The following is a 57,671-nucleotide window of genomic DNA, read 5'->3' as shown; positions in this document are numbered from 1 at the left end:
GTGCTCAGGGCGGCATGGGCAGGGCTGGTGGACGGCAGCCGGAACGTCTCGACGGGCCGGGACAGCGCCACGTGGCGAGCGAACAGCCGTGCCGCCGCGGCGCCGTTGAACACGATGCGGTCCAGGGTGGGGTGTGCCGTGAGCAGCGCGTCGATGTCGTTCGGCACCACGGTGTCGCTCTCGATGGCCGAGTCGAGACTGCCCTCGCGAGTGCACAGTTCGAGAACGTCCCACACCGCGACGCCCGCGGCCGTGAGTGCGCGCACGCGTTCCGCGTACCCGGCATCCCCGGGTAGGTGGAAGAGGTGAGTCATGATGGGCCAGAACGCATTCCGAGGATGGGCGTAGTACTGCTCGGCCGTCAGCGACGCGACCCCCGGCATGGAACCGAGCACCAGCGTGTGCGGCGAGTCGCCGACGAGCGGGGCGAAGCCGTGCACCACCGTCATGCTGCGACACCGGCGACGACGAACAGCACCGACGCACCCAGTCCTGCGACCACGCGGACGTGGTTCCACCGGGTCCACCGAGTGAGGTACTCGGGCCACACGTCCTCCGCGGCAGCGAGCCGATCGTTGAGCGGCACGTTGACGGCGACGGTCACGCCGAGGCAGCCCGCGACGTAGAGCGCCGCCGCCGCTGCGACGAGAACGGCGGGTGTGCCAGGCTCGAGGAACGCGGTGACGGCGGCGAGGACCGATGCCGCCGCGGTACCGAACAGCAGGACCATGAAGACGGGAGCGACGATGACCACGTTCACGCGCGTCATCACCGCCGTGGCGGCGGACGCGGGCTGTACGCCCAGCGCCGGCATCACGGCGATGGAGAAGGCCAGCAGGACGCCGGCCACCGCAGCGGAACCGACACCCGCCGCGACGACGGCGGCGGAGAGCAGAACGGACACGACGGAGCCTTTCGATGATGCGGCGGTTCTGTCGTCCCATCAGATCACGGTGCCCACCGGGGTCGTCCGATGATCGTCACGAGTGCCTTCTTCGCCGACTACGCGCGCCAGTCGGACCAGAAGCTCGACGTGCTCGGCGGCATCTGGGACTGGTGTGTGCTCCCGTCCCTCGCGCAGCCCGTCGAGGCCTACCTGGTGGTCCTGCTGCAGCGCGGCCCCGACGACGTGTCGGGTGAGCGGGTACGGGTGGAGATCACGGACGGCGAGGACGAGCCTCTGCACGTGTTCGAACTGCCCGTCGCCGGTCACCTCGAGGGGGAGCAGCAGGCTGTGGCGTTCCCGATCTCCTTCGCATGCCGACGGGTGGGGCGCCACGTGCTGCGCCTGACGACGGGGGCGGCCGATCCGGGATTCGCGCTCTCGCTGGACGTTCGATCGATGGCCTGAGCGGCTGCGGGGGAGATGTACTGGTGCCCTCGGTGAGACTCGAACTCACACTGCACGGGTTTTGAATCCGTTTCCTCTGCCAATTGGGATACGAGGGCGAACCGCTCGCGGGGCGAGCTGGTGCGGTCACCGAGTGTAGAAGATCGGTGCCGGATGCGGTGCACCGGTACCCTGACGACGGCCCGGGCGCAGCGTCGAGAACGGCGCCGCCGCGGGGGAGCAGTGCATCGAGGGAGGGCGAGTCAGCGTGAACACACCGGCACCGTCGCAGCCACGTCGTGTGGTGGTCGCGGAGGACGAGTCACTCATTCGGCTGGACCTCGTGGAGATGTTGCGCGAGGAGGGGTACGACGTCGTCGGCGAGGCCGCGGACGGTCAGGAAGCGGTGGACCTCGTCCGCGCCCTGGTTCCGGATCTGGTGATCATGGACGTGAAGATGCCGCGTCGAGACGGTATCGACGCGGCCTCCGAGATCGCCGCGGCTCGGTTGGCTCCGGTCGTGATCCTGACGGCCTTCAGCCAGCGCGAACTCGTCGAGAGGGCCCGCGACGCCGGCGCCATGGCGTATCTGGTGAAGCCCTTCACGAAGGCGGACCTGGTGCCCGCCGTGGAACTGGCCGCCAGCCGGTTCACCGAGATCTCCGCGCTGGAGACCGAGATCGCGGATCTCCACGACCGCCTCGACACGCGCAAACTCATCGAGCGCGCCAAGGGTCTGCTGATGACGTCCCAGTCGCTCTCCGAGCCGGAGGCCTTCACGTGGATCCAGCGGGCCGCGATGGACCGCCGCACCACCATGAAAGCGGTCGCCTCCGTCGTCATCGAGACGCTCGGAGACGCCCCCGTCGCGTGACACCGAGTGCCGTGATCCGGCCTCGAAGACTGTGCCAGGCTACGGCTGCGTTAAAACTGGCTGCGTAGACGTCACAGTAAGGTCACAGGGCTTGTTCCACGGGTCGCGAACCGTCGGGGAGCGATAGGTTCTCCTTCACGAGCGTCACGGTATCGGGTGCGTGACGCACATATTTCTAGGAGACGACAGATGGCAAGACGAACCATCGTTCGGACGGCTGCGGTGGTGAGCGTCGCTTCGCTCGCCCTGTTCGGCTGTTCCTCGAGCGACGATTCGAGTTCCGGCAGCGAAACCAGCGCTGCCGGCGGCTCTTCCGCAGCTGCGGAGGCCACCGTGGACACCGACTGCACACCCGAGCAGGCAACTGCCGGCGCGACGCCGGTGACCACTCCGCTCAAGCTCGGCACACTGCTTCCCGAGACCGGTAGCCTCGCCTTCCTCGGCCCGCCCGAGGTCGCCGGCGTGCAGCTCGCCGTCAACGACGTCAACGGCGCCGGTGGCGTTCTCGACCAGCCGATGGAGCTCATCCCCGGCGACTCGGGCGACACCACCACGGACACCGCGAACAGCACCGTCGACCGCGAGCTCGCGGCCGGCGTCAGTGTCATCCTGGGTGCAGCGTCGTCCTCGGTGTCCCTCAAGGTCATCGACAAGATCGCCAGCGCCGGCGTCGTGCAGATCTCGCCGGCCAACACCTCCGACCAGTTCGTCTGCTACGCGGACAAGGGCCAGTACTTCCGCACGGCACCGACCGATGTGCTTCAGGCACAGGCGCTCTCGCAGCTCATCGCCGAGGACGGCGGCCAGCGCGTCTCCATTCTCGCGCTCAACGACCCGTACGGTACGGGCCTGGCGAGCAACACTGTCACCAACCTCGAGGACGCCGGCATCGCGTCCGACCAGATCCAGAAGATCATCTACGACCCCAACGCGCAGTCGTTCAACGCCGAGGTGGACCAGGTGAAGAACTTCAACCCGGACGCCGTCGCCATCATCGGCTTCGAGGAGTCGGCGAAGATCATCACCCGTATGCACGAGATCGGCATCGGACCGTCGGACGGCACCGCCGTCTACGGCGTCGACGGCAACATGGGCAACGCCCTCGGCGAGTCGGTCGGACCCGGCCTGCTCGACACCATGCGTGGCACCACGCCGCTCACCGACGTGGGCGCCGGTTTCCAGGACCGTCTCAAGGCCGTCAACCCGGCTCTGGTCGACTTCAATTACGCCGGTGAGTCCTACGACGCCGTCGTGATCTCCGCCCTGGCCGCGGAGCAGGCGAAGTCCACCGCGGGTGTCGACATCGCGGCGAACATCAACTCCGTCACCAAGGACGGAACGAAGTGCACCACGTTCCAGGAGTGCCTGCCGCTGGTGAAGGCCGGAACCGACATCGACTACGACGGTGTCACCGGTGAGCTCGCGTTCACCGACGGCGGCGAGCCGTCCGTCGGCTCGTACGGCAAGCTGGTCTTCGGACCGGACAACAAGCTCACCACCGAGGACTACATCGTCGTCGGCGGCTGATCTGCAGTAGCCCGGAACGGGCCCGCCTCCACTGGAGTCGGGCCCGTTCTGCTGTCGTGAGGCTCGGCTGCTCCTCCCGCGAGTACGTCGACAGTGTTGTGAATACGGCTCGTTGCACGGCACTTCGGACGTACTCGCCGAGGGTGAGGGGCCGCAGACAGCGAGAAGGGCGCCCCGAGCGAACTCGGAGCGCCCCTGTCGGTGTGCGCGGGTACTACTTCTTCTCTTTGCTCCCCGCCAACGTGCCGAGGTACAGCTCGATGACCTTGGGGTCGTTCATCAGGTTCGTGCCGGTGTCGGTGTACGCATTCTTGCCCTGATCCAGCACGTAGCCGCGGTCACAGATCTGGAGGCACCGGCGAGCATTCTGCTCCACCATGATGATGGAGACGCCCGCCGCGTTGATCTTCTTGCAGCGGATGAAGACCTCGTCCTGGAACATCGGAGACAGTCCGGCCGACGGCTCGTCGAGCAGCAGCACGGACGGTTCCATCATCAGCGCGCGGCCCATGGCGACCATCTGCCGCTCGCCACCGGACAGTGCGCCCGCCTTGATCTTGCGACGCTCCGACAGCAGCGGGAAAAGCTCGCTGACGAAGTCGAACCGTTCCTGGAACTTCTTCGGCCGCAGGTAGATCCCCATCTCGAGGTTCTCCTCGATGGTGAGCGAGGGGAACACGTTCTGGGTCTGCGGAACGTAACCGACGCCCTTCGTCACGAGCACGTGTGCCTCGGCGGAGGTGATTGTGTCGCCGCGCAGCGTGACGGATCCGCTGCGGATCGGGATGAGACCGAAGAGTGCCTTGAGCAACGTCGACTTGCCGGCACCGTTGGGGCCGATGATGCCGACGATCTCGCCGTCGTTCAGATAGAAGTTGCAGTCCTTCAGGATGTTCACGCCGGGGATGTATCCGGCCACCAGGTCGTCGGCACGCACGAGCGCGTCGGTGGCCAGGCGGCGGTGTTCGTCCGGTGTCGCCGCGAATTCTGCTGCGGTGAGCCCGGTTCCCCCGGATGTGGTCGCTCCGGATTCGGTCATGTCGTGGTCCTCTTGTCCGTCCCGATCTCGGGTTCGGCCGCGGAGAGATCTCCGCCCGACTCGAGTGTCTCGACCTCGGCCTGCTCGAGCGCCTCGGCCAGTTCTGCCGTGGCGCCCACAGGATTTCCGTCGGCGTCGAACTCGAGCGCCTGATCGTGGTGGCTTCCCAGGTACGCGTCGACGACGGCCTCGTTGTCCGCCAACTGCGCGGGCGCGGACTCGGCGATGACGCTGCCCTGAGCCATGACCACGACCCAGTCACTGATGTCGCGGATCACGTCCATGTCGTGCTCGACGAAGACGACGGTCATGCCGTCGTCGCGCAGCGACTTGATGTGGCCCAGAAGGCTCTGCGTCAGTGCGGGATTGACGCCGGCCATGGGCTCGTCGAGCATGACGACGGCGGGATCGGTCATGAGCGCTCGCGCCATCTCGAGCAGCTTGCGCTGTCCGCCGGAGAGGGATCCCGCGAGGTCCTCGGACTTCGCGTCGAGTTTGAATCGCGCGAGCAGTTCCCGCGCACGCTCGGTCACCTCCCGCTCCTGCGCCTTCCACGTCCACGGCATGAGCGTGTTGAAGATCCGCTCACCCTTCTGTCCCGTGGCACCGAGCCGGACGTTGTCCAGCACGGTCAGCTTCGACAGTGCCTTCGTCAGCTGGAATGTCCGCACCACACCGTGGCGCGCCACCTGGTGCGGCGTCATCCTGCCCAGCGACTTGCCGTCCATCGACCAGGACCCGGTGTCCGGCTGGTCGAACCCGGTGAGCAGGTTGAACAAGGTCGTCTTGCCGGCGCCGTTCGGGCCGATCAGGCCGGTGATGCAGCCACGCTGGATCTCGAGGTGTGCCACGTCGACGGCCTTGAGGCCACCGAAGGTCCGGGACACGCCGTCGACCACCATGGTCGGGTCGGGCTTGGCGACGCCGGGGGTGTTCGCGACGTCGGCGAACAACGCCGCGCGCACCTCGGCGCTGAGCGGCTTGCGTGCCGCGATGGTGTTACTTGGCATCGAGCTGTACCTCCCGCTTGTTGCCCAGCAGTCCCTGCGGGCGGAAGATCATCAGCACCGCGATGAGGATGCCGAGGAGGACGAATCGTGTGGCGCCGACCTGCTGTTCGGTCATCGGAATGAGTGGGTCGTCGCCGGCGGCGGCCTGACGCAGCAGCACGTCGGGGATCGACAGGAAGAACCAGAAGAGCATGGCTCCGACGACCGGACCGAAGACCGTGGCCGCACCGCCGAGGATCAGTGCGCCGAAGGCGAAGAAGGTCTGCGCCGTCGAGTAGAAGTCGGGGTTGATCGACTTGGTCTGCAGAGCGTTGAACACGCCGCCCATACCGCCGATGACGCCACCGAGGACGAGGGCCTGCATCTTGTAGACGAAGACGTTCTTGCCCAGCGAGCGGGCGGCGTCCTCGTCCTCGCGCACCGCCTTGAGGACGCGTCCCCAGGGGCTGTGCGTGAGCAGGTACACGAGTCCGCACAGGATCAGCACCAGTGACCATCCGACCACCATGGCCCACAGGTCGTCGCCGTAGAACTTCACGCCGACGAACGAGTACTGCTTGCCCGAGTCGAACGGGCTGAGGTTGGTGAACGGATCGGCGAAACCGAAGAGGCCGTTGGTCGATCCGGTGACACCGTTCGACGCGGTGGACCGGAAGACCAGTCGCAGGATCTCCGACGCCGCGATGGTGACGATGGCGAGATAGTCCGCCCGCAGTCGCAGGGTGGGGATACCGAGCACGAGCGCGAGGAGACCGGCTGCCGCGAGTCCGACGAGGATGCCGAGCCACAGCGGCTGTTCGTACGTGATGGTCATGATGCCGACGCCGTATCCGCCCAGCAGGGCGAAGCCGATCTGACCGAAGTTGAGCAGTCCTGCGTAGCCGAAGTGCAGGTTCAGTCCGATGGCGAGAAGTGCGTAGAAGATCGCGGAGGGCCCGACGAGCTGGGCCAGCGATACCTGGATTGCTCCGATGATGTCCATGGTCAGCCGATCCTTTGCCGCGAGCCCAGGATGCCTTGCGGCCGGACGATGAGGATGACGATCAAGACGAGCAATCCTCCGATGTATTTGAGGTCGGGGTTGATCACGAGCGTCGACCACTGCACCAACAGACCGACGATGACACAGCCGAGCAGGGCGCCGTACGCCGTGCCGAGGCCACCGAGGGTGATGCCGGCGAACATGAGCAGGAGGAGCTTGAAGCCCATCTCCCACTGGACGCGTCCGCCGAGCTCGGAGAGCCCGAACAGCACGCCGCCCAGAGCGGCGAGACCGCCGCCCATGCACCAGACGAAGGTCACGACGCGCTCGACGTTGATGCCGGACGACGCCGCGAGATCGCGGTTGTCGGCGACGGCGCGCATGGCCTTGCCGATACGGGTCTTCTGCAGCATGAGCGCGACGAGCACGAGCACCACGACGCTGATGACGATGCAGGCGAGGTTGACGTCGGTGATGGCGAACGGCCCCCACTCACGCTGCACCTGCGCCTGATAGTCCTTGTAGGGCTCGGCGCGGTCGGAGAAGAAGATGAGGATCAGGTACCGCAGGGCGATCGCGAGACCGATCGAGACGACGAGTTGGCCGATGAGGCCGGTCTTGCGTCTGCGCAGCGGTCTCCAGAGTCCGGCGTTGTTCGCCCAGCCGACCGCCACACCGACGATCACCGCCAGGACGGTCGCCGGGATCAGCTGGATCCCGAGCTTCTGGTTGAAGACCCATGCCGCGACGGCGCCGAGCGTGACCAACTCGCCGTGGGCGAAGTTGGTGAGCCCGGTGGTGCCGAAGATGAGGCTCAGACCGATCGCGGCGAGCGCGATGACCAGTCCGAAGCGCAGCCCGTCGATGGTGGTGCGCAGGAACTTCTCGTAGAACGGGACGACCGTGGCGCTGCGTTCCTCACCGAAACTGAAGATGACGGTGTTGGCGCGACCTGCCTCCACGGTGCGTTCGACGTCGCCCTGCACGGAGACACCGTCGGGCAGGGTCTCGGGGTCGACGCGGAATGTGTAACTGCCGGGTGAGACCGGAAGTGTCCATCGCCCACCGGTTTCCGACGTGGTGCGAGCCACCTCGGACTCTCCGGAGTCGAGGGCCACGACGTCGACGCCGACGAGGCGTTCACCGGCGTTGTTCAGGCTGCCGCTGACGTTCACCGCGTCGGCGGGTGGAGCGGAGTCGGACTCGGAGCCGCTCGCGGGTGGGGAGCTCGAGCTCGGAGTGGGGGACGGAGTGGGTTCCTGGGCCAGGGCCGTTCCACCGAAGGTGGCTGCGGCGATGAGGCCGAGGAGTACGACGACGAGCGCGCGGACGAGGGCGGCGGTGGCCGTCGTTCGTCCGGGCCGTCGAGGACTCGAGGGGGGCACGGGGGTCCTCTCGGACGGTCGACTAACGCCGAGGAATCTCGGCTCTGCTTGCAATTGTCGGACTCTATCGGGCTCCGGGTATCGAGAACGGCCGCTTCGATTTCTTCGATGTTTCAGTCTTGTTTCGAAGCGGTCGACCGCCGACCACGCCCGTGTCGGTACGCCTCCCTAGACTGACCTGCGTGAGTCCAGTAACCGAGTCCTCGCCCCTCCTGATGCTGATCGACGGTCACTCGGTGGCGTACCGCGCCTTCTACGCCCTGCCCGCCGAGAACTTCAAGACCACCAGCGGGCAGACCACCAACGCGGTGTACGGGTTCACCTCCATGCTCATCAATCTGCTGCGGGACGAGTCGCCCACGCACGTCGGCGCGGCCTTCGACGTCTCTCGCCAGACCTTCCGGGCGGACAAGTTCCCGGAGTACAAGGCCAATCGCATCAAGACCCCCGACGAGTTCGCGGGCCAGATCGACATCACCAAGGACGTCCTCGGAGCACTGGGCATCCCGGTGATGGCGGAGCCGGGCTTCGAGGCGGACGACATCATCGCCACCCTCACCACGCAGGCGGTCGCGGCGGGGTACCGGGTGCTGGTGGTCACCGGCGACCGGGACTCGCTGCAGTTGGTCAACGACCAGGTGACCGTCCTCTACCCGCGCAAGGGCGTCTCCGACCTGACGCGGTTCACGCCGGCGGAGGTCGAGAGCAAGTACGGACTCACCCCGGCCCAGTATCCGGACTTCGCGGCGCTGCGCGGAGACCCCAGCGACAATCTTCCCGGCATCCCGGGGGTGGGGGAGAAGACCGCCACCAAGTGGATCCGGGAGTACGGCAGCCTCGAGGACCTGGTCGACAAGGTCGACACCGTGCGCGGCAAGGTCGGCGACGCGCTGCGCGCCAATCTCTCCAGCGTCGTCCTCAATCGCCAGCTCACCGAGATGGTGCGCGACGTCCCTCTGCCGTACACACCGGATCAACTGCAGCTGGCGCCGTGGGACCGCGAGCGGGTGCACGCGCTGTTCGACGATCTCGAGTTCCGTGTGTTGCGCGATCGGCTTTTCGCCACCCTCTCGTCGACCGAGCCGGAGGCGGAGGAGGGCTTCGAGGTGCGGGGCCGCGCGCTCGAACCGGGCGAGCTCGCCGAGTGGCTCGCGGCGCACACGCAGGACGGTGTCCGCACCGGGCTCTCCGTCGTGGGGACGCGGTCCCCGTTCGACGGTGACGCGTCGGCCGTCGCGTTCGCGTCGGCGGACGGGGAGGGTGCCTACGTCGAGACCATCGGGCTCACCGCCGAGGACGAGCAGGCACTCGCGGCCTGGTTCGCGAACGAGTCGCGGCCCAAGGCTCTCCACGAGGCCAAGTGGGCGTTGCATGCGCTGCGCGGTCGCGGATGGCCCGTCGCGGGGCTGACCAGCGACACCGCACTCGCGGCCTACCTGGTCCGACCGGGGCAGCGGAGCTTCGCGCTCGACGACCTGTCGCTGCGGTACCTCAAGCGCGAGTTGCGCATCGAGGACGCGGGCGACGCCCAGCTGTCCCTGCTCGACAGCGAGGACGAGACGCAGGCAGCGGTGGCCGAGGGGGAGATCCTGCGAGCGCAGGCGGTGCTGGATCTCGCGGACGCGCTGGACCGTGAGCTCGACGAGATCGAGTCCGCGCCGCTGCTCTCGGACATGGAGCTGCCGCTCCTCGGCGTGCTCGCCACCGTCGAGAACACCGGTATCGCGATCGATCTCGATCATCTGCACGACCTGCAGAGCCAGTTCGCCGGGGAGGTGAGCGTCGCCGCCGAGGCGGCCTACGCGGTGATCGGCAAGCAGATCAACCTCGGGTCACCCAAGCAGTTGCAGGTGGTCCTGTTCGACGAGCTCGACATGCCCAAGACCAAGCGCACCAAGACCGGCTACACCACCGATGCCGAAGCGCTGCAGTCGATGTTCGAGAAGACCGAGCATCCCTTCCTCCGGCACCTACTCGATCACCGGGACGCCACGCGGCTCAAGGTGACGGTCGACGGTCTGCTCAAGTCGGTCAGCGACGACGGGCGCATCCACACCACGTTCAACCAGACCATCGCCGCGACGGGTCGGCTGTCCTCCACCGAGCCCAACCTGCAGAACATTCCGGTCAAGACGTCCGCGGGCCGTCGCATCAGGGAGGGCTTCGTCGTCGGCGAGGGTTACGACTCGCTGATGACGGCGGACTACAGCCAGATCGAGATGCGGATCATGGCGCACGTCTCCAAGGACGAGGGGCTCATCGAGGCCTTCAACACCGGCGAGGATCTGCACAGCTTCGTCGGGTCGCGCGCTTTCGGGGTGCCCATCGACGAGGTGACGCCGGAGTTGCGCCGCCGGGTCAAGGCGATGTCGTACGGACTGGCTTACGGGCTCAGTGCCTACGGCCTCTCCCAGCAGCTCAAGATCTCCACCGAGGAGGCCAAGGAGCAGATGGAGGCGTACTTCTCCCGGTTCGGTGGGGTGCGCGACTATCTGCACGAGGTCGTGGAGGCGGCGCGCAAGGTCGGCTACACCTCGACTCTCTACGGACGTCGCCGCTACCTGCCGGATCTGACGAGCGACAATCGTCAGCGCCGCGAGGTCGCCGAGCGCGCGGCCCTCAACGCCCCCATCCAGGGCACCGCGGCCGACATCATCAAGGTCGCGATGATCGACGTCCAGCTCGGACTGGTCGAGGCCGGGCTCACCTCGCGGATGCTCCTCCAGGTGCACGACGAACTGGTGCTCGAGGTCGTCGAGTCCGAACGCGCCGAGGTCGAGGCGTTGGTCCGAGACAAGATGGCGCACGCCATCGAGCTGTCGGTGCCGCTCGACGTCTCCGTGGGAACGGGTCGCACCTGGGACGACGCCGCACACTGAGGCGACCACACGACGACGACGGCGGGCGACGGAATCTCTTCCGTCGCCCGCCGTCGTGGTGCGGGTGTCAGCCCGCGGTGGTCACTCGGCCGCGGCCTGCTGCTCCGCGATCTGCTTGCGGACGTCGTCCATGTCCAGGCCCTTGATCTGGCCGACCAGGTCCTCGAGCGCCGCCTGCGGAAGTGCGCCGGGCTGCGCGAAGACGAGGACGCCCTCGCGGAACGCCATGAGCGTGGGAATCGAGCGGATGTTCGCGGCGGCGGCGAGTCCCTGCTCCGCCTCGGTGTCGACCTTGCCGAACACGACGTCGGGGTGCTGCTCCGAGGACTTCTCGAACGTCGGGGCGAACTGCTTGCACGGTCCGCACCAGTCGGCCCAGAAGTCGACCAGAACGACGTCGTTACCGGTGACGGTCTCGTCGAAGTTCTGCTGGGTGAGGGTCTGCGTTGCCACGAGGATCCTTTCGTCGTGAGTGCCGACCCACCTCGTGTGGGCTCCGGCATGGTGTTCTGTCCACCGTCAACAGGCGGACCCGCGCCGTCATTCCCGAATTCGATCAGACCGAGACGGGCGCCGCCCGGAAGGTGCGCCGGTAGGACTGCGGTGTGGTGCGGCGTAGCCGCAGGAAGTGCTGGCGCAACACCGCCGCGGAACCGAATCCCACGGTGTCCGCGACGGCGTCCACCGACAGGTCACTGGACTCGAGGAGTCGCTGCGCCTCGAGAACGCGCTGATCGCTGATCCAGCGTGCCGGGGTCGTGCCCGTCTCCGCCTGGAATCGGCGAGCGAAGGTGCGGGGCGACATCGAGACGCGTGCTGCCAGGACGTCCACGGTGAGGTCCTCGCGCAGGTTCTCGGCGATCCAGTCGATGAGCGGGGCGAGGGTGTCCGAGTCGCAGGTGGGGACGGGCACCGCGACGTACTGGGCCTGGCCGCCGTCACGGTGCGGGGGCACCACCATGCGTCGTGCGATGCCGTTGGCCACCGCGGCGCCCTGTGTGGACCGCACGATGTGCAGGCACAGGTCGATCCCGGCAGCGGTTCCCGCGCTGGTGTAGACGTTGCCGTCCTGGACGTAGAGCACGTTCGAGTCGACCGTGGCGCCGGGAAAGCGCTCGGCCAGGCGCGCCGCATGGCGCCAGTGGGTCGTGCACCGACGTCCGTCCAGCAGTCCCGCCTCGCCGAGAACGAAGGCGCCGGTGCACAGGCTCGCGACGCGCGCGCCTCTCGCCACGGCAGCGCGCAACTTCTCGGCCAGCGGCTCGAGGTCGTGGCCGTCACCGGTGCCGCAGGCGAACGTGCCGTCCGGCGCCGTCGCGGTACCACCCGCGGACATGATGATCAGATCCGCGTCGTCGAGTCGATCGAGGTCGTACGGGACGTCGATGGAGTAGCCGAACCGAGTGCGGATCGGGTCGGGGACGGCCGCGATCAGCGAGAAGTCGTAGACCGGCAGTCCGTCGTCCGACCGGTCGAATCCGAAGACCTCGCACGCGACACCCAGTTCGAACGCCTCGGTCAACGGCAGGAGCGGGACGACCACCTTCGTCAGCATGTCGCCCAGTATGGCAGGAAAACGACGAAATATGTCATTACTGCCACTGTTGGTGGAATCCGCTGCGACGGAGTATTTCTCGCATGACCTTCTTCCTCGTTCTCGCGACAGTCCTGCTCCTCCTCACTGTCCTGGCCGCCCTCGCACTCGCGGATCGGACACCCGACACCCATGCCGAGGTGACCCGCCACGGCGACTACCGTTTCTGATCGTGCTCGTACTGCAGTTCCTGGCCACCGCAGCGGTGTGGGGCGCGAGCTTCCTGTTCATGAAGGTGGGCCTCGAGGGGCTGAGCTTCGTCCAGGTGGTGCTGGCGCGACTCGTCCTCGGTGCGGCCACACTGCTGATCCTGTTGCGTCCCATGCATGTTCGACTCCCGCGGCGAGGAGTCGTGTGGCTCCACTCGACGTTCCTCGCGGTGGTGCAGTGCATCCTCCCGTGGCTGCTGTTCGCGTGGGCGGAGCAGGATATCGACTCGGCCACGGCATCCATCGTCAACGCGACGACGCCGCTCATGACGACGGTGCTGGCCTTCGCCGTTCTTCCCGCCGAACGGCCGACTCTGCTGCGCGCCGCGGGCCTCCTGATCGGCTTCGCCGGCATCGTCGTGGTGTTCGCGCCGTGGGAGAGCGGTCTGAGTGGCAGCCCGCGTGCGCAGCTGGCGTGCCTCGGCGCCACCGCGTCCTACGGTGTCGCGCTGGTGTACCTGCGTCGGTTCGTCATCCCGCTGGGTGTGCCGTCGTTGGCGGTGGCGACGATGCAGATCGGTCTCGCCGCGATGATGATGCTGGTCGCGGCGCCCGTGGTGGCGAGCGACGCGGTGCGTCTCGACGTGCCCGTCGTCGCGTCGATGCTCGCGCTCGGCTGTGCCGGCACCGGGCTGGCCTTCCTGTGGAACACCAACGTCGTGACGGGATGGGGACCGTCCGCCGCGTCGACCGTGACGTACCTCAGTCCCGTCGTCGGCATCGCGCTCGGCGCCCTCGTGCTCGACGAGTCGGTCACCGCGAACGCGGTGCTCGGTACCGCGCTCATCATCGTCGGGGTGATGGTCACGACGAGGCGCCGAGCAGCCTCGGTGGCCGCGCCGCCTGTCACCCGATGAGCCAGTCGGCTCTCGCGTCGCCGTCCCAGCGACGGACGGCCGACACCTCGGCGTCGACGTCCTGAAGATCGGTCACGAGATGCGATGCCGCGGAACCGATGTCCTCGGGACGCGCGCGCATCGCCAGGGTGACGTGCGGAGTCCAGTGCCCGGGTTCGAGATGCGGGGGAATGCCGGGCGAGTCGGCGAGCGCCTCGTACACCCGCGCGTGCAGATCCAGGAGAGCCGCGGTCGGCACGACGGAGCGGGCCAGGACGGCCCGCGATCCGCCGAAGACCACCAACCCGCCGAGGCGTACCGACTCGGGGAAGCGCCACGACCCGGCGTCTCGTCCGTCGGCGATCAGGGCGGCGAGCCGGCGCTCGGCGACATCGTCGATCCTCGACGCGACCGCGATGGTGACGTGCGGACGGTTGGACGCCCCCGCGTGGCGAGCCTGACTCGGCAGGCCCAGCTCGGCGAGGTAGTTCCACTCGCGCCGGATCGCATCGTCGCTGCGCTCGTCCAGGAGGAGTTCCACCGACTGCACCATGATGGGTAATGATGGCGGCCATGACGAGTGCAGCGCATCCCGGGGCCTCACAGTCCGACGACTCCGGTGCCGGTTCGCGCCGCGCACCGCACCGCATCGGTGTCCTGCACGGCGACGGCATCGGCACCGAGATCGTGCCCGGGACCGTACAGATCGTCGATGCGGCCGTGCAGGCCCTGGGTGCCACGCCCGTCGAGTGGGTGGAGCTGCCCTTCGGTCGTGCGGCACTCGACGAGTTCGGCGACGCGGTACCGCCGCGCACCCTGAGCGCGTTGGCAGAGTTGGACGCCTGGGTCCTCGGACCGCACGACAGCGCGTCCTACCCCGAGGAGACGCGGGGGCAGCTGACGCCGGGTGGTCGCATCCGCAAGGAGTTCGATCTGTACGCGAACATCCGGCCGGCACGCGCGTTGCCGGGCGTGCGGGCGACGAGTCCGGACATGGACCTGGTCGTCGTCCGGGAGAACACCGAGGGCTTCTACGCCGACCGCAACATGGCCGTCGGATCCGGGGAGTTCATGCCCACTCCCGACGTCGCCCTGGCCGTGGCGGTGTTCACCCGTCGAGCGTGCGAACGCATCGCCGAGCAGGCGTTCGCCCTCGCGGAGACTCGTCGGCGCCACGTGACCGTGGTGCACAAGACGAACGTGTTGCGGTTGACGACGGGGCTGTTCAAGGACGTGTGCATGGAGGTGGCCGAGCGGCACCCGGACGTCGAGGTGGACCACGAGCACATCGACGCCCTCACGGCGAAGCTCGTGCGGTCTGGGGAGACCTTCGACGTCCTGGTGGCCGAGAACATGTTCGGAGACATTTTGTCCGACCTCACCGGCGAGTTGGCCGGGTCGCTCGGGACGGCACCGTCGATTAACGCCTCGGACACCAAGGTGATGGCTCAGGCCGCCCACGGCGCGGCCCCCGACATCGCGGGCCGCAACCGCGCCAACCCGACGGCGCTGCTGCTGTCGGTGGCCGCGATGCTCGAGCACCTCGCGGCGGGACCCGGGCCCGCCGATCACGCACGGGTGGGTGAGCGGATCCGCGCGGCGGTCGAGGCGACCATCGCCTCGGGAGTCGGTACCGCGGACATCGGGGGACTCGCGTCCACGAGCGAGTTCCTCGAGACGGTCGACGCCCACGTGGTCCGCGGTCTGTGACAGGTCAGGCGGTGCAGCAGAAGATCGCGGTGCCGGGGAAGAGCTCTCCACGCAACGGCGACCACTGACCCCACTCGCGATCGAGCCACTCCGGCCAGTCGGGTTCGACGATGTCGACCAGAGTCAGCCCGGCGGCGACGATCTCGCGAACGCGGTCGCCCACCGTGCGATGGTGCTCGACGTAGGTGGCGGTGCCGTCGGGATCGAACTCGGCGTACGGCGTGCGGTCGAAGTAGGGGATGGTGGCGGTCAGCCCGGCCGGGCCCGGATCGTCCGGGAAGATCCACCGCATCGGGTGGTTGACCGAAAACACCCACCGTCCGCCGGGGCGCAACACGCGCCGGACCTCACGCATGACTCCGGCGGAGTCGGCGACGAACGGGATCGCGCCGAAGGCCGAGCACACCACGTCGAAGGACGCGTCGGCGAACGGCAGGTTCTCCGCGGAGGCCTGGATCAGTGCGGGTGACGCACTGCCGGGGGACGATGCCTCGCGGGCCGCGATCGCCGCAGCGCCGTGCGCCAGCATTCCGGCCGAGATGTCGAGGCCCGTCGCGCGGGCACCGTGACTGGCCAACCAGCGCGAGCAGGGCGCGGATCCGCATCCGATCTCGAGCACGTCGCGCCCCTCGACGTCACCGAGCAGGTGCACGTCGCCCTCGTGCAGACCCTCGGGGCACCACACGAACTCGCCGGCCTCGCTCGTCACGCCGAGGAAGTCGCCGTGGGTGCGGTGGTACTCGTCGGAATCCTGGTCCCACCAGGACCGGGACGCCCGCTCGGAGGATCGGGAGTCGACGCGGCGGCGACCGGGCAGCGGCTCCGCGGGGGCCGCGTCGGCAGCGGGAGCGTGGCCGGGCGTGGACCCGGTCGGACGTGCCGGAACACCGAGATCGCCGGGGGTTTCTGTGGACACGCGCAACACGGTAACCGGGTTTGCTCGGTGCGCGGGGCACCGAGTAGTCTTCGATACGCGAATGTCTGTCTTCGCGTGCACGTGGTCGGACTCCCGCTCGTCGGCGAGGGTCCGTGGCGTGTCCGGGGGGACTGCGTCGTGTCTCGTCTCCCAGCGCTCAAGATACGGCAGCACGCGTGTCCTGTCCGCAGGAAGAACGAGTCTGTCCGACCGAACATCCATCCACCGACCCCAACCCGTCCGGAGCAACTCACCACATGGCCTCATCCACCGTCACCTCGCCGCAGGTAGCCGTCAACGACATCGGCTCCGCCGAGGATTTTCTCGCCGCGATCGACGCGACGATCAAGTACTTCAACGATGGCGACATCGTCGAGGGCACGATCGTCAAGGTCGACCGTGACGAGGTCCTGCTCGACATCGGTTACAAGACCGAAGGCGTCATCCCCTCTCGCGAGCTCTCCATCAAGCACGACGTCGACCCCAACGAGGTCGTCTCCGTGGGCGATGAGGTCGAAGCTCTCGTCCTCACCAAGGAGGACAAAGAGGGTCGTCTGATCCTGTCGAAGAAGCGCGCACAGTACGAGCGCGCCTGGGGCACCATCGAGGAGCTCAAGGAGAAGGACGAGGCCGTCAAGGGCACCGTCATCGAGGTCGTCAAGGGTGGACTCATCCTCGACATCGGTCTCCGTGGCTTCCTTCCCGCGTCGCTCGTCGAGATGCGTCGTGTCCGCGATCTCCAGCCGTACGTCGGCAAGGAGATCGAGGCCAAGATCATCGAGCTCGACAAGAACCGCAACAACGTCGTCCTCTCGCGCCGTGCATGGCTTGAGCAGACGCAGTCCGAGGTGCGCAGCGAGTTCCTGCACCAGCTCCAGAAGGGCCAGGTCCGCAAGGGCGTCGTGTCCTCCATCGTCAACTTCGGCGCGTTCGTCGATCTCGGCGGAGTCGACGGCCTGGTCCACGTGTCCGAGCTGTCCTGGAAGCACATCGACCACCCGTCCGAGGTCGTCGAGGTCGGCACCGAGGTCACGGTCGAGGTTCTCGACGTCGACCTGGACCGCGAACGTGTCTCCCTGTCGCTCAAGGCGACGCAGGAAGACCCGTGGCGTCAGTTCGCCCGTACCCACGCGATCGGTCAGATCGTCCCGGGCAAGGTCACCAAGCTGGTTCCCTTCGGTGCGTTCGTGCGCGTCGAAGAGGGCATCGAGGGCCTGGTCCACATCTCCGAGCTGGCCGAGCGCCACGTGGAGGTCCCGGACCAGGTCGTCACCGTGGGCGACGACGCGCTCGTCAAGGTCATCGACATCGACCTCGAGCGTCGCCGCATCTCGCTGTCGCTGAAGCAGGCCAACGAGGACTACAGCGCCGAGTTCGATCCGTCCAAGTACGGCATGGCCGACTCGTACGACGAGCAGGGCAACTACGTCTTCCCCGAGGGCTTCGATCCCGAGACCAACGAATGGCTCGAGGGCTTCGACAAGCAGCGCGAGGAGTGGGAAGGCCGCTACGCCGAGGCGGAGCGTCGCCACAAGATGCACACCGCGCAGATGGAGAAGACCGCAGCCGACGAGGCGCAGGAAGCTGCCAACGCAGCGGCCGGCTACTCCTCGGAGACCGGTACCCCGTCCGCACAGGGTGCACCGGCGGCAGCAGCTCCCGAGTCCACCGGCGGATCGCTCGCCAGTGACGCTCAGCTCGCCGCTCTGCGCGAGAAGCTGTCCGGCGGAGCCTGATTCGCCGACCCGGCGGAGCATGATCCGCTGATCGACCGCTGAACGAGAGAAGCCCCGAACCGCACAGGTTCGGGGCTTCTCCCGTTCGTGGCACCGGCACCCGACCGGCTCCACACACGAGAGAAGGCCCGATCCGCGCAGGATCGGGCCTTCTCTCGTGTGGTCGGTGGTGCGGTGGGTCAGCTCGCTGCGGCTGCACTCCAGCCGGTGCCCATCTGCACGCCGCGCTTGCGCATGGACGCGAAGCTGTGGCGGGCAGGGCTGATGAGCGAGGTGAACCAGTTGCGGCGATGTTCCGCCAGCGCATCGGCGACCTGAGGGATCAGGATGCAGTGGACGCCGTCGGACATGCCCAGGCGGTGCCGTCCGGACTGCATCCGACCGACTCCCTCTCCCGCAATGGTGTTCATGCCCGTCCTTTACCTGTCGAGTACCGTCTCGCGGAGCCTTCCGGAGAAAATACGAAAGCCTGTTGTGCGCCTCGAAGATAACCGACAGGTTGGGAAACATGGTGCATTTGAGACTGGTGATTCGCGGCGTGTTGATGCGCTGCGCGCCGGACTCGGCCACACTGGGTGCGTGTTGAGAATCGGATTGACCGGTGGAATGGGCGCGGGGAAGTCGACGGTGTCACGCACCCTCGCCGACCTCGGCGCCGTGGTGGTGGACGCCGACAAGATCGCGCGCGAGGTCGTGGAGCCGGGCACGCCCGGACTGGCCGCTCTCGTCGAGCGCTTCGGCGGGGACATCCTGGCTGACGACGGCAGCCTGAATCGACCGGCGTTGGCGGCCAAGGCCTTCGGGGACGAGGAATCCCGCCTCGCTCTGAACGGCATCCTGCACCCCTTGATCGGGCAGCGCACGACCGAACTCGTGAACAGCGCTCCGCCGGACTGCGTCCTGGTGCACGACATCCCGTTGCTCGTCGAATCTCGCACCGCCGCAGCCTTTCACCTCGTCGTGGTCGTCCACGTCGAGGCGGAGGAGAGGGTGCGACGGCTGGTGGCCTCGCGTGGACTGAACGAGGACGACGCCCGCGCCCGCATCGCAGCCCAGGCGACGGACGAGCAGCGCCGCGCCGCCGCCGACGTGTGGCTCGACAACTCCGGGACACCGGAGGCGTTGGAGGCCACCGTCCGTGAACTCTGGGCCGATCGTCTCGAGCTCTTCGCGGCCAACCTCCGCTCGGAGACCGTGGCCCGGACCGCCCCCCGCGTGGTGCCGGCCGACCCGATGTGGCCCGCCGAGGCACAGCGCGTGATCGATCGTGTGCGCCTCTCCTGCGGCAACCGAGCGCTACGGATCGACCACATCGGATCCACCGCGGTTCCCGACTTCCCGGCGAAGGACGTCCTCGACATCCAGGTGACGGTGGCGGATCTCGCCACCGCGGACGCACTGCGCGATCCGTTGACGGCGGCCACCTTTCCGCGCATCGAACACATCACGGCGGACGACCCGAAACCGTCGGCGGTGCCGGGGGAAGCCGATCCTGCACTGTGGGAGAAGCGTCTGCACGGCGCAGCCGACCCGGGCAGACCGGTGAACATCCACCTCCGGGTCGACGGGTACCCGGGACAGGTCTTCGCGCTCATGTTCCGAGACCGGCTTCGCGCCGACCCCGCCGCTCGGGAGGCGTACCTCGACGTGAAGACCCGTGCTGCCTCGCGAGCCGCGGAACACGGCGAGTACGTGGAGGCCATCGAGGCGTACGTGGGGGAGAAGGCGCCGTACTTCGACACTGTGTATCCCGAGGTCGTGGAATGGGCGGCTCGGACGGGGTGGAAAGCCGACTGATCGCTCCTCAGCGATCCGCCCAGTGGGTCGTCATGCCGAGAGCGGCGAGCCATCCGTCGACGTCGTGGTTCGCCGCCGCGATTCCGTCCACGGCGTCGGACGCCCGACGGATGGCGGCCTCCGTCGTCCGCGCGTCGAGCAACCCGGTGCTGTGCGCGACGAGCAACTCGTCGACGTCCAGGAGCTCGGCGTCGCGGCCGGTACGGACGACGATGTCGAGGTAGTGGTCGACCGAGTGCCACACGTTCCCGTCGCGGACGAACTCGCCGATGTCGACGTAGTGATTCTGGTCGCGGACATGCGTGGGCAGGTAGTGGAAGATCGACGCGCGGATACCCAGGCTGGGGACGATCCACGACTCCAGGTAGTCGAAGGACGGATGGTCCGACGGACGGGCCATGTAGAGCCCCCAGTCGGTCGTCTCGTACACGTCGACCGGGCGGACGACACCTTTCGGATCGGTGTTGGTGCGTCCCGCGACGTCGAACACCTCGACCTTCGGTGGGTGCACGTGTGCCAGACCCGTCATGGTCCGCACCGTACCGCGCACCGTCACGGAGCGGGCGGCGCGAACATGCTGCGCACGCCGTCGAGCGTGTCGGCGTCCGCAGCCACCTTGTCGTCGCGGTAGCGGACCACGCGCGCGAATCGGAGTGCGATGCCGCCCGGATAGCGGGAGGAACGCTGCAGTCCGTCGACCGCGATCTCGACGACCTGCTCGGGTCGCACGTGCACCACGTGCGAGGTCCGTCCCGTCTCGAGAGCCAGGAACCGCTCCGTCTGCCAGGCGAGCATCTCGTCGGTCATGCCCTTGAAGGTCTTGCCCAGCATCACGAACCCGCCGGCAGGATCCACTGCGCCCAGGTGGATGTTGGACAGCAGACCGGACCGGCGACCGGATCCCCACTCGACTGCGAGCACCACCAGGTCGAGCGTGTGCACCGGCTTCACCTTGACCCAGGCGGCGCCGCGCCGTCCCGCGTCGTACGGCGCATCGAGGTTCTTGACGACCACACCCTCGTGACCGGACGCGACCGCCGACGCCGCGAACGAGTCCGCGGCCTCGAGGTCGGCCGTCACCAGCCGCGGCACACGGTTGCCCTCCGGGATCAGAGCGTCGAGAACGGCCAGCCGCTCGTGCAGCGCACGGTCCAGCAGGTCCTCACCGTCCAGGTGCAGGATGTCGAAGAAGAAGGGCGTCACGGCCACACCCGTCGACTGCGCCGTGCGGGACGCCGTCTCCTGGAAGGCCCGCGGACGTCCCTGTTCGTCCAGGGCCAGTGCCTCGCCGTCGAGCACCACGGAGGTGAGCGGCAGGGCGCGCACGAACTCGACGACCTCGGGCAGGCGTGCGGTGATGTCGTCGAGACTGCGGGTGCTGACCGAGACGTCCTCACCGCGACGGTGGACCTGCACACGGATGCCGTCCAGCTTGGTGTCGAGCGCCACGGCGCCGGCGGCGCCACCGGCCGCCTTCGCCACACCCTCGGCCACGGTGGGGGCGCTGGAGGCCAACATGGGGAGCACTGCTCGGCCCACGGTCAGTCCCAGCTCCGCGAGTGCCGCAGACCCGCCGGTGAACGCGGCCGTCGCGGCCGTCACCGTGGATCCCGACAGCATCGCGGCCCGGCGCACCTCGGGGAGCGGGACGTCGGCCGCGGCCGCCACGGCTTCCTGGACCAGCGCGTCGAGCGCACCCTGACGGACCTCACCGGTGACCACGCCGCGCAGCCAGGTCTGTTCCGTGTCGGTGGCGCTGCCGAACAGAGCGGACACCGCCGCCGCGCGTGCTGCCTGCGATCCCGGACCCGCCATCGTCGAGACGGCGTCGAACGCCGCGTCGACGGCGGCGACCGTCAGTGTCGGTGCGTCGGCGGCCGGGGGAAGAGTGGCGACGCTGCGCCACCCCAGGCCGGTACGACGTTGACGCAGAGTGCCGGACGCGTAGAGCGTCACCAGGGCGACCTCCTCGGGAGCGCACTCGGACAGCAGCGCGGCGAGCGCCACGACCTTGGCCTTGCGGGACCGGGTGGCGGCCACCGTGGCCGAGGTCTCGACGACGCGTGCGAGCAGCATGGGCCCATTGTGACGCGCAGGTCCGACAGCGACGGTCGGTGTACCCGCGGCCGGGTCGTGTGACCCGCCGAACGGCGACTGTGTCGGTGGTCGGGCCTACTCTGGTGGTATGGCTTTTGCAGCTGAACAACCCGTCCTGGCGCACTCCGAGTTCCGCCCCGTGGGCGACATCGAGCGCAGCGATCGTCCCTTCGAGGTGGTCAGCGAGTACAGCCCTGCGGGCGATCAGCCGACGGCCATCGCGGAGCTGACCAAGCGGGTCCAGGCGGGCGAGAAGGACATCGTGCTCCTGGGCGCCACCGGCACCGGAAAGTCGGCCACCACCGCGTGGTTGATCGAGCAGGTGCAACGGCCCACGTTGCTCATGGCGCCCAACAAGACGTTGGCTGCGCAGTTGGCCAACGAACTGCGAGAGATGTTGCCCAACAACTCCGTCGAGTACTTCGTCTCGTACTACGACTACTACCAGCCCGAGGCCTACATCGCCCAGACCGACACCTACATCGAGAAGGACTCGTCGGTCAACGACGACGTCGAGCGGCTCCGTCACTCGGCGACGGCGAATCTGCTGTCTCGTCGCGACGTCGTGGTGGTCGCCTCGGTGTCGTGCATCTACGGTCTCGGCACACCGCAGTCCTACGTGGACCGGTCGGTGCATCTCGAGGTGGGGCAGGAGGTCCCGCGCGACAAGTTCCTCCGGCTGCTCGTCGACGTGCAGTACACCCGCAACGACATGGCGTTCACCCGCGGATCGTTCCGTGTGCGCGGCGACACGGTCGAGATCATCCCGTCCTACGAGGAACTCGCCGTCCGTATCGAGTTCTTCGGTGACGAGATCGAGGCGCTGTACTTCCTGCACCCCCTCACCGGCGACGTGGTGCGCCAGGTCGACAGCGTGCGCATCTTCCCGGCGACCCACTACGTCGCCGGGCCCGAGCGCATGGAGCGTGCGGTGCGGGACATCGAGGCCGAGCTCGAGGAGCGGCTCGCCGATCTGGAGGGCAAGGGCAAGCTGCTCGAGGCCCAGCGGTTGCGCATGCGTACGCAGTACGACCTCGAGATGATCAAGCAGGTCGGCTTCTGCTCCGGCATCGAGAACTACTCGCGCCACATCGACGGGCGACCTGCCGGGACGGCGCCGGCCACACTCATCGACTACTTCCCGGACGACTTCCTGCTCGTCATCGACGAGTCCCACGTGACGGTGCCCCAGATCGGTGCCATGTACGAGGGGGACATGTCGCGCAAGCGCAACCTCGTGGAGTTCGGCTTCCGGCTGCCGTCGGCCACCGACAATCGCCCCCTGACGTGGGAGGAGTTCACGCAGCGCATCGGGCAGACGGTGTACCTGTCGGCCACCCCCGGCAAGTACGAGCTGGGACAGAGCGGCGGTGAGGTCGTCGAGCAGGTCATCCGCCCGACCGGCCTGGTCGACCCCGAGATCGTCGTCAAGCCCACAAAGGGCCAGATCGACGACCTCGTGCACGAGATCCGCCAGCGCACCGAGAAGGACGAGCGCATCCTGGTCACCACGCTGACCAAGAAGATGGCGGAGGATCTCACCGACTACCTGCTCGAGCTCGGTATCCGGGTGCGCTACCTGCACTCCGACATCGACACTCTCCGACGCGTCGAGCTGCTACGTCAGCTCCGGCTCGGCGAGTACGACGTGCTCATCGGCATCAACCTGCTCCGTGAGGGTCTGGACCTCCCGGAGGTCTCCCTCGTCGCGATCCTGGACGCCGACAAGGAGGGCTTCCTGCGCAGCGGGACCAGCCTGGTGCAGACGATCGGCCGTGCGGCCCGAAACGTGTCCGGCCAGGTGCATATGTACGCCGACAAGATCACCGACTCGATGCAGTACGCCATGGAGGAGACCGAGCGTCGCCGCGCCAAGCAGATCGCCTACAACGAGAAGATGGGTGTGGATCCGCAGCCGCTGCGCAAGAAGATCGCCGACATCCTCGACCAGGTGTACGAGGAGGCGGAGGACACCGAGGCCACCGTGGACATCGGTGGATCGGGCCGCAACGCGAGCCGTGGCCGGCGGGCGCCCGGCGAGGCGGGACGAGCCGGCAGCAGCGGTGTCGTGGAGGGGCGCGACGTCTCGACCATGCCGCGCGCCGAGCTGGCAGACCTGGTCAAGCAGCTCACCGATCAGATGATGAACGCGGCGCGCGAACTTCAGTTCGAGCTGGCAGGCCGTCTGCGCGACGAGATCCAGGACCTCAAGAAGGAGCTGCGCGGGATGGACGCCGCGGGCCTGTCCTGACCCGTCCTCGCACACGAGAAGGCCCGGCACCGACGGACACGGTGCCGGGCCTCGTCGTCAGCTCGTGATGTCCTTCGTCGCGAATCGTCGCCACGCGATGATGCCGAAGATCGTGGCGTACGCGAGCGAGGAGAAGGCGCCGTCGAGCAGGTCGTTCCACGACAGCGTCGGTGACAGCACGCCCGTCCACGACGTCGAGTAGTGGCCGGGCAACAGGTTGCGCAGTGATCCCAGTGCCGTGATCTGATCGAGGATCTGGGCCACGATCGACACCATCACCGTGCCGCCGACCGCGCCCAGGGGCGCGTCGGTGGACACCGACAGGGCGAGTGCCAGCCCGGCCACCCACGTCAGATTGATCGCGATGAAGACGACGCCGATCGCGAGCCTCCCGATCGACAGCCCGAACGACAGGGCATCGCCGAAGGGTGACACCAGCGACCCCAGGCCGTACAGCACGCTGCCGAGGATCAGCGACACCCCCACGAGCGTGAGCAGCGCGGCGAGCGACAGGATCGCCGACACCAGGGCCTTCTGTCGCAGCAGCCGACCTCGCGGAACAGGAACCGCGAGCAGGTAGCGCAGACTCGACCACGATGCCTCGCTGGCGATCGCGTCGCCGAAGAACAGCGCCACCACCACGATCAGCAGGAATCCCACCGACACGAACAGGGCGAAGACGAGAAAGTTCACCCCGCTCTGCGTGCCCAGGTCGATGAGGCTCCCGCTGGCGGTGTCGGAGTCCGACCCGCCCACCGTGAACGCGATGGCCATGATGACGGGCAGCAACGCGAGGAAGCCCAGGGACAACTGGGTTCTCCGCCGCGTGAACTGCCGCGTCAGCTCGGTCCGTAGCGACAGCGTGCCCGCGGGGGTGTACCCCGCGACCCGGCCGTCCGGATGCGCCGCGGTGGTGGTCGTCGGTCGACTGTCGGCGCTCATGTGGTCGTTCCGTTCCCCGAGGATGCTTCCGCCGCATGACGGAGTCGGTCGGTGTCGTCGTGCACGAGGTCGAGGAAGACGTCCTCGAGTCGTGTCGATCGCGACGCGGAGGAGACGCCGATACCGGCGCCCACCAACGTCCGCACCACCATCGCGGGATCGAGCACTCCGAGCTGCGCCTTGATCGCGCCCTCCGGTTCCGCCTCGACGACCTCGCCCATGCCGTCGATGCCTCGCAGCACCGAGACGGCATCGGCGGGCCGATCGACACGGAACTCCAGCGGACCGCTCGCGCCGATCAGATCGTCGACCGTCCCGGAGCTGATGACGACGCCCTTGTTCATGACGACGACGTGCGTGCAGGTCTGCTCGACCTCCGCCAGCAGGTGGCTGCTGACCAGGACCGTGCGTCCCGTCTGCGCGTAGCGGATGAGGACGTCGCGCATGGTGCGGATCTGGGGCGGGTCGAGCCCGTTGGTGGGTTCGTCCAGGACCATGAGGTCCGGGAGTCCGAGCATCGCCTGCGCGATGGCGAGCCGTTGCCGCATGCCCTGGCTGTACGACCGGACCTTGCGGTGGATCGCCGTGCCGAGGTCGGCGATCTCGAGTGCCTCCTCGAGATGGGCGTCCTCCGCCGGTCGGCCGGTCGCCGTCCAGTACAGGTCCAGGTTCTCCATCCCCGAGAGATGGGGAAGGAATCCGGACCCCTCGACGAAGGAACCGAGTCGGGACAGGACCGGCGCCCCCGGAGAGACCAGGTGCCCGAAGACCCGGATCTCGCCGCTGGAGGGCGTGATGAGGCCCATCAGCATGCGCAGCGTGGTGGTCTTGCCGGCGCCGTTGGGGCCGAGGAGCCCGAGCACCTGCCCCGCGCCGACGCGGAACGACACGCCGTCCACCGCGCGGAAGCCGTTGGAGTAGCTCTTCGCGAGATCGGTGATCACCAGCGGGACGTCCACCAGCGACTCGTCCACCTCGGCGACGGTGCGACGCCGGGAGATGAACGATGCGAGAGCGACGAGGGCGGCGACCAGCACGGCGAGCCCCGCGATGCCCACGACGGGGACCCACGGGAACGTCGAGTCCGCGTTCTCGGCGGGTACCTCGGGCAGCGCGAGCGTGGCGTCGGAGAGTGTGACCGACACCGCCGCGGGCTCGAGCGGGACGGCGTAGGCCTGGTCGGTGGTGGAGAACGCCACCTCGACGCGATTCCCGGCGGCGACCTGGTATGCCATGCCCGGCAACGTGACGCTCACCGTGGAGGGCTGGTCGGACGGGGGGACCCGCACCGCGGACACCAGGCCGTTGGGCAGAGTGCGTCGACCGTCGTCGGACACGTCGTACAGCTTGGCGAAGAGCACGGTGCCGCTCGGCGAGGTGGTCGGACCGACGGTGACGGACACCGACGACGTACCGACGATCGTGTACGACGAGTCGAGCGGCTCCGTGACGAACGACGCGGTCTGTCCCGGGATGTCGCCCGTCAGGAGTGCGCTCGCGGCCCCGCCGAGCCCGGCCGCGGCGCCGCCGAGGACCGAGGCGGAGCCGACCCCGGGCAGAGACGTGAGAGCAGCCGGGGACCCACCGGGCGGCCGGACGACGGTCTGAGTGTCATTGCCGGTGGCCGAGGTGAGCGGGAAGTCCTGGCGTTCGGTCGGAGTGGCGTCCGAGAGCCCCGGATACGCGGCGGCGGTGAGCTCGCGAGCCCGATCGCCCTGGTCGGTCGGATCGCCCGCCAACGCGTACGTGAACGCCGAATCGGCGCGCGGGGAGTCGGTCCCGTCCCCGATCAGATGCTGCACCAGGAAGTCCGCGACCGCACCGTCCGCGGTGGCGTCGGTCCCGCCGGCATCGTGGCCGCCGTCGAACCACCGCACCTGGACCGAGCCACCGGCCGCCGCGATCTGCCGCGCGGTGGCGTCGGCCTGGTCGAGTCCGAAGAGGGTGTCGCGCTGGCCCTGCACGAGCAGGGTGGGTGCGGTGATCGAGGAGGCGAACGACCGGGGCGAGCGCGCACGCAGCAGTTCGCTGGTGGCCTCGGACGGTTGTCCGCTCACCGCGGACTCCGCGTACGCGAGACACACCTGGAGGGCGAACCGGCCGCATGCTCCAGCGGGGGCGGTCGATGTCGGAGCGTCGCCGGCTCCACCGGGAGCGGGGGCCGCACCGGCGCCGAAGAAGATGCCGGCCCAGCCGCGCTTCAGGACGCCGGCGTCGCTGCCCTCGGACACGGCGGGTGTCGGTGCCTGCGACGACGGCTCGGCCACCGTGTAGTTGGGAAAGAGGGACTGGTTCAGGTCGTTCCACGTGATCGAGGCGGCGTCCGCGTCGATACGAGGATCGGTTCCGGCCGCCATGAGCGCGAGCGCGCCGCCGTAGGAACCACCGGCGACGCCGACCCGAGGGTCACCCGGGGAATCGAGTTGCACCTCGGGGCGAGTGGCCAGGTAGTCGATCAGCCCGCGAGCGTCGGCCACCTCACGATCGGGATCGTTGAGGCCGATGCTGCCGGTGCTGAGGCCGAAGCCGCGCGCGCTGTACGCGAGGACGACGAGCCCTCGCGACGCGAGATCCCGTGCCTGGGCGGCCACCGAGTTCTTGTCGCCGCCGAAGCCGTGGGCCAACAACACCGCCGGCGCGGGCCCGTCCGTGTCCGGCAGGTACAGCGTCGTGTCGATGTCGACGGTGGCACTGCTGCCCGGACTCTCCGGCAGTGTGCGGACGGCGTCCTCCGTCCGCACCGACGACGCGGAACCGTTCGAGTCGCGCAGAAGTGCGAACGAGGCCACGGCGAGGGCGAGGACGACGAGCACCGCGACGACGACGATCACCGGTCGTCCGAGCGTCGAGGCGCGTCCGGGCAACCGGAATCGGGGTCGTGGCATTACTTCAATGTATGCGAGGGGAGAGACACGTGCTTTCGACCGGAAGCCGCGTCGGGCGGTCGCCGCTGCGACTAATGTCTCGAATCGACACTCGATGATCGTCGGGACATGACCACTGGAGGAATGTATGAGCGCTTACCGCAACGTCGTCGTCGGAACCGATGGCTCCGATTCGTCACTGCGGGCCGTGGAGAAGGCGGCAGCGCTGTCGGGCGATTCCGCCGCGACGCTCTACATCGCGTGTGCGTACTACCCGGCGGACTCGAAGGCGTCCTCGCAGGACGCGGACGCACTGAAGGACGACGCGTACCAGATCACGGGATCCGCTCCGACACAGGAGATTCTGCGTGTCGCGCGGGAGCGTGCGGTGGCGGCCGGCGCCTCGTCGATCGAGGAGCGTCCCGTGGTGGGCAACCCCGTCGACTCGCTGCTCGAGCTCGTCGGCGAGGTGAAGGCGGATCTGCTCGTGGTGGGGAACCGTGGACTGAACTCGCTCACCGGCCGCCTGCTCGGCTCGGTTCCGTCCGATGCGGCTCGCAAGGCGCGCTGCGACGTGTTGATCGTGCACACCACGCACTGACGCTCGAACCACCGCTGGATGCCGTCACGGCACGATCCGTTCGTGCCGTGACGGCATCACTGCGTCACGGGGGCGATGGGTCCCATCACGTTCGGTAGCGGCGATGTGTGGACGATTCCCAGCCGCTGTGTCGCGCGCGTGAGCGCGACGTACAAATCGTTCAGGCCGCGGGCCGAGTCGTCCACGATCCGTGCGGGTTCCACGATGAGCACCGAGTCGAACTCGAGTCCCTTCGCGTCGCGCACCGTGCACACCCGGACGTCGTCGGCCCCCAGATGTGCGAGCCGCGCGGCGATGTCCGCGGGTGCCAGCACCGCCGACATCCCCGGGCGCGGATGCGCGGCGACGTGGCGTTCGACCGCCGACACCAGATCGTCCTCCGTGACTCGATGCGCCCACGGCGTCTCACCGTTGTCCCGCACCGACCGCGGGATCGATGCGGCCGGGTCGAGCGTCGAGAGAACTCGCCGAGCGATCTCCATGATCGCCGCGGGGGTGCGGTAGTTCACGGTGAGCTCGGTCAGCTTCCACCGTTGCGCCACATAGGGGCCCAGGACGTCCTGCCAGGACGAGGCACCCGCCGTGTCGCCCGTCTGGGCCACGTCGCCCACGAGGGTCATCCATCGATTGGGTATGCGGCGCATGACCATCCGCCACGCCATCTGCGAGAGTTCCTGCGCCTCGTCGACGATGACGTGGCCGTAGGTCCACGTGCGGTCGCCGGCCGCGCGTTCGGCCGCCGTCAACCGGCGTCCGTGCCCCTGACGCTGGGCGAGTCTGTCGGCGTCGATGAGGTCGTACGCCATGAGGATCTCCGGATCGAGTTCGTCCTCGAGATCCTGCGGTGCCGATCCGGTCAGGATGTCGAGGGCGCCCTGGGCGTCCTCGATCTGGGCGCGCCAGCGACGCTGTTCCCGTTCGCGTTCCGCGGCGTCGTCGATACCCAGCAGCTCCGCGAGCTCGTCCAGCAGGGGAGCGTCGGCACCGCTGAAGCGCCCGTCGTCCGACCGCTCGAGGGCGGCGCGGTCCACGGGGGCCCATCCCGGTGCGGCCACCCGCAGCCGTTCGGGCGAGGCCAGTAGCCCGGCGAGAACGTCCTGGGCGGACAGCTCGGGCCACAGAGCGCCGATCGCGCCCATCAGTTCGGGGCTCTCCCGCATCTCGTCGCGGATGTCGGCGATGTCGTCACGGCTCAGCAGATTCGACCCGTCCAGCACGTCACCGCCCACGATGGCGGCGAACTGGTCGGCGAGCAGATCGATCATGGTGGACACGAAGATCGGTCGCGCGAGGTTGTGGGGTCGACGCGAGGACCGCGCCCGTCCGCGTGCGCGCGTGACCATCTTGCGGTCGATCCGCAGTGTGTAGGTGTCGAAATCGACGGACACCGGCTCCGACGGAAGTTCCTGACGGTCGCGTACGGCGGCGATCAGGACGTCGACGACGTCGAGGGACCCCTTGAGTTCCGCTGCGCGCGCGGTGTCCTCACGGCTCGCGTCGACACCCGGGTACAGATCCCCGATGGTCGACAGCAGCACGCCCGTCTCGCCCAGGGAGGGCAGCACCTGGCCGATGTAGTCGAGGAAGGTGCTGTTCGGTCCGATGATCAGCACGCCGCTCTTGTCCAGCTGCTTGCGGTACGTGTACAGCAGGTAGGCGGCGCGGTGCAGGGCCACCGCCGTCTTGCCGGTACCGGGACCACCCTGCACCACCAGGACGCTGCGATGCGTGGACCGGATGATGTCGTCCTGCTCGCGCTGGATCGTCTCGACGATGTCGTTCATCTGTCCCGTGCGCGCGGCGTTGAGCGCGGACAGCAGAGCGCTCTCTCCGGCCACACCGTCCGACCCGGTGGCGACGCCGGCGTCCTGCGCCGTCCGCAGGTCCAGGTACTCGTCCGCCACCCCGGTGACGCGACGACTGCGCGTCCGGATGTGGCGACGGCGTACGACGCCCTCGGGGGCGGCGGGCGTGGCCAGGTAGAACGGGCGGGCCAGCGGGGCGCGCCAGTCGTAGAGCAACGACTGGTAGTCGTCGTCCTCGTCGAGGATGCCGACACGGCCGATGTAGCGCGGCGCGTCGTCCTCGACGTCGATCCGGCCGAAGCACAGACCGTTCTCGGACGCGTCGTACTTCGCGATGTCGTCGTTGTACAGAGCCGAGTAGGACTCGCGTTCGCTGCGCGCCTGCGGTGTCCCGCCCGTCTGGAGCAGGACGGCGCTCAGCCGGGACCGTGCATAGGTCCGCAGAGCGTCGAGGCGGTCGTAGAGCAGGGTGACGCGCTGTTGTTCCTGATCGAGGTCGGCGTCGTGCAGATCTGTCGGGGTGCCCTGATCCGGCACATGGTCTCCTGAACGCGAGTGGGGCGGGGTGTCGAGGGTGGTCGTGCACCTCTCGTCGGCGCACGGAAGCGCCAGAAAAGTCTACGGGCTCCCGACGGCAACGGCCGGTGCCCCCGATCTCTCGGGAACACCGGCCGTGTGCTGTGGGAAAAGGTCAGAGGTACTGGTGCACCGTGCCCTCGACGCGGGCCCGTGCCACCTTGGCGCGCTTCTCGGCGTCCTTGAGCGACGACTGCAGCTGCTTCTGTGCGTCCTTGCTGGTGGACTTGTACTGCTTCTTGTACTCCTTGCGCGCTGCGTCGAACTGCTTGCGCGCGTCCTTGCCGGACTTCTTGGCCTGCTTGCGGGCCTTCTTGCCGTACTTCTCCGCCAGATCGCTGCCGTCGGCCTTGGCCTTCTCGGCCAGCTCGGCACCGCGGGACGCGGCTATCTCGGCGTACTTGCTGCCGCGATCCTGGGCGACGTCGGCGAACTCGGATGCGCGTGCAGCGGCCAGATCGGCCCACTTGGCACTGCGCTCCTTCGCCAGCTCGGCGAGCTTGCCGCCGCGATCCTGGGCGACGTCCGCCAGCTCGGCGCCACGCTGCGAAGCGATCTCGACTAGCGGCTGTGCGCGCTCGGCGGCGACGCCCGCGAGCTCCTTGGCGCGCTCGCCGGCGTGGGCGAGCGTCTCGGAGCTGTCCGAGGAGGACACCAGCGGGAGGGCGCCGGCGACGGCGACCTTGGCCGACTTGGCCGCCTTGCGACCGCGCCAGGCGACGGACGGCTTGCCCTCGGTGTCGACGGCGGCGATGAGCAGGCCGCCGAGGAGGCTGACGTTCTTGATGAACTGGGTGCGCTGCAGCGCCTTCGCCTGCGGGTCCGTCTCGTTCCAGAAGGAGTGACCCGCGAGGGTCGTCGGGACGAGGCTGCCCGCGAGCACGGTGGACGCGAGGCGCGGCGCCCGACCGGTCGCGAGAAGGAATCCGCCGCCGATCTGCACCGCCGCGTTGATCTTGACCAGCGTCTCGGGGTCGGAGGGAACGTTCTGCGTCACCTCGTCGGGAAGGGCGTCCTGGCTCTTCTCGATCAGAGGCTTCGCGGCCTGAGCCCTTCCGGCGGGGTTGCGCAGCGCATCCACGCCTCCTGCGATGAAGATGGATGCGAGCATCGGTCGGGCGATCCGGCGGACAATCACTGAGCCTCCTGCGTTGCGGCTGTGGTGTGGGGGACTGCTCTGGCTGCACGAGTGCGGTTGTTCACGCCCATGACATGCATGTGACGCTCTCGAACTGTATCCATACCCCCCGCCCCGGCGATTGAATCGCGGGGCGGGCGGGGGACCGGATCGTGGTGACGGATCACCAGCCGCGGGTCCGCCATTCGTGAAGGTGAGGACGTTCCGAGCCCAGCGTCGTGTCCTTGCCGTGGCCCGGGTACACGACCGTTCGATCGTCGTAGCGACCGAAGATCCGCGATTCCACGTCGTCCAGCAGCGACACGAAATTCGCCTCTCCGTCGGTCTTGCCGACGCCGCCGGGGAAGAGCGAGTCGCCGGTGAACAGGTGCACGACGCCGCTCTCGGGGTCCGTGAGCGCCAGCGCGATCGACCCGGGAGTGTGGCCGCGGAGGTGGATCACGTTGAGGGTGACGTCGCCGACCTGCACGGAGTCGCCGTCGTCGAGCAGGCGGGTGGGGGCGACGGGGAGCGGTTCCGCATCGAGCGGATGTGCCGCCGACGGGGCGCCCGTCGCCGATGCGACGTCCTCGAGTGCCTGCCAGTGGTCGAAGTGCTGGTGCGTCGTGACGATCAGCGAGACCTCGGGTGCCACGTGGTCGACGACGGCGCGCAGCGTCGGAGCGTCGTTCGCGGCGTCGACGAGCAGCGATCGGCCCGTCCGGGAACAGATGACGAGGTAGGCGTTGTTGTCCATCGGGCCCACCGAGGTCTTCACGATCGTGGCGTGCGACAGGGTCCGGCGCTGCGAGCCCGTCCCCACGGACACCTCGCCGGTGTAGTCGTCGGAGATCGTCGGTGCATTCTCGGTCATGAGCGTGAGATTACCCACGACGACCGGTCGTGAGCCGGGCGCGGAGCCCGTCGGCCGGTCGAGTCTGTCGGACCTCGGGCATATGGTCGTCGAAGCCTGTCGTGTCCGAACACGACATGTCCGACGAAGAGTGGGCAGTTCACGCGGTCGACGAGAGAGTCGACGCAGCACGTTGCACGGCCGTGGGCCGTGACGAAGGAGAGGACAACCGTGGCGGATCGCCTGGTAGTGCAGGGCGCACGCGAACACAATCTCAAGGGCGTCGACATCGATCTGCCCCGGGACAGTCTCATCGTGTTCACCGGTCTGTCCGGGTCGGGCAAGTCGAGCCTGGCGTTCGACACCATCTTCGCCGAGGGTCAGCGCCGCTACGTCGAGTCGCTCTCGGCCTACGCGCGCCAGTTCCTGGGCCAGATGGACAAGCCGGACGTCGACTTCATCGAGGGCCTCTCGCCCGCGGTCTCGATCGATCAGAAGTCGACCAACCGCAACCCGCGGTCCACGGTCGGCACCATCACCGAGGTCTACGACTACCTGCGCCTGCTCTACGCACGCGCCGGCACGGCGCACTGCCCGCAGTGCGGTGAGCGCATCGCCAAGCAGTTGCCCCAGCAGATCGTCGACCAGGTGCTCGCGATGGAGGAGGGCCTGCGTTTCCAGGTACTCGCTCCTGTCGTGCGCACCCGCAAGGGCGAGTTCGTCGATCTCTTCGAGCAGCTCAACACGCAGGGTTACTCGCGTATCCGCGTCGACGGCACCGTGCACCAGCTCACCGATCCGCCCAAGCTGAAGAAGCAGGACAAGCACGACATCGAGGTGGTGGTCGACCGCCTGACCGTCAAGGCGTCGTCCAAGCAGCGGCTCACCGACTCGGTGGAGACCGCGCTGCGCCTCGCCGACGGCATCCTGGTGCTCGACTTCGTCGACCGCGAGGAGAACGCCGCCGACCGTGAGCGCCGGTTCTCCGAGCGTCTGGCGTGCCCCAACGGGCACCCGCTGTCCGTCGACGAACTCGAACCCCGCGCGTTCTCGTTCAACTCGCCCTACGGCGCGTGCCCCGAGTGTGCGGGACTCGGCATCCGCAAGGAGGTCGACCCCGAACTGGTGGTTCCGGATCCCGATCTGAGCCTGGCGGACGGCGCCATCGCGCCGTGGTCCATGGGCCAGACGTCCGAGTACTTCGGCCGGCTGCTGTCCGGGCTCGCCGACGCCATGGGCTTCGACATCGACACCCCGTGGCGGAAGCTGCCGGCCAAGGTGAAGCGTGCCGTCCTCGAGGGCAGCGAGCATCAGGTGCACGTCCGCTACAAGAACCGGTACGGACGCACCAGGTCCTACTACGCCGAGTTCGAGGGCGTCATGCCCTTCCTGCACCGTCGGATGGATCAGACCGAGTCGGAGCAGATGAAAGAGCGCTACGACGGCTACATGCGGGAGGTCGACTGCCCGGTGTGCGAGGGTGCACGCCTGCGCCCCGAGATCCTGTCCGTGACCATCGCCGCGGGCGATTTCGGGGACAAGTCCATCGCCGACGTGTGTGCACTGTCCATCTCGGAGTGCTCGAACTTCCTCAACACGCTGACGCTCGGTCCGCGTGAGGAGGCCATCGCCGGCCAGGTGCTCAAGGAGATCCAGGCCCGCCTCGGCTTCCTGCTGGACGTGGGACTCGAGTACCTCACGCTGTCGCGCGCGGCAGGAACGCTGTCGGGCGGCGAGGCGCAGCGCATCCGCCTGGCGACGCAGATCGGCAGTGGTCTCGTCGGAGTCCTGTACGTGCTGGACGAGCCGTCCATCGGCCTGCACCAGCGGGACAACCGCCGGCTCATCGACACGCTCACGCGGCTGCGCAACCTGGGCAACACGCTCATCGTCGTCGAGCACGACGAGGACACCATTCGCACGTCCGACTGGGTCGTCGACATCGGCCCGCTCGCCGGTGAGCGCGGCGGACGTGTCGTGCACAGCGGAACCTACGAGACGCTTCTCACCAACGCGGAGAGCCTCACCGGGGCGTACCTCTCGGGTCGCTCGGCCATCGATGTCCCGGCGGTACGTCGCCCGATCGATCCCAAGCGCAAGATCTCCGTGATCGGTGCCCGGGAGCACAACCTGCAGGACATCGACGTCAGCTTCCCGCTGGGAGTGCTCACCTCCGTGACGGGCGTGTCGGGATCGGGCAAGTCCACGCTGGTCAACGACATCCTGGCGACGGTGATGGCGAACAAGCTCAACGGCGCTCGTCAGGTACCCGGTCGGCACACCCGCGTCAACGGCCTCGACCAGCTGGACAAGCTGGTCCGGGTCGACCAGTCACCCATCGGCCGTACGCCGCGGTCCAACGCGGCCACCTACACCGGGGTGTTCGACAAGATCAGGACACTGTTCGCCGCGACGACCGAGGCCAAGATCCGTGGCTACCAGCCGGGTCGGTTCTCCTTCAACGTGAAGGGCGGCCGGTGCGAGGCGTGCTCGGGTGACGGCACCCTGAAGATCGAGATGAACTTCCTGCCGGACGTCTACGTGCCGTGCGAGGTGTGCCACGGTGCCCGGTACAACCGGGAGACGCTCGAGGTCCACTACAAGGGCAAGACCATCGCCGAGGTGCTGAACATGCCCATCGAGGAGGCGGCCGACTTCTTCGAACCGATCACCTCGATCCACCGGTACCTCAAGACGCTGAACGAGGTGGGCCTGGGCTATGTCCGTCTGGGGCAGCCGGCCACCACGCTGTCCGGCGGCGAGGCGCAGCGTGTGAAGCTGGCCGCAGAGCTGCAGAAGCGCTCCATGGGACGCACGGTGTACATCCTCGACGAGCCGACCACGGGTCTGCACTTCGAGGACATCCGCAAGCTGTTGCTAGTGATCAACGGTCTGGTGGACAAGGGCAACACCGTCATCGTCATCGAGCACAACCTGGACGTCATCAAGACGTCCGACTGGGTCATCGACATGGGACCCGAGGGCGGATCCGGCGGCGGAACGATGGTGGCCGAGGGCACTCCCGAGCAGATCGCCGCCGTGCCCGAGAGCTACACCGGCAAGTTCCTGCAGGAGTCTCTCGACGCCGCCTCGACCCCACCGGTCCCGGTCAAGCGGACCCGCAAGCGCAAGCCTGTCGCGGTCTCCTGACCGGGCCGTCGCGTGACGGTCAGTGGACGGGCCCGGTGTACTTCTCGCCGGGCCCGGCGCCGGGCGCGTCCGGGTGCGCCGACTGCTCGCGGAACGCCTTCTGCAGTGCCTGCAGCCCTTCGCGGATGGGGCCGGCGTGCGGCCCCAGGTACTCCACGGAGGCCGTGACCAGTCCGGCGAGTGCGGTGATCACGCGTCTCGCCTCGTCGAGGTCGAGGTGGGGGCTGTCGGACGGATCCGCGTCGGAGAGTCCCAGCTTCTCGGCGGCGGAGCTCATGAGCATCACCGCGGCGCGGCTGATGACCTCGATCGCAGGGACGTCGGCCAGTTCACGCACGTCCGGCTCGAGCTGCGGCGCATCGCCCTCCACCTGTGGAGCACCGGCCTGAACGGCATCATCGGGGGTCGTCATGACATCAGACGATGCCACGATGCGCCGACACCGACGTCCCCGCCCGGTGCGTGACCGGACGGATTCGGTCCGCGAGGGCACCTGGTGTTATTCTTCTTTCCACGACCGCCTTCAGGTGTGTCCGTGTCGGCGCGCAAGTGCCGGGCACGGATGCGGAACCCGGAGGCAGCAAGTGGAGTCCGACTCCCACCACCGCACGGTTCGCCGGGCAGTGGTTCCGGTCCTTCCCAGCCACATCGGGAAGTGGTGCGCTTCGTCGACGAGACGAGGTGGCCCGCGGATGGTGACATCCGTCGACCGGTCGGTACCGGACCCCGCTGCTCGCGATCTCGATCGTGAGCGACGGGGTTTTCGTCGTTCGGAAGGTTCCCGCGGGAACAAATCGGGTGGCCACGGTGTCGAGGCAGACGGAGAGCACGAGCGCCGGTGTGGAGCGCGTACGACGGCGCACCGCATCGGGTCGAGCACCACCATCCGTCACCGCACTACCGAGGAGGCCCCATCAGCACTGAGACCCGCATCAACGATCGCATCCGAGTTCCCGAAGTCCGACTCGTCGGACCTGGCGGTGAACAGGTGGGGATCGTGCGTGTTGAAGATGCACTCCGCCTGGCTGTCGAAGCCGACCTCGACCTCGTCGAGGTCGCACCCGACGCCCGTCCGCCGGTCTGCAAGATCATGGACTACGGCAAGTTCAAGTACGAAGCCGCGCAGAAGGCTCGTGAGTCGCGTAAGAACCAGACGCTCACGGTCATCAAGGAGCAGAAGCTTCGTCCCAAGATCGACGACCACGACTACGAGACGAAGAAGGGCCATGTCGTCCGCTTCCTCGAGGCCGGGTCCAAGGTCAAGGTGACCATCATGTTCCGTGGACGCGAGCAGTCGCGGCCCGAACTCGGTTACCGCCTCCTGCAGCGCCTGGGCGCCGACGTCGCCGAGCACGGCTTCGTCGAGACCTCGGCCAAGCAGGACGGCCGCAACATGACGATGGTCCTGGCTCCGCACAAGGGCGCCAAGACCAGGGCGAAGGCAGCGGAGGCGTCCAACGCACCGCACGCCACCGTGCCGCCGCCGGCCTCCGCGCCGACTGCTGCACCCGCCGCCGAGGCGACACCGCCGGCACCCGCTGCTCCGCAGACGCCGGCGACGCCGCAGGCACCAGCCACACCGGGCGCCTGAGCGCTCGGATCCACCAGCACCACCGACCGAAGTAACAGAACTGAGGACTCATGCCCAAGTCGAAGACTCACAGCGGCACCGCGAAGCGATTCAAGGTGTCCGGTAGCGGAAAGATCCTGCGCCAGAAGGCCGGCCGCCGCCACCTGCTCGAGCACAAGTCCTCGCGCGTGACGCGTCGCCTCGACGGCAAGGCCGTCGTCAGCCCCAACGACGTTCCCCGCGTCAAGCGGCTTCTCGGTCTCTGATCTCTTTCCCACCCGGGCCCTAGGCCCCTCTACGACAGGATTCACCAGTGGCACGCGTGAAAAGGGCGGTCAACGCCCAGAAGAAGCGTCGTTCGATTCTCGAGGCGTCCAGCGGATACCGCGGGCAGCGTTCGCGTCTCTACACCAAGGCGAAGGAGCAGCAGCTCCACTCGCTCACCTACGCGTACCGCGATCGCCGCGCTCGCAAGGGTGACTTCCGCAAGCTGTGGATCACGCGTATCAACGCGGCAGCTCGGGCGAACGACATCACGTACAACCGTTTCGTGCAGGGTCTGAAGATCGCCGAGGTCGAGGTCGACCGCAAGATCCTCGCCGAGCTCGCGGTCTCCGACGCTGCGGCGTTCACCGCACTCGTCGAGATCGCCAAGGCGGCACTGCCTGCCGACATCAACGCACCGGCCGGAGAAGCAGCCTGATCAGGCGCTTCGACGACACTCCGTCACGACCCGCGGCGCCGCTCACCGAGCGGACTCCGCGGGTCGTTTCGGCTGTCAAGCTGCAGCGCGGCGTCGAACGTCGGCGAACCGGCCTCTTCCTCGCGGAGGGAGAGAACGCGGTGACCGAGGCGGTCGCCGCCGGTGTCGTGCGCGAGGTGTTCGCCACCGAGCGCTGGTTCGACGAGCACCGCGGACTGCTCGAGGCGTCGGCCGCGGCCGGTGCGCAGCCGCAGCTGATGACCGAGCGCGCGGCGAAATCGCTGTCGGACACCGTGACGCCGCCGGGAATCGTGGCCGTGTGCACGTCCGTCGTCGTCTCCCTGGCCGAGGCGTTGGCCGCGAACCCGTCACTCGTGACGGTCGTCGTCGACATCTCCGAGCCGGGCAACGCGGGCACCATCCTGCGCGTCTCGGACGCCGCCGGCGCCGGCGCGGTGATCTTCGCCGGGGACAGTGTCGATCCGCTGAACGGCAAGAGCGTCCGCGCGTCCGCCGGAAGTCTCTTCCATCTCCCCGTCGCACGGGAGCGTTCGGTGACGGCGGTACTCGACGCGGTCCGTGCGACCGGCGCCAGTCTGCTGGCGACGACCGTCGACGGTGAACTGGACCTCGACGACGCCGACGACGCGCTGGCCGGGCCCACCGCCTGGGTGTTCGGCAACGAGGCGCACGGGCTGTCCCGCGAGGTCGCGGCTGCTGCGGATCACCGGGTGCGCATTCCCATCCATGGCCGCGCCGAGAGTCTCAACCTCGCCACCGCGGCCGCCGTGTGTCTGTACGCCGGTGCGCGGGTGCAGCGCCGCGGGGGCACCGCCTAGGCTTTCCCCGCCGGGTTCTGCCCGGCGACCGTGAGGAGCACCGCGACAGAGGTGCTCGCCGATCGAGACGATGGAGTGTGTGGACGTGGAGCGCAACGAGGGTGAAGCGCAGGCCGATCAGGCCGCTGCCGACGCGGAGGCGCTGACCGACGCGGCGCTGGACGCAGCCGTCACCGAGGCCGAGTCCGCCTTCGCCGCCGCGTCCGACATCGACGCTCTGTCCGAGGCCAAGATCCACCACATCGGGAACAAGGCGCCCCTCGCGCTCGCACAGCGCGCGTTGGGCTCGCTGCCGAAGACCGAGCGGGCTGACGCCGGCAAGCGGGTCAAGGTGGCGCGTGACCGCGTGCGGATCGCGTTCGACGATCGTCGTGAGGTGCTGCTCGCCGAACGTGACGCGGCCGTGCTCGTCGCCGAGGCGATCGACGTGACCCTGCCGTCCGTCCGCCGCCCGGTGGGTGCCCGCCATCCCATCACCGTCATCGCCGATCAGGTCGCCGACGTCTTCGTGGCGATGGGGTGGGAGGTGGCCGAGGGCCCGGAGGTGGAGACCGAGCACTTCAACTTCGACGCGCTCAACTTCCTGCCAGACCATCCCGCGCGGACGATGCAGGACACGTTCCACGTCGCGCCCGAGGGGTCTCGTCAGGTGCTGCGCACGCACACCTCGCCGGTGCAGGTGCGGTCGATGCTCGAGCGCGACCTGCCGATCTACGTGGTGTGCCCCGGGCGTACGTTCCGTACGGACGAACTCGACGCGACGCACACGCCCGTCTTTCATCAGGTCGAGGGACTCGCCGTGGACAAGGGGCTCACGCTCGCCAATCTCCGCGGCACGCTCGACGCGTTCGCGCGTGCGCTGTTCGGCCCGGAGACGCGGACCCGTATGCGCCCCAACTACTTCCCGTTCACCGAGCCGTCCGCGGAGGTGGACGTGTGGTTCCCCCGCAAGAAGGGTGGAGCGGGCTGGGTCGAGTGGGGTGGCTGCGGCATGGTGAATCCGAACGTGCTGCGCGCCTGTGGCGTCGACCCGGAGATCTACAGCGGGTTCGCCTTCGGTATGGGCCTCGAGCGAACGCTGCAGTTCCGCAACGACATTCCCGACATGCGCGACATCGTCGAGGGCGACGTGCGGTTCAGCCTGCCCTTCGGCGTGGCCGGCTGACGCTCGGCCCCTGCAGACAAGCATTCAGACAGAGAGAGTGGAGAAGTCGTGCGAGTGCCCCAGTCCTGGTTGACCGAGGTCGTCCGGAAGGCCGCTCCCGAGTGGAGCGTCACTGCTGACGAGCTCGACGCGGGGTTCGTGTCCGTCGGCTTCGAGATCGAGGACGTCATCCCTCTTCCGGAGATCACGGGCCCGTTGGTCGTCGGCCGTGTGCAGTCCATCGAGGAGTTGACCGAGTTCAAGAAGCCGATCCGCTTCTGCCTGGTCGAGGTGGGCGAGGCTGAGCCCCGCGGAATCGTTTGCGGTGCAAGGAACTTCGCGGAGGGCGACCTCATCGTGGCCGCACTTCCCGGCAGTGTTCTGCCCGGCGGGTTCGCCATCGCCGCGCGGTCCACGTACGGGCGCACGTCCGACGGCATGATCTGCTCGGTGTCCGAGCTCGGTATCGGTTCGGATCACTCCGGCATTCTCGTGCTGCCTGCCGGCACGGCCGTGCCCGGCGACGACGCACTCGCCGTTCTGGGCATGGACGACACCGTGTTCGACGTCAACGTGACGCCCGATCGCGGATACGCCCTGAGCGTGCGCGGTCTCGGCCGCGAACTGGCGTGCGGTTTCGACCTGGACTTCGTCGATCCCGCCGACGCCCCGCAGCCCGTCGTGTCCGCGGCCGCCTCCGAGGGCGAGGCGTGGCCCGTCGACGTCCGTTCCGAGTCGGATGCCACCCGTTTCGCCGCGCGCCGCGTCGTGGGCATCGATCCGGCCGCGGTGACCCCCTGGACGATCCAGCGGCGGCTGCTGCTGTCCGGGGTGCGACCCATCTCGCCCGCGGTCGACGTCACCAACTACGTCATGCTCGAACTGGGCCAACCGCTCCACGCGTTCGACGCCTCCGCGCTGTCGGGCGGGTTGGTGGTCCGCCGGGCCGAGGCGGGGGAGACGCTCCGCACCCTCGACGACACCGTGCGCACCCTCGACCCGGAGGACGTCGTCATTGCGGACGAGTCCGGCGTGGTGTCGTTGGCCGGTGTCATGGGTGGCGCGTCCACCGAGGTGGGCGACGAGACCACCGACATCCTGCTCGAGGCGGCCATCTGGAGCCCGCTCGCCGTGTTCCGCACCGCGCGCCGTCACCGGCTGCCCAGTGAGGCGAGCCGTCGCTACGAACGAGTGGTGGACTCCGCTCTCCCGGTGCGCGCGCTCGACCGTGCCGCCGCACTGCTGGCCTCGATCGCGGGCGGCCGGGTGGAGCCGCTGCTCACCGACATCGGTGCACCGACGGTGTCCGACACCGTGACCATGGATCTCGACCTGCCGGACCGGGTGGCGGGTGTGACCTATCCGAGCGGAACCGCGGTGCGCCGCCTCACCCAGGTCGGGTGCGAGGTCGTCGTGGACGTGTCCGAGGCCGGGCGCGGGGTGGCCGTCGTGACGCCGCCGACGTGGCGTCCCGACCTCCGTCAGGCCGCCGACCTGGTCGAGGAGGTGCTGCGACTCGAGGGACTGGAGTCCATTCCGTCCGTCCTGCCGCACGCTCCCGCGGGCCGCGGACTCACCGCCGCCCAGCGTCGTCGCCGGGCGGTGGGTCGGGCACTGGCCTACACGGGGCACGTCGAGGTCCTCGCTCCCGTGTTCCTGCCGGCCGGGGTCTTCGACGTCTGGGGACTCGACGCGGACGATCCGCGCCGGGTGACCACGCGGGTGCTCAATCCGTTGGAGGCGGACCGACCCGAACTGGCGACCACTCTCGTCCCGGGTCTCCTGGAGATCGCCCAGCGCAACGTCTCGCGCGGACAGCGGGATCTGGCGCTGTTCGCCGTCGCGCAGGTCGTCGAACCGGGCGAGGGCACGCGCCCGATCGATGCGCTCGCCGTCGACCGTCGTCCCACCGAGGACGAGATCGACGCTCTGAAGCAGTCGTTGCCGGTGCAGCCGCTGCACGCCGCCGTCGTCCTGACCGGTGCGGTGACGGCACCCGGGCCGTGGGGCGCCGGCCGCCCCGCCGACGCCACCGATGCCTTCAGCGCAGCGAGGACGATCGCGAGCGCGTCCGGTGTCGAGGTGGAACTCCGGTCCGCCCAGTACCTTCCGTGGCATCCGGGCAGGTGTGCCGAAGTCGTTGTCGACGGTGTCGTGGTCGGGCACGCGGGTGAGCTGCATCCCGGTGTCCTCGAGCGCGCCGGTCTGCCGCCGCGGACCTGCGCGGTGGAGATCGACCTCGATCGCGTTCCCACCCGCGAGCCGCTGCCGTCGCCGTCCATCTCGCCGTTCCCCGCCGTGCTGCAGGACGTCGCGGTCGTCGTCGACGAGTCCGTCCCGGCCGCCGCCGTGCAGTCGGCTCTGGTGTCGGGGGCGGGCCCACTCCTCGAGGACATTCGTGTCTTCGACGTGTTCTCCGGCGATCAGGTCGGTGCCGGCCGGAAGTCGCTGGCTTTCGCCCTGCGGTTCCGAGCGGCGGACCGTACGTTGACCGAGGACGAGGCGAGTGCCGCTCGCGATGCCGCCGTCGCGGCAGCGGCGACGGCGGTGGGAGCCGAACTCCGACACTGACGGTGCGCCGCTTTTGAATGAGCTTGCACCGTCATGCATAATCATCGTATGGACAGTGCATCGACATCGACGGGCACCCGGGTGGCCGTCGCGGGCGCCAGTGGCTACGCGGGTGGCGAGATCCTGCGTCTGCTGCTCGGACACCCGGCAGTGCTCGACGGCGGGATGGCCATCGGCGCCCTGACGGCCGGTGGAAACGCCGGAACCACGCTGGGGCAACACCATCCGCATCTCGTTCCGCTCGCGGACCGCGTGCTGGTGGACACGGACGCCGCGGCCCTCGAGGGGCACGACGTCGTGTTCCTCGGGCTCCCGCACGGGAAGTCCGCCGCCCTCGCCGAACAGCTGTCGGACTCCACGCTGATCATCGACTGCGGTGCCGACTTCCGGTTGACCGACGCCGCCGCCTGGGATCGCTGGTACGGCGGGGAGCACGCCGGACACTGGCCCTACGGCATGCCCGAGTTGCCCGGTGGTCGGGACGCCCTGGTCGGAGCGACGCGCATCGCGGTCCCGGGGTGCTATCCCACCGCCTCGTCGCTGGCTCTGGCGCCCGCGTTCGCAGCCGGCATGGTCGAGCCCCGCGTGACCGTGGTGGCCGTGAGCGGCACCTCCGGCGCCGGTCGTGCGGCTAAGACGGACTTGCTGGGTTCCGAGGTCATGGGGTCGGTCCGTGCCTACGGTATCGCCGGTGCACATCGCCACACGCCGGAGATCACGCAGAACTTGTCCGCCATCGCCGGCACCGAGGTGATCGTGTCGTTCACTCCCGTGCTGGCTCCGATGCCGCGCGGCATCCTGGCGACGTGCACCGCTCCGACGACAGTGTCGGCCTCCGAGGCGCGTGCGGTCTACGAGAAGTACTGCGCCGACGAACCTTTCCTTCACCTTCTCCCGGAGGGGCAGCTGCCGCAGACGGGGTCGGTGCTCGGGTCCAACGCGGTCCACCTGCAGGTGGCGGTCGACGAGGACGCGGGCTTGCTGGTGGTCCTCGCCGCCATCGACAATCTGACGAAGGGCACCGCCGGTGCCGCGGTGCAGTCGATGAACATCGCTCTCGGACTCCCCGAGAGCGCCGGACTCTCCACGGTGGGAACAGCACCATGACCGACCACACCCAGTCCTCTCCCGGCGCCCCCACGCGAGCTCCCGGGGTTCTCGTCCGCACACAGGGTGTGACGTCGGCAGCGGGATTCCGGGCCGCCGGGGTCGAGGCCGGTCTCCGGGCCAAGGGGGGCCTCGACGTCGCCCTCGTGGTCAACGAGGGCCCCGATCTGGCAGCGGCCGGTGTCTTCACCCTGAACAAGATCAAGGCTGCGCCCGTCCTGTGGTCGCAGCAGGTGCTGACCTCCGGTCGGCTCCGCGCCGTCGTCCTGAACTCGGGCGGCGCCAACGCCTGCACCGGTGCGCCCGGATTCCAGGACACGCACCGTACCGCCGAGCACCTCGCATCGACCCTCAGCGACTGGGGAACCGAGACGGGCGCCGGCGAGATCGCCGTGTGTTCGACCGGACTGATCGGCGACCGGTTGCCCATGGACAAGGTGCTCGGCGGTGTCACCGAGGTGGTGCACGAGCTCGCCGGAGGCATCTCGGGCGGCACCGATGCGGCCTACGCGATCATGACGACCGACACCCGGCCGAAGCAGGCCGCGATCCACCACGAGAACGGCTGGAACGTGGGCGGCATGGCCAAGGGCGCCGGCATGCTGGCGCCCTCGCTGGCGACGATGCTGTGTGTCGTCACCACGGACGCCGTGGCGAGCGCCGATCAGCTCGATCGCGCCCTCCGACACGCGACGGCACAGTCCTTCGACCGACTCGACGTGGACGGCGCGACCTCCACGAACGACACGGTGCTGCTCCTCGCGTCCGGTGCCAGCGGCATCGAGGCGACACAGGAGGAACTCGATGCCGCTGTCCTCGCGGTGTGCGACGACCTCGCGGATCAGCTGATGGCCGATGCGGAGGGCGTGACCAAGCGGATCATCGTCAGGGTCGGTGGTGCCGAGTCCGAACAGGACGCACTCGTGGCGGCGCGAACCATCGCACGCGATTCCCTCGTCAAGACGGCGCTGTTCGGCTCCGATCCCAACTGGGGCCGCGTTCTCGCCGCTGTGGGCATTGCGCCGGTCGCGCTCGATCCCGATCGCATCGTCGTGTCGTTCAACGGCGATCCCGTGTGCGTCGACAGCATGGGTGTGCCCGGCGCTCGTGAGGTCGATCTCTCGGCCGTCGACATCACGGTCGAGGTGGACCTCGGTGTCGGCTCCGCGTCGGCGTCGATCAGGACCACGGATCTGTCGCACGCCTACGTCGAAGAGAACTCGGCGTACTCGTCATGACGTCGTCCGAGCCCGTGTCCGCACACGACACCGCACGCATCCTCGCCGGCGCCCTCCCGTGGCTCCAGCAGTGGACGGGCAAGGTCGTCGTGGTCAAGTACGGCGGCAACGCCATGATCGACGATCGACTCAAGGCCGCGTTCGCGGCCGACATGGCGTTCCTGCGCACCGTCGGTATCCACCCGGTGGTCGTGCACGGCGGCGGTCCCCAGATCACCGCCATGCTCACTCGACTCGGACTGGTGGGGGAGTTCCGCGGCGGCTTCCGCGTGACGACGCCCGAAGTGATGGACGTCGTGCGCATGGTCCTGTTCGGGCAGGTCGGTCGCGAGCTGGTCGGACTGATCAACGCGCACGGTCCCTACGCTGTCGGCATCTCCGGCGAGGACGCGCACCTGTTCACGGCGACTCGACGCACCGTGACCGTCGACGGTGTCGCCACCGACATCGGTCTGGTGGGGGACGTGACGACGGTGAATCCCGCAGCGGTGCACGACCTCATCGAGGCCGGGCGCATCCCGGTCGTCTCGACCATCGCTCCCGACGCGGACGGCGTCGTGCACAACATCAATGCGGACACCGCGGCCGCGGCCCTCGCGGAGGCGCTCGGCGCGCAGAAGCTCGTCGTCCTCACCGACGTCGAGGGGCTCTACACGAACTGGCCGGACCGCGGGTCGCTCGTCTCGGAGATCGAGGCGGACGTCCTCGCCGAACTGCTGCCCGGCCTGGACGCCGGCATGGTCCCCAAGATGGAGGCGTGTCTGCGCGCGGTGCGCGGGGGAGTTCCCAGCGCCCATGTCATCGACGGTCGACTCGAGCACTCCGTGCTCCTGGAACTGTTCACCGGCGAGGGCATCGGCACGATGGTGCACGACGGCAGTACGAGAGGACGGGCATGACCAGCACGGAGCAACTGCAGCAACGCTTCTCGAATGCGCTGATGAACAACTACGGCGTGCCGCGCGTGGCGCTGGTCGGCGGTTCGGGAGCCGTGGTGACGGACGCCGACGGCAAGGAGTACCTCGATCTCCTCGCCGGGATCGCGGTCAACATCCTCGGCCACGGACATCCTGCCGTCGTCGAGGCGGTCTCCGCCCAGCTGACGACGCTGGGCCACACGTCCAACCTCTACGCGGCGCCGCCGTCGATCGAACTGGCGGAGCACCTCCTCGAGCACCTCGGTCACGCGGCCGGCGGCGATGCTCGGGTGTTCCTCTGCAACTCCGGCACCGAGGCGAACGAGGCCGCCTTCAAGATCGCGCGTCTCACGGGTCGACCGAACATCATCGCGGCGGAGAACGCGTTCCACGGTCGGACCATGGGAGCCCTCGCGCTCACGGGGCAGGCGGACAAGCGGGCTCCGTTCGAGCCCATGCCCGCCGGTGTGTCGCACGTTCCCTACGGCGACATCGCCGCGCTCGAGGCGGCGGTCGACGAGAACACGGCCGCCGTCTTCCTCGAACCGATCATGGGTGAGGGCGGAGTCGTCGTCCCGCCGGAGGGCTATCTGCCCGCAGCGCGCGAGATCACTGCGCGCCACGGCGCCCTGCTGATCCTCGACGAGGTCCAGACGGGCATCGGCCGTACGGGGTGGTTCTACGCCCATCAGCGGTTCGGCATCGTCCCGGACGTCATCACCCTCGCGAAGGGGCTGGGCGGGGGACTGCCCATCGGCGCCTGCATCGGCATCGGCCCGGCAGCCGCCATGCTCACCCCGGGGAAGCACGGGACCACGTTCGGTGGCAACCCGGTGTGTTCGGCGGCGGCCCTGGCGGTGCTGCGCACTCTCGCGTCCGAGGATCTGCTCTCGCACGCCGACCGGCTGGGCAAGATCCTGCGACACGACATCGAGGCGCTCGGACATCCCCTCGTCGATCACGTACGGGGTGCGGGCCTTCTGCTGGGCATCGTCCTCACCGAGCCGGTGTCGGCCGATGTCGAGACCGCGGCCCGCCACGCAGGCTTCCTGGTGAACGCGGCGCAGGCGAACGTCCTGCGTCTGGCGCCGCCCCTGATCATCACGGACGAGCAGGCAGCATCGTTCGTCCGTGCACTTCCCGCGGTCCTCGACGAGGCGCGGCCGACAGCAGAGGCGACCTCGTGACACTGCGGCACTTCCTTCGAGACGACGATCTCTCCCCCGAGGAGCAGGCCGAGATCCTCGCTCTCGCAGCCGAACTCAAGAAGGCACCGTTCTCGCGGCGCCCGCTGGAGGGTCCGCGCGGCGTCGGCGTCATCTTCGAGAAGAACTCGACGCGCACCCGCTTCTCGTTCGAGATGGGCATCGCGCAGCTCGGCGGCCACGCAGTGGTCGTCGACGGCCGCAGCACGCAGCTCGGACGCGAGGAGACGCTGCAGGACACCGGGCGCGTGCTGTCCCGCTACGTCGACGCCGTCGTATGGCGCACGTTCGGGCAGAAGCGCCTCGAGCAGATGGCGACGGGGGCGAGCGTGCCCATCGTCAACGCGCTGTCCGACGATTTCCACCCCTGCCAGGTGCTGGCCGATCTCCAGACGCTCGCCGAGCGCAAGGGATCGTTGAGAGGTCTGCGCCTCTCGTACTTCGGCGACGGTGCCAACAACATGGCGCACTCCCTGATGCTCGGCGCCGTCACCGCCGGCGTCGACGTCACGATCGCCGCCCCGGAGGGCTTCGTGCCGGACCCGTCGGTGCTGGCTGCCACGCAGGAGCGCGGTGAGCGGACGGGAGCGAGCGTGACCGTCACGAACGATCCGATCGCCGCCGCGACCGGAGCCGACGTGCTGGTCACCGACACGTGGACATCGATGGGACAGGAGAACGACGGCCTGGACCGCGTCGGACCCCTCCGCCCGTTCCAGATCAACGAGTCGCTTCTCGACCGTGCCGACTCGGAGGCACTCGTCCTGCACTGCCTCCCGGCCCACCGCGGCGAGGAGATCAGCGACACGGTGCTCGACGGCCCTCGCAGCGTCGTGTGGGACGAAGCCGAGAACCGGTTGCACGCACAGAAGGCCGTCCTGGTGTGGCTGCTCGAGCAGGCGGCATCGGGACGACGGACGCCGTGACCGCCGAGTCGCAGGGCCCGGTGACGTCGTCGACGCGCGCCGGGCGCCAGGCGCGCGTCGTGGCCCTGCTCTCCACCCACCAGGTCCGATCGCAGCAGGAACTCCAGTCGCTGCTCGCGGCGGAGGGGATCGAGGCCACCCAGGCCACTCTCTCCCGCGATCTCGACGAGTTGGGCGCCGTCAAACTTCGCGCCGCCGACGGCGGTGCGGGCGTCTACGTCGTTCCCGAGGACGGCAGCCCGGTCCGAGGGGTCGCGGGCGGCACCGATCGGCTCTCCCGGCTGCTCGGCGAGTTGCTCGTCTCCACCGACGCCAGCTCCACGATGGCCGTTCTCCGCACGCCGCCCGGAGCCGCGCACTATCTCGCCAGTGCACTGGACCGGGCGGCACTGCCCGAGATTGTGGGAACGGTCGCGGGGGATGACACCATCTTCGTGATTGCCCGCGATCCGCTGTCCGGACGCGAGCTCGCCGACCGCATCGAGAATCTCGCGCGCTGAACCACCAGTCCGAATCCCAGAACGTCCGAATCACACGAAGGAGCACACACCCCATGGCCGAACGCGTCATCCTCGCCTACTCCGGCGGTCTCGACACCTCTGTCGCCATCAGCTGGATCGGCCGCGAGACCGGCAAGGAGGTGGTCGCCGTGGCGATCGACCTCGGCCAGGGTGGCGAGGACATGGAGGTCATCCGGCAGCGCGCACTCGACTGCGGCGCCGTCGAAGCCGTCGTCGTCGACGCTCGGGACGAGTTCGCGGACGAGTACTGCCTGCCGACCATCCAGTCGAACGCCCTCTACATGGACCGCTACCCGCTGGTGTCGGCCATCAGCCGTCCCCTCATCGTCAAGCACCTCGTCGAGAACGCGCGCTCGCACGGCGGCACCGTCGTCGCTCACGGCTGCACCGGCAAGGGCAACGACCAGGTGCGCTTCGAGGTCGGTTTCAACACTCTCGCGCCCGAGCTCGAGGTGCTGGCCCCCGTGCGCGACTACGCCTGGACCCGCGAGAAGGCCATCGCCTTCGCCGAGGAGAACAGCATCCCCATCAACGTCACCAAGAAGTCGCCGTTCTCGATCGACCAGAACGTGTGGGGTCGCGCCGTGGAGACCGGGTTCCTCGAGGATCTGTGGAACGCCCCGACCAAGGACGTCTACGACTACACCGAGGATCCGACGGCCAACTTCAACGCGCCGGACGAGCTGGTCATCACATTCGACAAGGGACGTCCGACCGCCATCGACGGCCGCCCGGTGTCGGTGCTGCAGGCGATCCAGGAACTGAACACCCGTGCGGGCAAGCAGGGTGTCGGCCGCCTCGACGTGGTCGAGGACCGGCTCGTCGGCATCAAGAGCCGCGAGGTCTACGAGGCTCCCGGCGCCATGGTCCTGATCCGTGCCCACGAGGAGCTCGAGCACGTCACCCTCGAACGCGAGCTCGGCCGCTACAAGCGGCACACGGACCAGAAGTGGGCCGAGCAGGTCTACGACGGCCTGTGGTTCTCGCCGCTCAAGGGTGCACTCGACACCTTCGTCCAGCATACCCAGGAGCACGTGTCCGGTGAGATCCGCCTGGTGCTGCACGCCGGCACCGTCGTCGTGAACGGTCGTCGCAGCGGGGAGTCGCTGTACGACTTCAATCTCGCGACCTACGACGCGGGCGACACCTTCGATCAGACGTCGGCCAAGGGTTTCGTGCAGCTGCACGGCCTGTCGTCCAAGATCGCCGCCAGCCGTGACCGTGGCGCGGTGGCGGCGCAGGGACAGTCGGACCTGTGACGTCACCCGCTCACGGCACCAACGCGGGCGCTCTGTGGGGTGGGCGCTTCGCGTCGGGTCCCGCGGAAGCCATGGCGGCGCTGAGCAAGTCGACCCACTTCGACTGGGTGCTCGCCCCGTACGACGTCCGTGCCTCCAAGGCTCACGCACGTGTGCTCAACTCGGCCGGCCTGCTGACGGCGGGCGATCTCGAGGCGATGCTCACCGGCCTCGATCAGCTCGCCGCCGACGTCGACTCGGGTGCGTTCGGTCCCGCAGAGTCCGACGAGGACGTGCACGGCGCACTCGAGCGCGGGCTGATCGACCGGGTCGGTCCCGAGCTCGGCGGCAGGTTGCGTGCCGGCAGGTCGCGCAACGACCAGGTCGCGACCCTGTTCCGGATGTGGCTGCGGGACGCGGTGCGGCGGGTGTCGGCGGGCGTGCTGGACGTGGTCGAGGCCCTCACCGCGCAGGCGCAGGCACATCCCGACGCGGCGATGCCGGGCAAGACGCACTCGCAGGCCGCGCAGCCGGTCCTGCTCGCGCATCATCTGCTCGCACACACCCATCCGCTGTTGCGGGACGTGCAGCGCTTCCGGGACTTCGACGGCCGCGCCGCGGTGTCGCCCTACGGTTCGGGCGCCCTGGCGGGCTCGTCGCTGGGACTCGACCCGGAGAAGATCGCCGCGGAGCTCGGGTTCGACGGTTCCGCGGAGAACTCGATCGACGCGACGAGTTCGCGCGACTTCGCCGCCGAGGCGGCGTTCGTCCTGGCCATGACCGCCGTGGACCTGTCGCGTCTCGCCGAGGAGATCGTGTCGTGGAGCACCCCGGAGTACGGCTACGTGACACTCGCCGACGCATGGTCGACGGGCAGTTCGATCATGCCGCAGAAGAAGAACCCGGACGTCGCGGAGCTCACGCGCGGCAAGACCGGGCGACTGATCGGCAATCTCACCGGTCTGCTCGCGACGCTCAAGGCTCAGCCCCTCGCGTACAACCGTGATCTGCAGGAGGACAAGGAGCCCGTCTTCGACTCGGTGCTCCAGCTCGAGATGCTTCTGCCCGCCCTGACCGGGTTGGTGTCCACCCTCACCTTCCACACCGACCGGCTGCGCGAGCTGGCGCCGGCGGGATTCACGCTGGCGACGGACATCGCCGAGTGGCTCGTCCGCAACGGTGTGCCGTTCCGGCACGCCCACGAGGTGGCAGGCGACTGCGTGCGACGTGCGGAGTCGCGCGGTGTGGGTCTGGACGAACTGACCGACGAGGAGTTCGCGACGATCGACCCGGCGCTCACACCGGAGGTCCGCTCGGTGCTCACCGTCGACGGATCCATCGGCTCGCGGGACAGCCGCGGCGGTACCGCGCCCGCGCGGGTGGCGGAGCAGATCATCGTGGTCCAACGCACCGCGGGCGAGCTCAGGACGTGGATCACGGCCTGACGGGACGACCCGATCCGAGCGGTCGGAGTGGTGTGAGACGCTGTGTCCTCATCGGTCGACGAGTCGTGGACCACACCGACCGAATCGATGCCGCCTTCGAGGAGTGCAGTTGCTGGGAATCGACACCGGGTCGGTCGCGACGTCGTTGCGGCGTGTGGTCGCCACGGCGCAGAACGGGCTCGAGGTCATCCGTCTCGGGGGACTCGAGACGGATGCCGTTCCGTCTCCCTTCTCGGTGGTCGCGCGCGATCGTATGTACCGGCTGCGTCGGTACTTCCCGGAGTCCGAGCAGACGGGTCCGCCCGTCGTGCTCGTACCGCCGATGATGATGTCGGCCGACGTCTACGACGTCACCCGCGACCAGGGCGGCGTCGGCATCCTGCACGAGGCGGGGATGGACCCCTGGGTGGTCGACTTCGGTTCGCCGGCCACCGAGGAGGGCGGGTGGAACCGGACGCTGGCGGACCACATCGTCGCGATCAGCGAGATCATCGACATCGTCGCCGAGCGGACGGGTCGCGAGGTCCACCTCGGTGGGTACTCGCAGGGCGGCATGTTCTGTTACCAGGCCGCCGCGTACCGCTCGAGTCGCGACATCGCCAGCATCATCACGTTCGGCAGTCCGGTGGACACCCTCGCGGCGCTCCCTCTCGGGATCCCGGCGAACGTGGCCACCAAGGGTGCCGAGTTCCTCGCCGAGCACGTGTTCACGCGTCTCGCGGTGACCGACTGGATGGCCCGCACCGGGTTCCAGTTGCTCGACCCGGCCAAGACCGTCAAGTCGCGCATCGACTTCCTGCTCCAGCTCCACGACCGGGACGCGCTCCTGCCCCGCGAGTCCCAGCGCCGGTTCCTCGCGATGGACGGGTGGGTCGCCTGGTCGGGCCCGGCGGTCGCGGAACTGTTGACGCAGTTCGTCGTGCACAACCGCATGATGACGGGTGGGTTCTCCATCCGCGGCAAGGTCGTCTCGCTCGCGGAACTGACCATGCCGATCCTCGCGTTCGTGGGGGAGGTCGACGACATCGGCCAACCGCTCGCGGTGCGCGGCATCCGCAAGGCGGCTCCGCGGGCCAAGGTGTACGAAGCAGGGCTCCGCGCCGGGCACTTCGGACTGGTGGTGGGGAGCACCGCGGCCACGCAGACGTGGCCGAGCACGGCGGGGTGGATCCGGTGGCGCGAGGGCCTGGGGCCGCGGCCGGTCGAGGTGCACGCCATGGGGTATGACGAGCACCCGGCCTCGGAGAGCGGCGTGTCGGTGGGAAATCGTCTCGTCCACACCGCGGCCACCATCGCCGAGGTCGGCCTGGGTCTCGGTCGCGGCATCGCCTCGGCGGCGGCCGGGGCCGTGAAGGGGTCTCGTGAGATCTCGTCCGAGGCCGCTCGCACACTGCCCCGTCTCGCCAGACTCGGCCAGCTGCAACCTCATTCGCAGGTCTCCCTCGGTCGTCTGCTCGGTGAGCAGGCTCGGCGCGCGAGTGCCGGTGAGTGCTTCGTGTTCGACGACCGTGTGTACTCCTACGCCGCCGTGGACCAGCGCATCGACAACGTGGTGCGCGGCCTGATCGTCAACGGTGTACGCCCCGCGATGCAAGTCGGCGTGCTGATGGAGACACGTCCGAGCGCACTCGCCGCCGTCGCCGCACTGTCCCGCATCGGCGCGGTGGCCGTCATGCTGCAGCCCACCAGCGATCTCTCGGCGTCGCTGCGACTCGGGCGCGTCGAACTGCTGATCGTCGACCCCGACAATCTGGCCGGGTCCGTCGACCACGGACTGGACGTGCTGGTCCTGGGCGGCGGTGAGTCCCGCTCGCTCGACATCGAGGACTCCGACCTGGTCGTGGATCTCGAGCAGGTCGACCCGTCGACGGTGGAGTTGCCGGGGTGGTACGTCCCCAACCCGGGGCGCGCACGGGAACTCGCCTTCGTGCTGTTCAGCGGGAACGACGACACCCTGGATGCCAAGTTCATCACCAACTACCGCTGGGCTCTGTCGGCCTTCGGTACGGCCAGCTCCGCAGGTCTGTCCCGCGGCGACACCGTGTACTGCCTGGCGCCGCTGCACCATTCGGCCGGACTGCTCGTGGCGGTGGGCGGCGCGTTGGCGGGCGGGTCCCGCATCGCGCTGTCGCGCGGTGTCGAGCCCGAGCGCTTCGCGGACGAGGTGCAGCGCTACGGCGTCACGGTCGTGTCCTACACGTGGACCATGATGCGGGACATCCTGACCTCGGAATCCCTTCCGCACCGAGGACAGCACGCCGTACGGCTCCTCATCGGATCGGGCATGCCCACCAACCTGTGGCGGCACACGCTCGAACGACTGGCACCTGCGCGGGTACTCGAGTTCTACGCGTCCACCGAGGGCGACGTCGTCCTCGCGAACGTGGCGGGAACGAAGATCGGGGCGAAGGGTCGCCCGCTGCCGGGCAGTGCACGGGTGGAACTCGCGGCATACGACGCCGTCTCGGGTCGGTACCTCGTGGACGAGCAGGGATTCGTCCGACACTGCGAGACCGGCGAACCCGGCCTGCTGCTCGGCCGTCCCGGACTGGACGACTCCAGCGGCGCGTTCATGCGTGGTGTCTTCAGTGCCGGCGACGTGTGGACTCCGACCAACCTGCTGTTCCGCCGGGACGAGGGCGGTGACTACTGGTTGCTCGGGCACAAGCGCTCGGTGATCACCACCGCACGCGGACCCGTCTACCCGCAGCCGATAGCCGACGCGATCGGCGAGGCGGAGCCGGTGGACCTGGCCGTGGCGTACGGCATCGGGGAGCACGGTGACCAGTGGTCGGTGTGCGCGGTGACCGTGCGGGCGGGTCAGAACCTCACGGCATCGATGGTGTCGGACGCGCTGCTGGTGTTGGATCCGGCCGAGCGACCCGACGTCGTGCACGTGGTCGCGGACATCCCGCTGAGCCGCGCGTTCCGACCACTCGACGACACGCTGCGCGCTGCCGGACTGCCCGGTCCGGGGGTCAAGACCTGGTATCTGGCGTCGACGTCCGGCGAGTACAAGCGCATGACGAAGGCAGTGGCGGCGGAGCGCTTCACCGCGCATCAGTAGGGTGAGACCGCGTCGGAAGACCGACGCGACGACGGAACGAGGAGTCCTCTTGAGCGTCGATGCTCGCTTGCACAGCATTCTCGCCTGCCCGCAGGACAAGGGTCCGCTTCTGCTGATCCAGGACGAGCTGCTCTACAACCCCCGGCTGCGCCGTGTCTACCCCATCGAGAACGGCATTCCGGTGCTGCTCATCGACGATGCGCGTGACGCCACCGACGCCGAGCACGAGGACATTCTGGCCAGGGCGACCGCGCCCGCTCCGATCGCGGAGTGACGGGAGCGACTACGACTCGTCGATCGCCGACATGACCGGCCCCGTACTGCCGTCCGAACGACTTCTCGGGTCCGCGACTCCCGTCGACGCGGCGACGCGTCTGCTCGGCGCCAGTCTGACCTGCGCCGGCGTCACGCTGCGCATCGTCGAGGTGGAGGCGTACGGCGGAGATCCCGGCGGACCCTGGCCCGACCCCGCGGCGCACTCGTTCCGAGGCCCCACACAGCGCAACTCGGTCATGTTCGGGCCGCCCGGTCGCCTGTACGTCTATCTCAGCTACGGGATGCACCTGTGCGCGAACATCGTCTGTGGTCCTGACGGAACGGCCGGCGCCGTCCTGATCCGCGCGGGTGAGGTCGTCGACGGTCTCGCGGTCGCCAGGACGCGGCGGCCCCGCGCACCGGAGTTCGGTATGGCGCGCGGACCTGGCAACGTCGGGAGTGTTCTCGCACTGTCGTTGGCTCACAACGGTGTTCGTGTCTTCGCCGAGAGCGCGGAAGTGTCGGTGACGCTGTCGGACGAGACGACGTCACCGGTACAGTCAGGTCCTCGTGTCGGCGTGTCCACCGCTCCCGACCGTCCGTGGCGTTTCTGGATTCCCTCGGTGGCCGTGTCTGCCTATCGACGGAGCCCGCGAGCTCCGACATACCCCGCCGGGGAGCCCGGTACTCAGGCCTGAGGGCGCCGTCGGGTGACGTGCGCGCATGCGAAAGAATCAGCGATGTGAGCATCATCGAGGACCTGACCTGGCGTGGACTGATAGCCCAGTCGACAGACATCGAGGCACTGACAGCGGCGACCACCGCGGACGGCCCGATCACCCTCTACGCGGGATTCGATCCGACGGGACCGAGCTTGCACGCAGGGCACCTCGTTCCACTGCTGGTCCTGTCACGTTTCCAGCGTGCGGGTCATCGTCCGATCGTGCTGGCCGGCGGAGCCACCGGACTCATCGGTGATCCGCGTGACGTCGGCGAACGCGTCATGAACTCGAGCGACACGGTGGCCGAGTGGGCCGATCGCATCAAGGGTCAGCTCTCTCGGTTCGTCGACTTCGAGGGTGCCGGCGGTGCGGTCATCGCGAACAACCTCGACTGGACCGCGTCGCTGTCGGCCATCGACTTCCTCCGCGACATCGGCAAGCACTTCTCCGTCAACGTGATGTTGGCGCGGGACACGGTGAAGAAGCGCCTCGAATCGGACGGGATGTCCTACACCGAGTTCAGCTACATGTTGTTGCAAGCGCAGGACTACCTGCACCTGCATCGGCAGCACGGTTGCACTTTGCAGGTCGGCGGATCGGATCAGTGGGGCAACATCGTCGCGGGTATCGATCTCACCCGACGTATGGACGGCGACGCCGTGCACGGGCTGACCGTTCCTCTGGTCACTGCGGCGGACGGCACGAAGTTCGGTAAGTCCACCGGTGGCGGAAGCCTGTGGCTCGACCCCGAGATGACGTCGCCGTACGCCTGGTACCAGTACTTCGTGAACACGGCCGACGCCGACGTCGTGAAGTACCTGCGCTGGTTCACGTTCCTCGATCGTGACGAGCTGGCGGAACTCGAGGCGGCGACGGCAGAACGACCCCAGGCCCGCGCGGCGCAGAAGCGACTGGCGGCGGAGATGACGACGCTGGTGCACGGCGCGGACAACACCGCGGCCGTCGAACTTGCCAGCTCCGCCCTGTTCGGCCGGGGAGAGCTTCGCGACCTGGACGCGGGGACACTGTCGGCCGCGCTGTCGGAGACCGACGTCGCCGAGCTGCCGGCAGGGGAGGAGCGCACGATCGTCGACCTTCTTGTCGACACGTCGCTGTGCGAGTCGAAGGGCGCCGCCCGTCGTGTGGTGAAGGAGGGGGGAGTGTCGGTCAACAACCAGAAGATCGCTGCCGAGGACTGGACTCCCTCCGCGGACGACTTCCTGCACGGTGAGTGGCTGGTGCTGCGTCGGGGTAAGAAGAACATGGCCGGCGTACGGCGCTCGGTGTGAGCCACGCGTGCGCGGGGTCACAGTCGGGGTTCGAGCACTCGAAGGCCCGCGAGGCGCCGGAGCGGCGCGCTGACCTGCATGGTCGCGAGCCCGTCGTGTGGCCGACCTGCGGATTTGACGCACTGTTATCCGTCGCGTAACTTTTGTCGAGTCAGAGCGACACGGACACGGACCGAGACCGCAAGGCCTCGATCACCGGCTCCGTAGATCATCTGACATCCTGGTCACCGAAGAGTTCGAGTCTTGACTCGGCTCCGTGCGGCTGGCTAGGCTGGAACGGTTGCCCCGGATCCTCCTGCTTCGTGTGGGTGGTGGTGGTGTGTGCGTGTTCTTTGAGAACTCAACAGTGTGTCGATGAATGTCAGTGCCAATATTTTGTTTTGGTTTGCTGGTTCTTCTCCTTCTTCCCGTCGGGGAGGGACCGGTTCTTTTTTGTCAGCAATGGAGTTATTGCTGGCGTGAGTTTTATTGCTGGATTTGGCTCTCTAGTTTTCATTGACTTCCTGGTTTCTAGCCGGGGGTTGATAAGAGTCTTCAACGGAGAGTTTGATCCTGGCTCAGGACGAACGCTGGCGGCGTGCTTAACACATGCAAGTCGAACGGTAAGGCCCTTCGGGGTACACGAGTGGCGAACGGGTGAGTAACACGTGGGTGATCTGCCCTGCACTTCGGGATAAGCCCGGGAAACTGGGTCTAATACCGGATAGTACTGCGCGGTGCATGCCGTGTGGTGGAAAGATTTATCGGTGCAGGATGGGCCCGCGGCCTATCAGCTTGTTGGTGGGGTAATGGCCTACCAAGGCGACGACGGGTAGCCGGCCTGAGAGGGCGACC

At 68.4% G+C, this 57,671-nt stretch carries 49 protein-coding genes, 1 tRNA gene and 1 rRNA gene (1 of these 51 running past the window's edge); 31 read left to right on the top strand and 20 right to left on the bottom strand.

The genetic code is table 11. The features are described 5' to 3' along the window. Together BR07_RS0118970 and BR07_RS0118965 are read right to left on the bottom strand one after the other, a co-directional pair. Positions 1-449: the 5' portion of a DNA-deoxyinosine glycosylase gene (locus tag BR07_RS0118970; protein ID WP_027506776.1), read on the bottom strand. Its footprint begins 49 nt before the window's first position; 449 of the gene's 498 nt are visible here — the first part of the coding sequence; the start codon lies at positions 447-449; its stop codon lies off the left edge, out of view. After that, a complete protein-coding gene (locus BR07_RS0118965; RefSeq protein ID WP_037186651.1) occupies positions 446-904 on the bottom strand; it encodes an anthrone oxygenase family protein in 459 nt (152 codons plus the stop codon). The genes BR07_RS0118970 and BR07_RS0118965 overlap by 4 nt, the downstream gene beginning before the upstream one ends. 69 nt (positions 905-973) lie before the next feature. On the opposite strand from BR07_RS0118965, the gene BR07_RS0118960 reads away from it, so the two are divergent. Further along, positions 974-1,351: a hypothetical protein gene (locus BR07_RS0118960; RefSeq protein WP_027506774.1), complete on the top strand. Its 378-nt coding sequence runs from the start codon at positions 974-976 to the stop codon at positions 1,349-1,351. 21 nt (positions 1,352-1,372) lie between these two features. Here BR07_RS0118960 and BR07_RS0118955 read toward each other — a convergent pair. Continuing rightward, a tRNA-Leu gene (locus BR07_RS0118955) sits at positions 1,373-1,449 on the bottom strand. 149 nt (positions 1,450-1,598) lie between these two features. Between BR07_RS0118955 and BR07_RS0118950 the strand changes: the two genes are divergently transcribed. Together BR07_RS0118950 and BR07_RS0118945 are read left to right on the top strand one after the other, a co-directional pair. Continuing rightward, the gene (locus BR07_RS0118950; protein ID WP_027506773.1) at positions 1,599-2,204 is read left to right on the top strand and encodes an ANTAR domain-containing response regulator; all 606 of its coding nucleotides are present in this window, start codon (positions 1,599-1,601) and stop codon (positions 2,202-2,204) included. 189 nt (positions 2,205-2,393) lie between these two features. After that, positions 2,394-3,731 carry an ABC transporter substrate-binding protein gene (locus tag BR07_RS0118945; RefSeq protein ID WP_027506772.1) on the top strand — a complete coding sequence of 446 codons (1,338 nt, stop codon included), beginning with the start codon at positions 2,394-2,396 and terminating at the stop codon, positions 3,729-3,731. Positions 3,732-3,945: 214 nt separating this feature from the next. On the opposite strand, the gene BR07_RS0118940 is transcribed toward BR07_RS0118945, so the two are convergent. Genes BR07_RS0118940 through BR07_RS0118925 form a run of 4 tightly spaced genes read right to left on the bottom strand, consistent with a single transcriptional unit; the run spans position 3,946 to position 8,147 of the window. Further along, complete coding sequence (locus BR07_RS0118940; RefSeq protein WP_027506771.1) at positions 3,946-4,770, bottom strand: ABC transporter ATP-binding protein; 825 nt, start codon at positions 4,768-4,770, stop codon at positions 3,946-3,948. Further along, complete coding sequence (locus BR07_RS0118935; RefSeq protein ID WP_027506770.1) at positions 4,767-5,780, bottom strand: ABC transporter ATP-binding protein; 1,014 nt, start codon at positions 5,778-5,780, stop codon at positions 4,767-4,769. Before BR07_RS0118935 ends, BR07_RS0118940 begins: the two co-directional genes overlap by 4 nt. Beyond that, entirely contained in the window at positions 5,770-6,762 is a 993-nt protein-coding gene (locus BR07_RS0118930) for a branched-chain amino acid ABC transporter permease (RefSeq protein ID WP_027506769.1), read from the bottom strand. The genes BR07_RS0118935 and BR07_RS0118930 overlap by 11 nt, the downstream gene beginning before the upstream one ends. 2 nt (positions 6,763-6,764) lie before the next feature. Then, on the bottom strand, positions 6,765-8,147 hold the full coding sequence (locus BR07_RS0118925; RefSeq protein WP_027506768.1) for a branched-chain amino acid ABC transporter permease: 1,383 nt from the start codon (positions 8,145-8,147) through the stop codon (positions 6,765-6,767). A gap of 215 nt (positions 8,148-8,362) precedes the next feature. Here BR07_RS0118925 and polA point away from each other — a divergent pair, with 215 nt between their 5' ends. Next, positions 8,363-11,026, top strand: a complete 2,664-nt coding sequence (gene polA, locus BR07_RS0118920) for a DNA polymerase I (RefSeq protein ID WP_027506767.1) — start codon at positions 8,363-8,365, stop codon at positions 11,024-11,026. A gap of 81 nt (positions 11,027-11,107) precedes the next feature. Here the strand turns inward: polA and trxA are convergent, their stop codons facing one another. After that, a complete protein-coding gene (gene trxA, locus BR07_RS0118915) occupies positions 11,108-11,479 on the bottom strand; it encodes a thioredoxin (protein ID WP_027506766.1) in 372 nt (123 codons plus the stop codon). Positions 11,480-11,582: 103 nt separating this feature from the next. Next, positions 11,583-12,581 (bottom strand): GlxA family transcriptional regulator, encoded by a 999-nt coding sequence (locus BR07_RS0118910; protein WP_027506765.1) that lies wholly within the window; start codon positions 12,579-12,581, stop codon positions 11,583-11,585. A gap of 83 nt (positions 12,582-12,664) precedes the next feature. Between BR07_RS0118910 and BR07_RS27805 the strand changes: the two genes are divergently transcribed. After that, the gene (locus BR07_RS27805; protein ID WP_261769712.1) at positions 12,665-12,790 is read left to right on the top strand and encodes a hypothetical protein; all 126 of its coding nucleotides are present in this window, start codon (positions 12,665-12,667) and stop codon (positions 12,788-12,790) included. Positions 12,791-12,792: 2 nt separating this feature from the next. Then, a complete protein-coding gene (locus BR07_RS0118900) occupies positions 12,793-13,686 on the top strand; it encodes a DMT family transporter (protein ID WP_269320108.1) in 894 nt (297 codons plus the stop codon). Here the strand turns inward: BR07_RS0118900 and BR07_RS0118895 are convergent. Continuing rightward, positions 13,676-14,218 (bottom strand): 2'-5' RNA ligase family protein, encoded by a 543-nt coding sequence (locus BR07_RS0118895; protein WP_027506763.1) that lies wholly within the window; start codon positions 14,216-14,218, stop codon positions 13,676-13,678. The genes BR07_RS0118900 and BR07_RS0118895 overlap by 11 nt on opposite strands. 20 nt (positions 14,219-14,238) lie before the next feature. Here BR07_RS0118895 and BR07_RS0118890 point away from each other — a divergent pair, with 20 nt between their 5' ends. Further along, a complete protein-coding gene (locus BR07_RS0118890) occupies positions 14,239-15,375 on the top strand; it encodes an isocitrate/isopropylmalate dehydrogenase family protein (RefSeq protein WP_081821429.1) in 1,137 nt (378 codons plus the stop codon). A 4-nt stretch (positions 15,376-15,379) separates the two neighbouring features. Here BR07_RS0118890 and BR07_RS25480 read toward each other — a convergent pair whose 3' ends face one another. Continuing rightward, positions 15,380-16,192, bottom strand: a complete 813-nt coding sequence (locus BR07_RS25480) for a class I SAM-dependent methyltransferase (protein ID WP_037186791.1) — start codon at positions 16,190-16,192, stop codon at positions 15,380-15,382. A gap of 356 nt (positions 16,193-16,548) precedes the next feature. Here BR07_RS25480 and rpsA point away from each other — a divergent pair, with 356 nt between their 5' ends. Continuing rightward, entirely contained in the window at positions 16,549-18,027 is a 1,479-nt protein-coding gene (gene rpsA, locus BR07_RS0118880; RefSeq protein ID WP_027506761.1) for a 30S ribosomal protein S1, read from the top strand. Between the two features lie 179 nt (positions 18,028-18,206). Here rpsA and BR07_RS0118875 read toward each other — a convergent pair whose 3' ends face one another. Further along, positions 18,207-18,437 (bottom strand): hypothetical protein, encoded by a 231-nt coding sequence (locus BR07_RS0118875; protein ID WP_081821417.1) that lies wholly within the window; start codon positions 18,435-18,437, stop codon positions 18,207-18,209. 169 nt (positions 18,438-18,606) lie between these two features. Here BR07_RS0118875 and coaE point away from each other — a divergent pair, with 169 nt between their 5' ends. After that, positions 18,607-19,824, top strand: a complete 1,218-nt coding sequence (coaE, locus tag BR07_RS0118870; protein ID WP_027506759.1) for a dephospho-CoA kinase — start codon at positions 18,607-18,609, stop codon at positions 19,822-19,824. Between the two features lie 7 nt (positions 19,825-19,831). On the opposite strand, the gene BR07_RS0118865 is transcribed toward coaE, so the two are convergent. Next, positions 19,832-20,353: a DUF402 domain-containing protein gene (locus BR07_RS0118865; protein WP_027506758.1), complete on the bottom strand. Its 522-nt coding sequence runs from the start codon at positions 20,351-20,353 to the stop codon at positions 19,832-19,834. A gap of 23 nt (positions 20,354-20,376) precedes the next feature. Continuing rightward, on the bottom strand, positions 20,377-21,900 hold the full coding sequence (locus BR07_RS0118860) for an ATP-dependent DNA ligase (RefSeq protein WP_027506757.1): 1,524 nt from the start codon (positions 21,898-21,900) through the stop codon (positions 20,377-20,379). Between the two features lie 109 nt (positions 21,901-22,009). On the opposite strand from BR07_RS0118860, the gene uvrB reads away from it, so the two are divergent. Further along, positions 22,010-24,172, top strand: a complete 2,163-nt coding sequence (uvrB, locus tag BR07_RS0118855) for an excinuclease ABC subunit UvrB (protein ID WP_027506756.1) — start codon at positions 22,010-22,012, stop codon at positions 24,170-24,172. Between the two features lie 57 nt (positions 24,173-24,229). Here the strand turns inward: uvrB and BR07_RS0118850 are convergent, their stop codons facing one another. Both BR07_RS0118850 and BR07_RS25475 read right to left on the bottom strand, forming a co-directional pair. Beyond that, the gene (locus BR07_RS0118850; RefSeq protein WP_027506755.1) at positions 24,230-25,114 is read right to left on the bottom strand and encodes an ABC transporter permease; all 885 of its coding nucleotides are present in this window, start codon (positions 25,112-25,114) and stop codon (positions 24,230-24,232) included. Then, positions 25,111-27,999 carry an alpha/beta fold hydrolase gene (locus BR07_RS25475; RefSeq protein ID WP_081821416.1) on the bottom strand — a complete coding sequence of 963 codons (2,889 nt, stop codon included), beginning with the start codon at positions 27,997-27,999 and terminating at the stop codon, positions 25,111-25,113. Before BR07_RS25475 ends, BR07_RS0118850 begins: the two co-directional genes overlap by 4 nt. Before the next feature lie 127 nt (positions 28,000-28,126). On the opposite strand from BR07_RS25475, the gene BR07_RS0118840 reads away from it, so the two are divergent. Further along, the gene (locus BR07_RS0118840; RefSeq protein ID WP_027506754.1) at positions 28,127-28,579 is read left to right on the top strand and encodes a universal stress protein; all 453 of its coding nucleotides are present in this window, start codon (positions 28,127-28,129) and stop codon (positions 28,577-28,579) included. A 56-nt stretch (positions 28,580-28,635) separates the two neighbouring features. Here the strand turns inward: BR07_RS0118840 and BR07_RS0118835 are convergent, their stop codons facing one another. The 3 genes from BR07_RS0118835 to BR07_RS0118825 all read right to left on the bottom strand — a co-directional run bounded on the left by BR07_RS0118835 (position 28,636) and on the right by BR07_RS0118825 (position 32,951). After that, positions 28,636-30,921 (bottom strand): HelD family protein, encoded by a 2,286-nt coding sequence (locus BR07_RS0118835; protein ID WP_027506753.1) that lies wholly within the window; start codon positions 30,919-30,921, stop codon positions 28,636-28,638. A 154-nt stretch (positions 30,922-31,075) separates the two neighbouring features. Beyond that, the gene (locus BR07_RS0118830) at positions 31,076-32,098 is read right to left on the bottom strand and encodes a DoxX family protein (protein ID WP_027506752.1); all 1,023 of its coding nucleotides are present in this window, start codon (positions 32,096-32,098) and stop codon (positions 31,076-31,078) included. 163 nt (positions 32,099-32,261) lie between these two features. After that, a complete protein-coding gene (locus tag BR07_RS0118825) occupies positions 32,262-32,951 on the bottom strand; it encodes an MBL fold metallo-hydrolase (protein ID WP_027506751.1) in 690 nt (229 codons plus the stop codon). Positions 32,952-33,161: 210 nt separating this feature from the next. Here BR07_RS0118825 and uvrA point away from each other — a divergent pair, with 210 nt between their 5' ends. Then, entirely contained in the window at positions 33,162-36,080 is a 2,919-nt protein-coding gene (uvrA, locus tag BR07_RS0118820) for an excinuclease ABC subunit UvrA (protein WP_027506750.1), read from the top strand. A 19-nt stretch (positions 36,081-36,099) separates the two neighbouring features. Here the strand turns inward: uvrA and BR07_RS0118815 are convergent, their stop codons facing one another. Continuing rightward, a complete protein-coding gene (locus tag BR07_RS0118815) occupies positions 36,100-36,492 on the bottom strand; it encodes a DUF1844 domain-containing protein (RefSeq protein WP_231476444.1) in 393 nt (130 codons plus the stop codon). Between the two features lie 501 nt (positions 36,493-36,993). On the opposite strand from BR07_RS0118815, the gene infC reads away from it, so the two are divergent. The 19 genes from infC to BR07_RS0118720 form a co-directional block, all read left to right on the top strand. Then, positions 36,994-37,671, top strand: coding sequence for a translation initiation factor IF-3 (infC, locus tag BR07_RS0118810; RefSeq protein ID WP_027506748.1), 678 nt, complete (start codon positions 36,994-36,996; stop codon positions 37,669-37,671). A gap of 50 nt (positions 37,672-37,721) precedes the next feature. Further along, positions 37,722-37,916, top strand: a complete 195-nt coding sequence (gene rpmI, locus BR07_RS0118805; protein WP_027506747.1) for a 50S ribosomal protein L35 — start codon at positions 37,722-37,724, stop codon at positions 37,914-37,916. Between the two features lie 47 nt (positions 37,917-37,963). After that, positions 37,964-38,353 carry a 50S ribosomal protein L20 gene (gene rplT / locus BR07_RS0118800; RefSeq protein WP_027506746.1) on the top strand — a complete coding sequence of 130 codons (390 nt, stop codon included), beginning with the start codon at positions 37,964-37,966 and terminating at the stop codon, positions 38,351-38,353. After that, the gene (locus BR07_RS0118795) at positions 38,353-39,192 is read left to right on the top strand and encodes a TrmH family RNA methyltransferase (protein ID WP_037186780.1); all 840 of its coding nucleotides are present in this window, start codon (positions 38,353-38,355) and stop codon (positions 39,190-39,192) included. Before rplT ends, BR07_RS0118795 begins: the two co-directional genes overlap by 1 nt. Before the next feature lie 85 nt (positions 39,193-39,277). Further along, entirely contained in the window at positions 39,278-40,357 is a 1,080-nt protein-coding gene (gene pheS, locus BR07_RS0118790; protein ID WP_027506744.1) for a phenylalanine--tRNA ligase subunit alpha, read from the top strand. A 48-nt stretch (positions 40,358-40,405) separates the two neighbouring features. Next, positions 40,406-42,907, top strand: coding sequence for a phenylalanine--tRNA ligase subunit beta (pheT, locus tag BR07_RS0118785; protein ID WP_027506743.1), 2,502 nt, complete (start codon positions 40,406-40,408; stop codon positions 42,905-42,907). A gap of 48 nt (positions 42,908-42,955) precedes the next feature. Continuing rightward, a complete protein-coding gene (argC, locus tag BR07_RS0118780) occupies positions 42,956-44,014 on the top strand; it encodes an N-acetyl-gamma-glutamyl-phosphate reductase (RefSeq protein WP_027506742.1) in 1,059 nt (352 codons plus the stop codon). After that, positions 44,011-45,252: a bifunctional glutamate N-acetyltransferase/amino-acid acetyltransferase ArgJ gene (gene argJ, locus BR07_RS0118775; protein WP_027506741.1), complete on the top strand. Its 1,242-nt coding sequence runs from the start codon at positions 44,011-44,013 to the stop codon at positions 45,250-45,252. The genes argC and argJ overlap by 4 nt, the downstream gene beginning before the upstream one ends. Then, the gene (gene argB / locus BR07_RS0118770) at positions 45,249-46,151 is read left to right on the top strand and encodes an acetylglutamate kinase (RefSeq protein ID WP_027506740.1); all 903 of its coding nucleotides are present in this window, start codon (positions 45,249-45,251) and stop codon (positions 46,149-46,151) included. Before argJ ends, argB begins: the two co-directional genes overlap by 4 nt. After that, positions 46,148-47,356, top strand: coding sequence for an acetylornithine transaminase (locus BR07_RS0118765; RefSeq protein WP_027506739.1), 1,209 nt, complete (start codon positions 46,148-46,150; stop codon positions 47,354-47,356). Before argB ends, BR07_RS0118765 begins: the two co-directional genes overlap by 4 nt. Further along, on the top strand, positions 47,353-48,300 hold the full coding sequence (argF, locus tag BR07_RS0118760; protein WP_027506738.1) for an ornithine carbamoyltransferase: 948 nt from the start codon (positions 47,353-47,355) through the stop codon (positions 48,298-48,300). The genes BR07_RS0118765 and argF overlap by 4 nt, the downstream gene beginning before the upstream one ends. Then, a complete protein-coding gene (locus BR07_RS0118755) occupies positions 48,297-48,800 on the top strand; it encodes an arginine repressor (RefSeq protein ID WP_027506737.1) in 504 nt (167 codons plus the stop codon). The genes argF and BR07_RS0118755 overlap by 4 nt, the downstream gene beginning before the upstream one ends. Positions 48,801-48,853: 53 nt before the next feature. Then, a complete protein-coding gene (locus BR07_RS0118750) occupies positions 48,854-50,080 on the top strand; it encodes an argininosuccinate synthase (protein ID WP_027506736.1) in 1,227 nt (408 codons plus the stop codon). Next, on the top strand, positions 50,077-51,504 hold the full coding sequence (argH, locus tag BR07_RS0118745) for an argininosuccinate lyase (protein WP_027506735.1): 1,428 nt from the start codon (positions 50,077-50,079) through the stop codon (positions 51,502-51,504). Before BR07_RS0118750 ends, argH begins: the two co-directional genes overlap by 4 nt. Positions 51,505-51,613: 109 nt before the next feature. After that, the gene (locus BR07_RS0118740; protein ID WP_027506734.1) at positions 51,614-54,571 is read left to right on the top strand and encodes an AMP-binding protein; all 2,958 of its coding nucleotides are present in this window, start codon (positions 51,614-51,616) and stop codon (positions 54,569-54,571) included. A gap of 49 nt (positions 54,572-54,620) precedes the next feature. After that, positions 54,621-54,845 carry a Trm112 family protein gene (locus BR07_RS0118735; RefSeq protein ID WP_027506733.1) on the top strand — a complete coding sequence of 75 codons (225 nt, stop codon included), beginning with the start codon at positions 54,621-54,623 and terminating at the stop codon, positions 54,843-54,845. Between the two features lie 31 nt (positions 54,846-54,876). Beyond that, positions 54,877-55,524 (top strand): DNA-3-methyladenine glycosylase, encoded by a 648-nt coding sequence (locus BR07_RS0118730; protein ID WP_051613585.1) that lies wholly within the window; start codon positions 54,877-54,879, stop codon positions 55,522-55,524. A 44-nt stretch (positions 55,525-55,568) separates the two neighbouring features. Further along, positions 55,569-56,837, top strand: coding sequence for a tyrosine--tRNA ligase (gene tyrS / locus BR07_RS0118725; protein WP_037186630.1), 1,269 nt, complete (start codon positions 55,569-55,571; stop codon positions 56,835-56,837). Between the two features lie 534 nt (positions 56,838-57,371). Next, a 16S ribosomal RNA gene (locus tag BR07_RS0118720) occupies positions 57,372-57,671 on the top strand; the annotation flags it as partial.

The sequence above is a fragment of the Rhodococcus sp. UNC23MFCrub1.1 genome (assembly GCF_000686025.1).
Taxonomy (GTDB): Bacteria; Actinomycetota; Actinomycetes; order Mycobacteriales; family Mycobacteriaceae; genus Rhodococcoides.
The sequence above is the reverse complement of the archived record's forward strand: the minus strand, read 5'-3'. Positions and strand labels throughout refer to the sequence as shown.

Bases quoted from the DNA above. Each gene is read 5' to 3' on its own strand.
- BR07_RS0118940 (WP_027506771.1), bottom strand. From the start codon at position 4,770: ATGACCGAATCCGGAGCGACCACATCCGGGGGAACCGGGCTCACCGCA.
- rpsA (WP_027506761.1), top strand. From the start codon at position 16,549: ATGGCCTCATCCACCGTCACCTCGCCGCAGGTAGCCGTCAACGACATC.
- BR07_RS0118875 (WP_081821417.1), bottom strand. From the start codon at position 18,437: ATGAACACCATTGCGGGAGAGGGAGTCGGTCGGATGCAGTCCGGACGG.
- BR07_RS0118945 (WP_027506772.1), top strand. From the start codon at position 2,394: ATGGCAAGACGAACCATCGTTCGGACGGCTGCGGTGGTGAGCGTCGCT.
- BR07_RS0118860 (WP_027506757.1), bottom strand. From the start codon at position 21,900: ATGCTGCTCGCACGCGTCGTCGAGACCTCGGCCACGGTGGCCGCCACC.
- uvrB (WP_027506756.1), top strand. From the start codon at position 22,010: ATGGCTTTTGCAGCTGAACAACCCGTCCTGGCGCACTCCGAGTTCCGC.
- BR07_RS0118895 (WP_027506763.1), bottom strand. From the start codon at position 14,218: ATGGTGCAGTCGGTGGAACTCCTCCTGGACGAGCGCAGCGACGATGCG.
- BR07_RS0118765 (WP_027506739.1), top strand. From the start codon at position 46,148: ATGACCAGCACGGAGCAACTGCAGCAACGCTTCTCGAATGCGCTGATG.
- BR07_RS0118850 (WP_027506755.1), bottom strand. From the start codon at position 25,114: ATGAGCGCCGACAGTCGACCGACGACCACCACCGCGGCGCATCCGGAC.
- rpmI (WP_027506747.1), top strand. From the start codon at position 37,722: ATGCCCAAGTCGAAGACTCACAGCGGCACCGCGAAGCGATTCAAGGTG.
- BR07_RS0118840 (WP_027506754.1), top strand. From the start codon at position 28,127: ATGAGCGCTTACCGCAACGTCGTCGTCGGAACCGATGGCTCCGATTCG.
- BR07_RS0118730 (WP_051613585.1), top strand. From the start codon at position 54,877: ATGACCGGCCCCGTACTGCCGTCCGAACGACTTCTCGGGTCCGCGACT.
- BR07_RS0118930 (WP_027506769.1), bottom strand. From the start codon at position 6,762: ATGGACATCATCGGAGCAATCCAGGTATCGCTGGCCCAGCTCGTCGGG.
- BR07_RS0118825 (WP_027506751.1), bottom strand. From the start codon at position 32,951: ATGACCGAGAATGCACCGACGATCTCCGACGACTACACCGGCGAGGTG.
- argB (WP_027506740.1), top strand. From the start codon at position 45,249: ATGACGTCGTCCGAGCCCGTGTCCGCACACGACACCGCACGCATCCTC.
- polA (WP_027506767.1), top strand. From the start codon at position 8,363: ATGCTGATCGACGGTCACTCGGTGGCGTACCGCGCCTTCTACGCCCTG.
- BR07_RS0118935 (WP_027506770.1), bottom strand. From the start codon at position 5,780: ATGCCAAGTAACACCATCGCGGCACGCAAGCCGCTCAGCGCCGAGGTG.
- argJ (WP_027506741.1), top strand. From the start codon at position 44,011: ATGACCGACCACACCCAGTCCTCTCCCGGCGCCCCCACGCGAGCTCCC.
- BR07_RS0118750 (WP_027506736.1), top strand. From the start codon at position 48,854: ATGGCCGAACGCGTCATCCTCGCCTACTCCGGCGGTCTCGACACCTCT.
- BR07_RS0118890 (WP_081821429.1), top strand. From the start codon at position 14,239: ATGACGAGTGCAGCGCATCCCGGGGCCTCACAGTCCGACGACTCCGGT.
- BR07_RS0118865 (WP_027506758.1), bottom strand. From the start codon at position 20,353: ATGACGGGTCTGGCACACGTGCACCCACCGAAGGTCGAGGTGTTCGAC.
- BR07_RS0118815 (WP_231476444.1), bottom strand. From the start codon at position 36,492: ATGACGACCCCCGATGATGCCGTTCAGGCCGGTGCTCCACAGGTGGAG.
- BR07_RS0118910 (WP_027506765.1), bottom strand. From the start codon at position 12,581: ATGCTGACGAAGGTGGTCGTCCCGCTCCTGCCGTTGACCGAGGCGTTC.
- BR07_RS25475 (WP_081821416.1), bottom strand. From the start codon at position 27,999: ATGCCACGACCCCGATTCCGGTTGCCCGGACGCGCCTCGACGCTCGGA.
- BR07_RS27805 (WP_261769712.1), top strand. From the start codon at position 12,665: ATGACCTTCTTCCTCGTTCTCGCGACAGTCCTGCTCCTCCTCACTGTC.
- BR07_RS0118960 (WP_027506774.1), top strand. From the start codon at position 974: ATGATCGTCACGAGTGCCTTCTTCGCCGACTACGCGCGCCAGTCGGAC.
- argC (WP_027506742.1), top strand. From the start codon at position 42,956: ATGGACAGTGCATCGACATCGACGGGCACCCGGGTGGCCGTCGCGGGC.